Origin of the sequence: Rhodoferax sp. (assembly GCF_013297935.1) — a bacterium.
Lineage (GTDB): Bacteria > Pseudomonadota > Gammaproteobacteria > Burkholderiales > Burkholderiaceae_C > Allorhodoferax.
This window is the reverse complement of record NZ_JAAFIX010000001.1, coordinates 564347-620968: the sequence shown is the minus strand read 5'-3', so window position 1 is coordinate 620968 and position 56622 is coordinate 564347. Positions and strand designations below refer to the sequence as shown.

Sequence of the window (56622 nt, the reverse complement as noted above, 5' to 3'; positions counted from 1 at the left end):
CTTGTAGCCCTTGGGGGGTACTTCTTCAAAGTCTTCGCGCTCTATCCACACTTCTTTGCCGATGGTGAAATGGCGCGTGGGGCTTTCGACGCCTTCGGGCGGGTGGGGCAGGGCGGGCAGGCTGCACGCGTCCAGATAAGCGTCGCCGCCTTGGGCGGCAAACACCTCGCCCCAGTTGGTCAGCACCAGCTTCACGGGGTTCAGCACAGCCATGCCGCGGTGGGCGGTGTTTTCTAGGTCTTCGCGCAGGCAGCCTTCCAGGGTGCTGTAGTCGATCCAGCTGTCAGACTTGGTCACGCCAATGCGGTCGGCAAACAGCTGAATAGCGGCAGGCGTGTAGCCTCGGCGGCGCAGACCGACTATGGTTGGCATGCGCGGGTCGTCCCAGCCGTTGACCTTGCCTTGGGTGACCAGTTGCGCCAGCTTGCGCTTGCTGGTGATCACATAGGTGAGGTTCAGGCGGGCAAACTCATATTGCTTGGGCGCGGGCTGGGCCAGTAGGCCGCCTTCGGCCAAGCGCTCCAGCAGCCAGTCGTAAAACGGGCGCTGGTCTTCAAACTCCAGCGTGCACAGGCTGTGGGTGATTTGCTCCAGCGCGTCCTCAATCGGGTGCGCAAAGGTGTACATGGGGTAAATGCACCAGGTGTCGCCCGTGTTGTGGTGCGTGGCGCGGCGGATGCGGTAGATGGCCGGGTCGCGCATGTTGATGTTGGGGCTGGCCATATCGATCTTGGCGCGCAGCACCATGCTGCCGTCGGCGTGCTGGCCGTCGCGCATTTCTCTGAATCGGGCCAGGTTCTCAGCAGGCGTGCGGCCCCTGAACGGGCTGTCCACACCGGGCTTGCCGAAGTCGCCGCGGTTGGCGCGCATTTCCTCAGGCGTTTGCTCGTCCACATAGGCGTGGCCGGCGGTAATGAGTGCCTCGGCCGCGCGGTACATGAAGTCGAAGTAGTCGCTGGCCTGGTAGGGCGCGGCGCTGCCGGTGGCCTGGCCGAGCTGGGCCCAGTCGAAGCCGAGCCATTTCACCGCGTCGATGATGCTGTTCACATACTCGGTGTCTTCTTTTTCGGGGTTGGTGTCGTCAAAGCGCAGGTGGCACACGCCGCCGTAGTCGCGCGCCAGCCCGAAGTTGATGCAGATGCTCTTGGCGTGGCCTACGTGCAGGTAGCCGTTGGGCTCGGGGGGGAAGCGGGTGCGGATTTTGGCGGGGTCGGGCTCGCCGGCAGCGTGGTGCGCGGCGTCGCCAGGGGTGCCGGCCCAGCGGCGGGCGGCGTAGGTGCCTTTTTCGAGGTCAGATTCAATAATCTGGCGCAAAAAGTTGCTGGGCTTGACGGTTTCGGGGGTGTTAACGGGGGATGCAGGGGTGTTGGCGCTCATGGCAACGATTCTAGACGCCGCGTGCGCTGCGCCCGCCGATGCGGGTATCTACGGGTGCGAAGTTCTCAGGGCCCGGGCGTACACTGAATTTGAACAATCTGATACCCGCAGGAGTGCCCCATGACGACCCCGCCCCCGGGAGTTGATGTCGTTACCCAGCAGATGGCACTTTTGTACCAGCAGTCCCCCCTGATGCTGGCAGTGTTTGACGCGGACGACTCGCTCCAGTTTGCCAACCCGGCCTTTCGCGCCTTGTTTGAGCTAGGCCCCGACGAGCGCACCACCTGGGCCGGCCTGATGCGCAGGGCCTACCAGCGGGGCATTGCCACTTCCATCAACACCACCGACTTTGAGGCCTGGCTGGCCTCAGCCCGCTCGCGGCGGGGCAAGTTGCCTTACCGCGCATTTGAGTCCGACTTGAAAGACGGGCGCTGGTTTTGCATGACCGAAACCGTGAGCACCGAGGGTTGGATGCTGTGCGCAGCCTTTGAGACCACCGAGTTCAGGGTGAGCGGCCGCCGACTGCGGGCCGACCGCGATGTGGCGCGCCGTGCCGCGCAAACCGACCCGCTCACCGGCATCAGCAACCGCAGCCACGTGCTGCAACTCCTGGAGGCGCAATTGGCCCAGCTGTCGGCGCGGCAGCGCCCCTGTGGGCTGGTGATGCTGGACCTGGACCATTTCAAGCGCGTGAACGACACCTATGGCCATGTGGCGGGTGACGCCGTGCTGCGACATTTTGCGCAGCTGGTGGCTGGCACCTTGCGCCTGGAAGACGGTTTCGGGCGGCTGGGGGGCGAGGAGTTCATGCTGCTGGTGCCGGGTATTGAGCCTGACGACCTGGCCCGCAAGATAGGGCTGTTGTTGGCGCAGGTGCGGGAGTCGGTGCCGCTGCCGGAGGTGCCGGCGTTTCGCTACACCTGTTCGGCAGGGTTGTTGATGCTATCGCCGGAGCTGGATGCGATTCAAAACATCCGCGATGCCGACCGTGCGCTGTATGTGGCCAAGCGCAGCGGGCGCGACCGTTGGGCCTGGGCTGGGGGATAAAATCAAATTGCTCAGAATTTCACATTTTTGAAGGGGGCCCGATGGCCGACTCACGCAGTATTGCGAGTAGCACAGAGTTGACCGAACACTTTGCCCGCTTGTACGAACAATCTCCCTTGCATGTGGTCCTGTACGACCCGCAAGACATGGTGCGCTACGCCAACCCCTCGCACTGCACCGACTTCGGTATGCCCCGGGACGCGGTCATGTCGTGGTCCGACATGATGCGCCACAGCTATGCCAACAACGTGGGCGCCGCTATCAAGACCGACGACATAGAGGCTTGGCTGGTTTCGGCCAAGGCTCGCCGGGGCAAGCTGCCGTTTCGCACCTTTGAAGCCGACCTGCACAGCGGCCGGTGGATGTACATCACCGAAACCATGGACGACCAGGGCTGGATTCTCAGCATAGGCTGCGATGTGACCGCCATGCGAGCCGATGGCCGCTCGCTGCGCCAGGCGCGCGATGGTGCGCTGCGCGCCACCCAGGTGGACACGCTCACCGGCGTGAGCAGCCGCGCCCATGTGCTGGAGCAGCTCGATTTGCGGCTGAGCCAGTTGCGCGGTAACCAGCAGCCTTGCGGTTTGGTGCTGCTGGACCTGGATTACTTTAAAAAAATCAACGACACCTTTGGCCACCACGCGGGCGACGAGGTGTTGCAGCGCTTTTCCCGGCTCGTGGTGAGCCTGCTGGGGCGCAACGACGGGTTTGGCCGCATTGGGGGTGAGGAGTTTTTGCTACTGCTGCCCCAAGCCACTCCGGCCGAGGTCGAGGCCAAGGTGCAGGGCATTCTGGAGCTGGTGCGCGAGTCGTCCCCGTTGCCGGAGGTGCCGCGCTTTCACCACACCTGCTCTGCGGGTCTGACCATGCTGGACCCGGCGCTGAGCGCGGTAGAAAACATTCGCTCCGCAGACCGCGCGCTGTACGCCGCCAAGGGTGCCGGGCGGGACCGGCTGATGTGGGCTTGAGCGCGGGCCGGCCCTCTGCCCTTCAGGGGGCGGGCGGCACGATCTCGCGCACGGACGGAAGCGCAAAGTCGATGCTCCGATAGCCATCCATGCGCAGGGTGGTTTGCCAGCCGCCCCAGTCGGCCAAAGTGTCGTAGTGGCGGCCGGTGCGTGTGCCCTGCACATCGGTGTATTCGCTCAGCAGTTTCCAGCCGTTGGTGGGGCGGCCTGTGGCGTCAAAGGGCGCGGTGTCCAGGTACAGTTGGTTGAGCACCTCTGTCGGCACGCCGGGGCGGCTGTAGCTGATGAACTTGAGTCCGTACCACTGCGCGGGTTGCAGGGCTACGTCCAGCTGGGGGCGCAACACCACGTAGTCGTATAGCGGGTGGGTGAGCTCTTTGCCAAAGCGGGCAATGCCGCTCGGGCCACCCGGGCCGAAGGTCATCATGGTGCAGGAGGCCGCGTCACCATCTCGCTCACTGTGTCGTCCGCCGCGGATTTTGAGGGTGACTTGCGCGTTCAGCGGGGTCAGGGGCTCATGTACCCGCACATACACCGTGAACTCCTGGTTGCGCACGTCTTGCGGGCTGCTGAGGTAGCCGCGCTGGGTTTTCCAGTTGAACTGTTGTTTGCCACCGCTGGCAAACAGATGCAGGCGCGCGGTGTAGCCGTTGCCGCCGCCGCCGCTATAGGTGAGCGGGGTGGCCGGTAAGTTCCAATAGCGCAGCCCGCCTTCTTATACGGCGGTGGCGGCAGCTCTGTAGTCAAAGCCGAAGCGCTTGTCGGTGTTGGGGTCGCTGCTGCCCAGTGCCAGTGTGCTGCCACCGGCTTGGGCGGGCAGCAGGGCCTGCACGCCATCACTATCGACTCCAGCGCTGTGGGCAGGGTTGGCCTGCCCCAGCAGGGCGGCCAGCACCAACGACGCCAGTGCAGTGCTGAGTGGAGCAGGGCGGCGCTGGCGCATGGTGGTGCGGGCGCTCAGGTGCGGTTCCAGCCGGTGAGCTGCACCAGGCGCTCCAGCGCAAAGGCACCGAGCACCGAGTTGCCTTTGGCGTCGAGCTCGGGGGCCCACACCGCAATGGTGCCCACGCCGGGCGCAATGGCCACTATGCCGCCGCCCACCCCGGTTTTGACCGGTAGGCCGATGCGGTAGGCAAAGTCCCCGGCGGCGTCATAGGCGCCGCAGGTGAGCAGCAAGGCGTTCACACGGCGGGCCTCATCAGCGCTTAAAAACTGCTCGTCGGGCTGGCCGTCGCGGCCCAGGTCGCGCCCGCTGTTGGCCAGAAACATGGTGGCCTGCGCCAGCTGGGCGCAGTTCATCTCGGTGGCGCACTGGCGGCAGTAGTTGTCGAGCACCAGCTCAGGCGGGTTAGCAAAGTTGCCATGGCTTTTCATGAAGTAGGCCATGGCCATGTTGCGGTGGGCGGTGTCGCGCTCGCTTTTGGCGACTGCGGCGTTCCAGCTCAGCTCGGGGTCGTCGGTCAGGCGGCGCAGGGCGCCTAACAGGGCGTAGTCGAGGTGGGCGTAGCGGGTGGTGAGGATGTCGGTAATCACCAGCGCACCGGCGTTGATGAAAGGGTTGCGCGGAATGCCGTGCTCGGTTTCCAGTTGCACCATGGAGTTGAACGCGGCGCCCGAGGGCTCGCGGCCCACCCGCTTCCACACGTCGTCGCCAATGGCTTTGAGTGCCAGCACAAAGGTAAACAGCTTGGTAATGCTTTGCAGCGAGAAAGGCGTGTGCGCATCGCCCACGTTATAGGTGCTGCCATTTACCAGGGCCACGGCCATGCCGAACTGGCTGGGGTTCACCCGGGCCAGTGCGGGAATGTAGTCCGCCACCTGCCCCTGCCCGAAAAGGGCGCGGGCCTCGGTGTTGATTTGGGCCAGGGCGGTGGTGAGGTTTTGCATGGTTTCATTCTAGGAGCCGCCCTGTGGTACATATGCAAATCAACCATAGGGGGGATGCGCAATGCACATCAAGGACTACACCGACACGTCAGATTTGTCGTTTGAGCTGCGCCTGCAGGATTTGAAGCAGGCCGCCCGCGATGGCCTGATTACCGAGACCCAGGCGCAGGCGCTCTGGCAGCGCTGGAGCCGCGGTGTGCAGTGGCAGGCCGGCGCACCCGGAGCAGAGCCGCTAGTAGGCCGCGCGCTGGCAGCGGGGCCGCGATTCAGCTTTGTGAATGTGCTGTATTACTTTGGCGGGCTGCTGGCCATCGGGGCGATGTCGCTGTTCATGACGCTGGGTTTTCAGCAAATGGGCCCCATGGCGCTGCTGGTGCTGGGCGCCCTGTATCTGGTGGCCGCCCTGAAGGTGGCGGACCATTTCAAGGGCCGCGGGCTCATGGTGCCAGCCGGTCTGATGGCCACACTGGCCGTGTTTCTGGTGCCCCTCATCGTGTGGAGCGGCCAGCACTTGATGGGCTGGTGGCCACCCGGCGGCCCGGACTCGCTGGCCAGTTACCACACCCGCATTGATTGGCGCTGGCTGACCCTGGAGTTGGTCACATTAGCGGCCGGTGTGGTGATGCTGTGGCGCTACCGATTGCCCTTTATGGTGATGCCGCTGGCGCTCACCCTGTGGTACTTGAGCATGGACGTGGCCAATATGCTGCTCTTGGATCACCGCTGGGAGTGGGAGTTCATGCGGGACATGTCGCTGGTGTTCGGTATCGGCACGGTGGCGGTGGCCATGTGGGTGGATGCCCGCAGCCGGCTTTCGCAGTCGGCCGAGTGGCGGCAGGACTTTGCCTTTTGGCTCTATATCTTTGGCACCACCATGTTCTGGTGTGGTTTGAGCCTGAACGACTCAGGCTCCGAATTGGCCAAGCTGGGTTACTGCGCGCTGAATGTGGCGCTGGTGCTGGTGGGGGCTGCCATAGGGCGGCGCGTGTTCACGGTGTACGGGGCGTTCGGCGTGATGCTCTACCTGGGGCATTTGTCGCACGAGGTTTTTCGTGAAAGCTTTATGTTCCCTTTTGCCCTGACGGTGCTGGGCTTGGGGCTGGTGGCCGTGGGGGTGTGGTGGCAGCGACATGAGCATGCGATTGCACAGCGTTTGAGTGCGTGGGTACCAGCGGGCTTGCAGCCCCGGCCCTGATGGGTTGCTCCCCGGCACCAGGCGGCCGGGCATAAAAAAAGCGCACTGCATGCAGTGCGCTTTTTTGCTGTGCATGGCAACTTGCGTTGCCATGGGACAGGTCCGTGATTAGCGGATCACAGCGATGTCAGACAGCTTGCCGCCCTTGACGGTCTTCAGTGTCAAAGCGCCGTTCAGGATGTCGCCCTTGTTGTCAAAGGAGATGTTGCCTGTCACGCCTTTGTAGTCTTTGGTAGCTGCCAACACGGGCAGGTACTTGGCTGGGTCGGAAGAACCGGCCTTGACCATGGCAGCAACCATCAGGTTCACGCCGTCGTACACGTAGGGTGCGTACACTTGAACTTCGGTACCGAACTTGGCCTTGAACTTGGCCTTGAATGCGTCCATGCCGACCTTTTGCTGGCCTTCCACGCCACCGGCTTCCGCGCAGTAGACTTGGTTGTCAGCAATCGCGTCGCCACCCAACTTCACCAGTTCGGTGGAGCAGATGCCGTCGCCGCCCATGAACTTGGCGTTGATGCCCAAGGACTTCATTTGACGCAACATGGGGCCTGCAACAGCGTCCATACCGCCGAAGAATACGACGTCGGCTTTCTTGCCCTTGATGGTGGTCAGGATAGCGGAGAAGTCAGTGGCTTTGTCTGTGGTGAATTCCTTAGCAACCACGGTGCCGCCAGCAGCTTCAACAGCCTTGCTGAACTCTTGTGCAACGCCTTGGCCGTAAGCTGTACGGTCGTCGATCACGGCGATTGCTTTGCCCTTGAGTTCTTTCACAGCGTAACGGCCCAATGTGCCGCCCAACTGCGCATCGTCAGCCACCAAACGGAAGGCTGTCTTGAAGCCTTGGCGTGTGTACTTGGGGTTGGTAGCGGAAGGAGACACTTGGGGAATGCCAGCGTCGGAGTAGATGCTGGAAGCTGGGATGGTGGTGCCGGAGTTCAAGTGACCGACCACGCCGGAAACCTTGGCATCAGCCAACTTTTGAGCAACTGCAGTACCTTGCTTAGGATCGGCTGCGTCGTCTTCAGTCATCAGCTTCAGGGTAACTTTTTTACCGCCGATGGTCACGCCAGCAGCGTTGAGTTCTTCCACGGCCAGTTTGGCGCCGTTTTCGTTGTCTTTACCCAAGTGAGCGATAGCGCCGCTGGTAGGGCCAACGTGAGCGATGGTGACAACCGCGTTTTGAGCGAAGGCCATACCGGTCGACAAGGCGATGGCTGCGGCTGCAACAATTTTCAACTTCATAAAAACTCCAAATTAAAAAAGTGTGAATAAATTTCTCACCGGGGCGAACATTAGCGCAAGTCTTGAAAGGTGAGCATCAGGCTTGTACTGATATGGTACTAGTATTTAAATCTCTAATGGACCATGAATTGATTTGCTCCCAAAACAGGGAGTTCCCCTCTGAAGCAGGGTTGGGTTTGGTGCTATTTGGAAACGAATGCACAGCTTTGGTGCGTTTTTTCCGCCGTGTCAAGCCCTGAGGCAAAAGGGTTTTTGAGCGCCGGGACGGCTTCAGTCGAGCAGGGTACGGGCAAAGATGTTGATGGCTTCTACATCGGGGGGCAATGCAGTGAAGTGAATGCCTTCCCGGACGAGGGTGGATCGCAGTCCGTAGTCCACCGCGCGGGCCTGTTCTTCGTCCTGAAAGCGGCCGGTGTGCACGTATTTTTTGTCGCCGCGCTCCACCAGGATGTTGATGTTGTTGTGCTGGCGGTACCACTCCAGAATCTGGGCGCGGGTTTTGCCGACATCGCAAATGTTCTCGGGGTAGTGCTCGTTGTAGTAGAGCACCTGGGGGAGCGAACACTCGGTAATCAGGAACTGCACCTGCCCGTCGAGCAGGTTGAGCATTTCGAATTGCCGTTGCGCAATGAAATACTGGTTTTTGAGAACTTCAAAATTCTGTTGCCAGACCAGCGACTTGGCGTAGTCGGGAATCGTCTCCACCGTTTTGTGGTGGAGGTTGAGAAACAGGATGATGGCCGCAGAGAACAAGGACTTGTCGCTACCCGGCCCGCCGATCACATTGATGACCTTGGTGGGGTACATGCGCATCTTGCTCTCGGGCAAGGTGTTGGGAACGGTGGTGTAGCGCAAAGTCATGGTGGTCTCCTCAGTGTTCTCTGCGTGGCGGGTTTACCAGCTGTCGGAGCGCATCTGGGATTCCCAGAGCCCGCCGTTGCCGTTGTAGACCCCGATAACGCCGTAGCGCTGCTCGCCTTTGTCGTCCCATTTCATGGAGCCGGTGACCGGGGCGTAGCCGTCGATCTTTTTGAGCATAGCCACAATGTCTTTGGGCTTGGCGGACTCTGCGCGGCGTATTGCGGCGGCAATCACGTGCATGGCGTCGTAGGTGTAGTGGCCTGCGTAGGCGGGTTCTTTTTTGAACTTGGCGCGGTATTTGTCGAGGAATGCTGCGCCTGCGGTGAACTCGCGTGCCTCCAGGATGGGGGAGGTTACATACAGGCCTTTCACCACGCCGCTGCCTTTGAGCATGTCGGGTGTTTTGGCGGTGTCGGCCCCCAGGATGGTGATACTGGTGTAGCTGATTTTCTTGAGCGCTTCAATCAGGGCCACGATCTGGAAATCGCTCACGGTGGTCACGAGCACTTGCACGTTTTCGGCCTTGAGCTTGGCGGCGAAGTCGTCAAACGCCACCGTTTTCTCGTCAAAACTCTGCTTGAGCACGATCTCTTTTTTCGCGGCTTTGAGCTGGACTTCGGCACCGAGCGCCAGGTCTTTGCCGTAGGTGGTGCTGTCGTCCTGCAGAGCGTAGCGCGTGCCGGTGAATTGCGATGCCGAGTAGCTGCCGATGGCTTTGGCCTGCAGGGTGTCGTTGGCGACAAGGCGGAAGGTCGTGTCCAGCCCGAGTTGTGTGAACTTGGGGTTGGTGGAGATGGCGAGCTGCGCAATGCCCTGTCCGGCATAAATCGGAGCGGCCGCAATGCTCACACCGGAGTTCAGGTGCCCCACTACGGCCACCACACCGGCGGCCACCAGTTGCTGGGCGACTTCTTTGCCGGTGTCGGCGTTGGCTTTGTCGTCTACCGCCACGATCTCAAACGTGACAGTTTTCCCTTTGACCTTGTAGCCTTCCTGGTTGATTTCTTCTGCGGCGAGGTTCACGCCATTGAGCAAGTCCTGCCCCAGTGCGGCCAGGTTGCCCGATAGGGGTTGTGCCACCCCGATTTTGATCACCGAAGGTGTGGAGTCGCAGCCTGCCAATAGCCCGGATGAGGCTACAGCAGAAGCAGTGAGCATGCGCAGGGTACTGCGACGCGAGAGTTTCAATTGCATGGAAGGGGTCCTGGTGAATCGATGGGGCATTGTAGGGAGCAAAGCCCTGCAACACCCATGCCACAGGGCGCTCGTTTACCCCAAGTTACTCACCGCACGTGCGCTGAAATTCTTTGAATGCGGCGGTCTGGATCCGCTTGAGCGTGCCGTCAGCCTCCATGCGCGCCAACACCGTCTGCAGGCGAGGCACAAGCTGGGCGTGTTTGATGTGGAGGAAGTGATGGGCTTTCACGATGCTCAGCGGGGGCTCCAGGATGCGTATGTCCGGCAAATCCAGGGTCCTGAGCTTGCACTGGCTGGAGCGGGTATCGAGGGCAATGTCCGTGCGCCCTAGAGAGAGCTTACGCAGCACGGTGTTGAGGTCGGTGCCGGGGTCGGCCTTCATGTCGCGCAGGTTTTCCTCAAAATAGCGCAGCCCTGCCACATGGCCCACGGTGTAGGGACGCAGGGACTCAAACCCGTCCACCTTGAACTGCTGATTGCGGGTGTAGACCACGGTTTCTTCAAAAGCCACCGGCACGTTGATTTTGATGAGCTTGGGGTCAATGTCATCTGCTGCTGACAGCGTCAGGCCGTCTAACTCTCCCAGCGCCGCAACAGCGTAGCCCCGGCGCACGGGGAGTGGCACAAACTCGACGGTCAGACCCAGCTGGGCGTACGCTTGGGTGAGCATTTGCTGGGCGGTGCTTTTGCTGAACCGGTTGTCCGGGGCGCTGGTGAAGCGCATCTGGGCGCTGGACGCGCAGCACCAGACCATCAGCAGCGCCCCCAGCCCCCAAAGGGAGAGCCGTGGTGGCACGCTAAAAAATGAAACTGGCATGGGGCTCCTGAGGAGGCGCCTCTTACATGGCCTTGAACCGGTGCGCGTAGAGGCGGCTGACGAGGAGTTTGTCACTGCGGTCGCGCAAGGTCAACGCGAGCTTTCCCGCCTCGTCGCGGTGCACTACGGCAATGGCGCTGGCCCGCACCACGGTGCCGCGGTGCACTTGCCAGAACTCTTGCGGGTCGAGTTGGGGCAGCAGGTCTTTGAGCGCAGTGCGCAGCAGGTATTCGCGCTGGGCGGTCAGGACGCGCAGGTACTTGTCGGCCGCCTCGAGCACCAGTACCTCACGCACAGGCACCAGGTGAATCTGGTTGCCCACGCTGGCTTGCAGCACCTGCAGGGTGGGTGCCTGGGGGGCGCCCGCCACGCCGCTGGCCCGGGCCGAATGCTCCAGCAGGCCGCGCAGTTGCTGCAGTGCGGCTTCCAGTGCCGGGTCTGTGGGCGGGCTTTGGGGCGTGTTTGCTATGGTTTCAGGAGCTGGTTGCGCAGTCTTGACGTGGGCTAGCTGCAGTTTTGACACTGTTTTTTGCAGCCGGGCGGTTTGCACCGGTTTGAGCAGGTAGTCCATGGCCTGGGCCTCAAACGCCTGCACGGCGTATTGGTCGTAAGCGGTCACAAACACCACCGCCGGAAAGGGCTGGCGGGGCGCGTGGGCCGGGGGCCACAGCTCGGCCAACTCCAGCGCAGCCTCCAGCCCGCTGAGACCGGGCATGCGAATGTCAAAAAACAAAACGTCCGGGGCCAACTCCAGGGCCGACTGCACGGCCGAGGCGCCGTCACCCACCGTGCGCAACACCTGCAAAGCGGGCCACACGCCGGCCAGCTCGGCTTGCAGGGCTTGGGCCAGCAGCGGTTCGTCTTCAGCAATCAGGGCGGTGGGCATGGGGAATTCAGGTTTTTAGAGGAAAAGTGATGCTAGCCCTTGTACCACTTGCGGGAGTAGCTACTAAAACCATAGCGCCAAGGGTGCCGTAGGTGGTGAGTAGGCGCTCGCGCACCTGTTGCAAACCAAAGCCGTGCCCGGTGGCTTGCGCAGCAGCGTGGGGTGCGGGGGGCTGCAGCCGGGTCGGGTCGGCGCCAAGGCCGGTGTCGTGCACATCGAGCCGGAGCATGCCCGCGCTGGCAGAAGCGGCAATGTGGATGCTCCCGCCTTCTATTTTGGGTTCCAGCCCGTGCTGAATGCTGTTTTCCACCAAGGGTTGCAGCAGGAGCGGCGGCACCGGTTGGTCGCGCAGGGCATCGGGCAGGTCGAGGGTGAACTGCAGCCGCGGGCCCATGCGAATGGCCATGAGTTCGAGGTAGTCGTGCAGGCGGGCAAACTCGTCGGCCAGCGTGTGGTGCATGCTGCCCGAGGGTGCGCGCGATGCCGACAGGGTGGCCCGCAGGTAGGCAATCATGTGGTCCAGCATGGTTTGGGCGCGGGCCGGGTCCAGGCTGATCAGCACCCGCAGGTTGGCCAGGGTGTTGAAGAGCATATGGGGTTCGAGCTGGGATTCGAGCAGCTTGAGCTGCGCCTCGCTGGCCTGCCGGCGTGCCACCTCCAGGTTTTGCCGCTCTGCGGCGAGTTGCTCCCGGCTCACAAACACCCAGCAAATGGTGCTGCCGGCCACCAGACTCACAAACAACATACCCCAGGCCACGCGCGGGGTCTGCTTCCAATATTGAAACGATGTGGTGCCCAGCAACAGGTCGGTCAGCAGATGCCCGGTGATGTAGCCGAGCACCACGGCCACCGGCACAATAAAAATCAGCCGGCGCACATGCTGATGCCAGTCGTCCACTAGAAAGTAGTTGGCCCCTTCGATATAGCACCAGATGCTGATGCCGATGCAGTGCGAATACACCAGATTGAGGCCGAAAGAGTGGTTGTCAAACAGCGTGATGCCCAGCGCAATCACGGTGTTGAGGACCAGCACCTTCAGGCCGCGCGAGGCAAAAGGCCGAGTAAAAAAGGGTCGCATAGGTGCCCGAGTATGCCGCCACGCGCTACGCGCTCACCACGGGTCGCGCTGGGCCTGCAGCTGTTGCCGCTCGCGCTCCAGAAGCGCATGAAACAGCCCCACGCCTTGCAGCCGTATGAACACCACCGCCCCATGAATCGCCAGACCCAAGCCCCAGCCCAAGGCGGGGAACGCGGCCCAGTGCAAGCCCTGCAGAGCTGCCAGCAGCGCCAGCCCGGCGTTGACTGCAACAAACACCAGCGCGTGGATGTACCAGCCCATTTTGGCGCCAGCGCGTTTGCGGGCCAGTCGCTCAAGCTCGGCGGGGGAAAGGTGGGTGAGTGCGTTCATAAAAATCTCCGGTGAGGCGGGTGGCTTACAAAATACCGAACCACTGGCCCCAGACCAGCTGGCCCAGGTAGCGGCCGGGCAGTAGTGTGAAGGCGCCTGCCCCGATACACGCAGTGAGGTACAGGCTTTGCATGGTTTTGCGGTGGGTGGCAATGTCGTTGCGCGCCAGAGCCCGGAAAGCGGCAAACAGCCCGCCCAGCGTGACCGGCACAAACACGTGGATCCAGGTGTAGCCGGCCCAGTTGGGGAGCTGGTCGTCGCGGATAAAAAGGGCGCTGATGGCGGTGGCCAGCATGACGGTGACCCAGGCATAGCCGGCCGCCCGGTGCAGCCGGGTGCGCTGCTCGCGGCCCCGGCGGGCCCAGATGGCAACCGGCCCCAGCGCCACGGCAGCCAGCGCTGCAGTGAGGTGGATGGCAATAACAGGGCTGAGTTGCATGGTGGCGGGCTCCGGCTGAGGCAATGGCGTGACTGTGCCCCGACGCCCGGCCCCTGCCCACCGGTTTACGACGGAATGCGCCGCCGGTGGTGCGAAATGCGCTTGGCCGGCGCGAGCCGCACCGCGGCCCGAGGGCAGCAAGGGGCTTTGATGCGCTGACATGGGTTTGCCACGGCGGCTTTCTAGAATCGGGGCATGAATACAAAACGCATAAGCGCCGCTGTGGCGCTGGTGGCTGCCCTGGGAGCGGGTGGCTGGTGGTGGGTGCAGCAGCAAAGTGGTGGCAAGGTGGAGTACCGCACGGCGGCCGTGAGCCGTGGCAACCTGCAAGCTACGGTGGCCGCCAGCGGCGCGGTGAGCCCGGTGGCGCAGGTGAGCGTGGGCACGCAGGTGAGCGGCCAGATCCGCGATGTGCTGGTGGACTTCAACAGCGAAGTCAAAGCCGGCCAGCTGATTGCCCAGATTGACCCCGAGACATTTGAATACCGCGTGCGCAGCGCCCAGGCCGATGTAGACGCCGCCCGCGCTGCGGTGCTGACCGCGCAGGCCAACACCTTGGCTGCGCAAACCCAGGTGTCGCGCGCGCAGGTGGACCTCGACGAGGCCCGCCGCGACTCCGACCGCAAGCAAAACCTGGCTGAAAAGCAGTTCATTGCCACCAGCGAGGCCGACAAGGCCCGTGCTTTGGTGAACACCAGCTTGGAGGCCATGAAGAGCGTGCAGGCCCAGGTGGGGGTGGCCCAAGCACAGGTCAAAACCGCGCAGGCCAATGTGGCGCAGCGTGAGGCCGCTCTGGCGCAGGCGCGCATTGACCTGGCGCGCACCCGCATTACCTCGCCGGTGAACGGCATTGTGATCAAGCGCACCATCGAGCGCGGTCAGACGGTGGCCAGCAGCCTGCAGGCGCCCGAACTGTTTGTGATTGCCCAGAACCTCTCCGACATGCAGGTCGAGGCCGCGATTGACGAGAGCGATGTAGGCCGCCTCAAAACCGGCCAGAAAGCCAGCTTTACGGTAGACGCCTTTCCCGGGCAGACCTTTGAGGGCAGCATCCGCCAGGTGCGCAAGGCGGCGACCAATGTGGCCAATGTGGTGACCTATGTGGCCATCGTCGGCTTTAAAAACGAGGGCGGCAAGCTGCTGCCCGGCATGACGGCCAATGTGCGTGTGATAACCGACCAGCGCGACCAGGCACTCAAGGTGCCCAATGCCGCTTTGCGCATGCGCATTGAGGGCGTGGATGCGCCCGCTGGCGCACGCGGGCAGGGGCGGGGCCGGGTGTACACACTGGGTGCCGACGGCAAACCGAAGGCGGTGGCAGTGCGCATCGGGGTGAGCGATGGCAGCACGACGGAAGTGCTGGAGGGCGGCGAAGGCGCTGCGGGGCTGGCCGAGGGCGCTGAGGTGATTACCGGGCTCAAGAACACCGCGACCGCCAAGCCGGGCGGCGGCCCGCGGTCGCCGTTTTAAGGGGCGCGGCATGCTGATCTCGGCCCGCGAGCTGACCAAGACCTACGCCATGGGCGACCAGACGGTGCACGCCTTGCGCGGCGTGTCGCTCGACATTGCCGAGGGCGAGATGGTGGCCATCATGGGCACTTCGGGCTCAGGCAAGTCCACCTTGATGAATATTTTGGGTTGCCTCGACCAGCCCGGCAGCGGCAGCTATCTGCTGGCAGGCGAAGCCGTGCAGGGCATGGCGCCGGACGCGCTGGCCTCCATCCGAAACCGGCGCATTGGCTTTGTGTTCCAGCAGTTCAACCTGCTGGCCCGCACCAGCGCGCTGGAGAATGTGGAGCTGCCCATGGTTTACGCCGGCATCAAAGCGCCGGAGCGCCATACCCGCGCTCTGGAGGCTTTGCAACGCGTGGGGCTGGGGGAGCGGGCGCACCACACACCCGCCGAGCTTTCGGGCGGACAGCAGCAGCGCGTGGCGATTGCGCGTGCGCTGGTGAACCGGCCGCAGCTGATATTGGCCGATGAGCCGACCGGTGCGCTGGACTCCGAGACCAGCGAAGACGTCATGCAACTGCTGACCGACCTGAACCGCCAGGGCATGACCGTGGTGCTGGTGACCCATGAACCCGACATTGCCGCCTGGGCCCGCCGCAAGATGGTCTTCAAAGACGGCCGCATGGTGGAAGACACGGTGCAGGCGGGGGCACGGCTATGAACTTTTTTGCAGCACTGCGCAGCGCATGGCGCTCGCTGGCGGCTAACACCTTGCGCAGCATTTTGACCATGCTGGGCATCATCATCGGCGTGGCCGCGGTGATCACCATGATTGCGGTGGGCCGCGGTGCCACCGACCGGGTGCAAGAGCAAATGAAGGGGCTGGGCTCCAACATCATGCTGGTGCTGCCCGGTGGGGTGTCACAGGCCGGCGTGCGCTTGGGGGCACAGACCCGACAGCGCTTGACCGAAGAAGACGCCACCGCCATCGGACTGGAGATTCCCGAGGTGCAGGTGGCCGCACCCACCTCGCGCACCAGCGCGCAGCTGGTGTTTGGCAATACCAACTGGAGCTCCACCGTGTTCGGGGTGAATAACGACTACCTCGAAGCCCGGGACTGGCCGATGGCGAGCGGGCGCATGTTTGATGCCGGTGAGCTGGCAGGCTCGGCCAAGGTGGCCTGGATCGGCAGAACGGTGGCCCGGGAGTTGTTTGGCGATCAAGATCCGATTGAGCAGGTGGTGCGGGTGCGCAATATTCCCATGACCGTGATTGGTGTGCTCGCGCCCAAAGGCCAGAACTCGATGGGTCAAGACCAGGACGATGTGGTCATGGTGCCCCTGGGCACGCTGCGCAACCGCATTTGGGGCGGCGACGCCACCAGCCGCTTGAAGCGGGTGGGCAGCATCAGCGTGAAGGTGCGCGAGGGGCAGGACATGCGGGCGGTGGAGGACAGCATCAAAGACCTGTTGCGCCAGCGTTTCAAGGTGCAAGACGGCAACGACGACCCGTTTGTAGTGCGCAACCTGACTGAGATTTTGCAAGCGCAAGAGGAAAGTAGCCGCGTCATGACCCTGCTGCTGGCCGCGGTGGCGGGTATCAGCCTGCTGATCGGGGGCATCGGCATCATGAACATCATGCTGGTCAGCGTGACCGAGCGCACCCGCGAGATCGGGCTGCGCATGGCGGTGGGCGCGCGGGGGCGCGACATCCTGGCCCAGTTCTTGATAGAGGCTGTGACCTTGAGCCTGCTGGGGGGCGCGATCGGCGTAGCGTTCGGGGCGCTGGCCACCTGGGGTGTGGGACACTTCGCGGGTTGGCAAGTGAGCTTGAGCGCGGGCTCAGTCTTGCTGGCTGTGGGCTTCTCGGCGGTGGTGGGCGTGTTTTTCGGCTACTACCCGGCGCGCAGGGCGGCCAAGCTGCTGCCGATCCAGGCGCTGCGCTACGAATGATTGCTATCAAAAGGTGAGCTGCTAGCGCAATATTTATGAGGGCTAGCGGCCGATTTGACTTGAATTTCAGGGAGAAATGTTTTGGATATTGTGTTGTTGATCAAGGCCGCCATCATGGGTGTGGTCGAGGGGCTGACCGAGTTTTTGCCGATTTCGAGCACGGGTCACCTGATTCTGGCGGGCTCGCTGCTGGGTTTTGTCGATGCCAAAGCCAAGGTGTTTGACATCGCCATTCAAACCGGCGCCATTTTTGCCGTGATCCTGGTGTACTGGCAGAAGATCCGCGACACGCTGGTGGCTCTGCCTACCGAGCGCTCGGCCCAGCGGTTTGCACTCAATGTGTTCATCGGATTTGTGCCGGCGGTCCTGCTGGGCTTGCTGTTCGGCAAAGCTATCAAAGCGAACTTGTTCACCCCGGCCGTGGTGGCCACCACCTTCATTGTGGGGGGCTTCATCATTTTGTGGGCCGAAAAGCGCCAGAGCGCCGGTGGCAATGCGGTGCGGGTGCACAACGTGGACGATATGAGCCCAGTCGATGCCCTCAAGGTCGGCTTGGTGCAGTGTCTGGCCATGATTCCGGGGACCAGTCGCAGCGGGGCCACCATCATCGGTGGCATGTTGCTGGGCCTGTCGCGCAAAGCGGCCACCGACTTTTCGTTCTTTTTGGCGATCCCCACCCTTACCGGTGCCGGCGCCTACAGTCTCTACAAAGAGCGGGCGCTGCTGTCCGTGGCGGACGTGCCGATGTTCAGTGTGGGGCTGGTGTTCTCATTCATCAGCGCGTGGTTGTGTGTGCGCTGGTTGCTCAAGTTCATTTCCACCCACAGCTTTGTCGGGTTCGCCTACTACCGTATCGTGTTCGGCATTGTGGTGCTGCTCACCTCGTGGAGCGGGCTGGTGGTCTGGGCAGAGTAAGCCTCAGATCACGGGGTCGCTGACAGCGAGGTAAGTCGCAAAGCCTGAAAACGCAGCTGAGGCCTGGTCGGCAGGCACCGGTTTGCTGAACAGGTAGCCCTGCACGTCTTCGCAGCCCAGCTCGCGCAAAAACGCCAGTTGCTCGGGCAGTTCTACCCCTTCGGCGACCACGTTCATTCCAAAGCTGTGGGCCATGGCCACAATGGCGCGGGTAATAGCAACATCCCCCGCATCCTGCGGAATATTGCGAATAAAGGCTTGGTCAATTTTGAGCGCGTCCAGCGGGTAGCGCTTGAGGTAGGCCAGGCTGGAATAGCCGGTGCCGAAGTCATCCATGGCCAGCTTCACACCCAGCGCCTTGCAGTCGTGCAAGATCGCCAGCGTGGTCGCCACGTTGTGCAGGGCCAGGCTCTCGGTGACTTCGAGCTCCAGCATTTCCGGCGGCAGGCCGGTGTCTGCCAGCACGGTCTTGACCAGCACGGGCAGGTTTTGGCCGGTGAATTGGCGTACCGAAATGTTGACCGCCATGCGGAAGTCGCGGTGGCCTCGGGCTAGCCACTGAGCCGCCTGCCGCGCGGCCGTGTGCATGACCCACTCGCCGATCTGGACGATGATGCCGCTTTGTTCCGCAACCGGGATGAACTCCGCCGGTGAGATCCAGCCCATGGTGGCATGTTGCCAGCGCAGCAAGGCCTCGAAGCCGACGACCTGCCCGGTCGCAATGCGGACTTGGGGCTGGTAATAGACCTGCAAGTCTCCGTTTTTGAGTGCGCTGTGCAATTCGTTATGAATCAGAAGTGAGCGCGCCACCCGGCGGTTCATGGCGGCGTCAAAGTACGCATAGGTTCCCGGCCCGTCCGGCTTGGCATGGTGCAGCGCCGATTCGGCGTTGAGCAGCAAGGCGTGAACACTGTCGGCCTGCTGGGGGTACATGCTGGCCCCGGCACTGGTAGACAGGAACAAGGTGTGGCCCGAGACCAAGTAGGGCTGGGACAGGGCGCGCATCAGGGTGTCTGCAAAACCCGCCAGCGCCTGCGTGTGGCCGAGTCCCGTAACGCACACGCCAAACTGGTCGCCACCAATGCGGCCCACCGCGTCATAGGGATGGGTGCTGCTGCTCCGCAGGGCCGTCTGTTGCAGTCGTTTGCCGACTTCGCGCAGGACCAGGTCGCCCACCCCGGTGCCCAGTGATTCGTTGATTTTGGAAAAGCCGTCGAGCCCCAGACACAGCAGCGAGACGTGGTTGCAGGCACCCAGCGCGTTGTCGACTTCTTGCTCGAACAAGTCGCGCCCCGGGAGGCCGGTCAGCGTGTCGATCTGCATGGCCTGCCGGGTTTCTAACTGCAGGCGCTGTGCCGCCAGCTGCTGGATACGGCTGCGCTCCAGCCGGGCTTGAACCGCTTCGAGCAACTCGTCCCGGCGGCAGGGCTTGGTGAGATAGTCGTCCGCCCCCAGATTCATGCCGGTGCGGGTGTCACTGCGGTCGGCACGGGCGGTGAGCATGATGACGGGCAGTGTGGCAGTCGACGGGTTGTCGCGCAGTGCTTTGACGAGCCCGAAGCCGTCGAGCAAGGGCATCATCACATCGGTGAGCACCAGGTCGTGCCGGTCGGCTAGGGCAAAGCGCAAGGCTTCTTCGCCGTTGCAGGCGGCGCTGACCTCGTAGCCTTCGAGCTCCAGCATCCACTGCAGGTTCTCACGCAGTGAAGGCTCGTCCTCAGCAATCAATATCTTCATGTGGTGAGACCTCCAGTAACTGCGGGCGCTGCCAGCACCACAGAAAAGCAACTGCCCTCGCCGGGGGTGCTTTGAACGCTGATGCTGCCGGCATGGCAGAGCACCGCCTCCCGGACGATGGACAGCCCCAAGCCGGTGCCGGCAATCATTCCGACGTTGCTGGCGCGGTGAAAACTCTCAAAAAGCTGCGGCTGGTCGGCAAGCGGGATGCCGATGCCCTGGTCTGAAACCTCGATCAAGAGCTCGCTGCCCCGCGGACTCACCTGGAGCCGGACCTGGCCCCCGTCGGGCGAGTATTTGATGGCGTTGGACAGCAGGTTACCCACGATATTGCGGATCAGGCTCTCATCGAGCAAATAGCAGTCCGCATCGGGCGGTAAATCTAGCTGCAGGCGTATGCGTTCGAAAGCCTCGGGCATGGCGCTGCGGATCTCGTCAGCGAGGCTCTTGCAGAAAATACTGATACGAGAGGGCTGCGGTTTGAACTGCAGGCGCCCGGCGTCGGACCGGCCGATCACCAACACGTTTTCCAGCATGTGGGTCATGCGCTCGACCGCATCGTCAATTTTTTGCAGGGTGAGACGTTTTTTGTCGAGTGGCATGCGGTCGTCGTAATGCATGAGCAAATCGACGGACCCGTGAATCGTGGCCAGCGGTGTGCGGAACTCATGCGAGGCGACCGAGATGAAACGGCTCTTGAGGTCGTTGAGCTCGATTTGTTGCTGCAGTGCGCGCTTCTGATCGGCTTCGGCCCGGACCCGGGCGGTTGCATCCACCACGAAGAGGAGGGTGGCATCGTCCGCGCCCCATTGGATTAACACCGCAGACAAATCGAGGGTGCGCACCTCTCCGGAGGCGGTGATGACGCGAAAGGCGTAGGCCTCTTCGACCGTCTCGCCCCGCAAGCGCCGCTGGTGCCGGTCGACGACGGCAGGCACATCATCCGGGTGAATGGTGCCGGTGAACGGCATGGCCATGAGCGCTTCTTTGGTGTGGCCCACGATGCGCTCCATGCTCGGATTCACAAACACCATGTGGCCTTTTTGCACGACCACCACACCCACGCCGACGTTTTCAATGACCGAGCGGTAGCGCGCTTCGGAGCGGCGCAAGTCTTCAATCGCCTGGTAGCGCTCAATGGCCGCGCTCACGTGGTTGGCGAAAAAGCTCAAGATGTTAGAGTCCGCCTCGGAGTAGGTCACATCCCCGCTGTAGGCCTGCACCACCAGCACCCCGCCAATGCGGCCATGGATCTGCATCGGTACACCCAGCCAGGTGGAAAACGTGAGGTCGCCACTGGCTTCCAGCATGAAGCCCTGCGCGCGCAGCTGGCGAAAGCGCTCCGCATCCATGAGCTGCGGGCGTGCACTCTCCAGCACAAACTCGGTCATGCCACGTTTGTAGGGCGAGCCTTCGGTCTGCATGACGTCACCATCTTTTTCGTCGACGTAGTAAGGGTAGTCCATGACGCCCTTGGCGTGGTTGTGCAGTGCCACGTAAAAATTGTCGGCAAACATCAGTTCCCGCAGCAGCTGGTGCACCACCTTTAAGAAGTCGTAAAACAACAAGCCGGCGGTAGCGCGCTCGGCAATGCGGTAGAAAACCCGCTGCATGGCCTCGGACTTGCGCTGCTCGTCGGAGTCCCGCTGCAGCTCGGTGGTGCGCTGCAGGAGCCACTGCCGCGCCTGCACCTGTTGCTGGTTGAGCAGGGTTCGCAGGTTCTCATTGTCTTCCTGCAGTGTCCTGACTCGCGCTTCCAGAGAGTCCGGTCGTTCGTTGTCAGGCATAGGCATGTGGTCTCAGTGTTCCATGTTGCGCAGCGCTGCTTCCAGCGCCGCGGCCGTGGCAAGCGGCTTTTCCATCGGGAAGAGATGCGTTCCATCCAGCATCATGATGCGACCGCGGGACACTTTGTGCGTCAGGTCCATGCCCACTTGTTTCATTTCGGCGGACTGGTCGCCGCCAATGAAAGTTACTGGGCACTTCACCGGATGCCGCGCCAACAACCGGTCCATGTTGTCCGGGAGGGTGTTGTAGAAAGCGGTTTCCACGTCGCGGTCGAAGGCTAGCACGCGCCGCCCTTCGCTGTCCTCAGGGAATTCATCTACGTAGTCCTGCAGAACCTGGGGGTCCCAGCGTGCAAAAGCCTTTTTGTGCTGAAAATGGGTGAGCGCGGCATCTGTGTCGGGCCAGCTGTTGCGGCGCTTGCGGCTTACCGCTCCTGGTGAAATAGAGCCGACCAACTGCGTTGTCTTGGCCAGGCCCACCATGCGGGAGCGCCAGCCGCCCACCAGCGGAGAGTCAATCAACACCACGCCCTTGGCCAGCGCGGGCTGCTGGGCGGCCGCCATCAGGCTCAAAAAACCGCCCAAGGAGTGACCCACGAGCCAGACCGGTTCACCGGCTTTGTCGACGACCTTGGTCGCATGGTCCACCAGCTGTTGCACCACATGCGGCCAGTTGTTGCTGACCGGGTAGCGCGGGTCGTGGCCGTATTTTTCAACGGCTTTGACACTGTAGCCCCGTGCCCGCAAGCTCTTGAAAAGCACTTTGTAGGTGGAGGCCGGAAAGCTATTGGCGTGCGAGAAAACGATCGTCGACATGGGGGCTTAAATCAGCTTCTCGTCCGGGGTGGTGATTTTTTTCAGCGGCAAGCTGCGGGTGCTGGGTATCAACAGCGGCACCTCGGTCTGGCCACCGTTCCAAGCCGGGTCTTCAATGCTGTCAAACACCTCGCGCAGCTTCTGGCCCCAGCTGTTGTGCAGCATCTTGAAGTAGGGGTTGTTCTCGTCGATGCACACCACCTTGTCGGTGGCGAAGCTGTTGGCCTCGTACACCACCATGTCCAGCGGCAAGCCGACCGACAGGTTGGACTTGAGCGTGGAGTCCATGGACACAAGCGCACACTTGGCGGCCTCGTCCAAAGGTGTGTTCGGAGTGATCACGCGGTCCAGCACGGGTTTGCCGTATTTGGATTCGCCGACCTGGAAGTAGGGCGTCTCGGGTGTGGCTTCGATGAAGTTGCCGGCCGAATAGACCTGGAACAGGCGCATGCCTTCGCCCTGGATCTGGCCGCCGAAGATCAGCGATACGTTGAAATCGACACCCGCATTCTTGAGAGCTGCGCCGTCGCGCTCCTGCACCTTGCGGATGGCTGAGCCCAGCACGCGGGCGGCGTCGAACATGCTCTTGGCGTTCCAGATGGTGATGCCTTCGTCGTCTTCGTGGTCCTTGAGCCGCTCAATCTGCAAGATCTCGCGCACCGACTGGGAAATGCTCAAGTTACCGGCCGAGAGCAGGACCATAAAGCGTTCTTGGGGCTTCTCGTACACGATCATTTTGCGGAAGGTGCTGATTTGGTCGAGTCCGGCATTGGTGCGGGAGTCGGAGAGGAACACCAGTCCGGCATTCAGTTTGATGGCAACGCAGTAGGTCATTTTTCTTGTGGCTTGGGGCAAAGGCTAGAGTGTATCGGGGTAGGTGGGGTAGTCCTTGCCGGGCGGGGCGGCGGTGTGCGGGCCGGGGGGGCTCATGAACCTTCGGTTCACAAATCGCCCCCAACCCGCACACCGCCGCCCCGCCCGGCAAGGACATGGGGTTTGCGGGACGCGCCGTCGGCGCTGCGCAAACATCACTACGACATTCGTAATTCGATTCAGTAGACCTCTGGAGCTGCCTACTTATTTCATTCACTTAGCTATATTCGAAAGATGCTTCTTGATTTCTTGGGCAACGTCAGGCTCAGCTAAGTCGAAAAATGTTTTTCCATCTTTCCGCTTTGCCGCCGCATTTGCTCCGGCCCTGATTAGCTCCAGCAGGGTTGCATTCCTGTTTCGGGGCGAGGCGCTTCCTGATAATGCCCAGAAAAGGGGTGTCGCGCCATCACTGTCTGTCGCATTCGGATTCGCTCCGTGTTGGGTGAGCAATCTAACCATGTAGTGGTTGCCTGCACCAGCACTGCGCATCAACGGACTTATTCCGTCGATTGTGCGGCCATTTGTATCTGCGCCTTTTTCGATTAGTTGCAGGACAAGTCGATGCCGCGCCTCTCTTGCGTCCTCGCCTATTGCAATTTCCTTGACTGCATGCATAAGAGGCGTCTCGCCCTTTTTGTCAGCGATAGTTACGTTGGCGCCAGCAGCAACCAGCAATTCAGAAATGTCCAACTCGGAGGTTGAGTCTCCTCCCTCGCTTCTCAAAGCCCTTAGCAGTGCTGTTTCACCTTGTTTGTTTCGGATGTCAAGGTTCGCGCCGGATTCAATCAAGAACCTAATCATTGGTAACTTCCCGCTATTAACAGCCATCAACAGCGGTGTATTGCCAGACGCATTTTTCACATCAATATTTGCCCCTTTGCTTAGCAAGAGACGAGCGATATCCGTATTTGTGGTCCAAAACAGCGCAGTGCTTCCATCGTCAGTTTTTGCATCTATCTTTGCACCCGCTTCAATCAATAATTTTGTGATGTCTAAAGAGTTGTTGTTAGCGCTCACGGCGTCAAAGAACGCTTTCCAGCCGTCTTTGTCACTCGCATTGACGTCCACACCCATCGCCAGCATTGTTTTGATTGCTTGAATATCTCCGAATCGTCTAATGACTAGCATCAAGGGGGTTTGCCCGTTGATGGGGTTACGCGACTGGACATTTGCGCCATTCTCAAGCAGTAACTTGATCGTCGGAAGAGGTGCAAAAGAACACGCTTAAACGAAAAGACTGACGCCGAAAGCATTTTGTCCATTGACGTCTTCTCCGCTTTTCAGTGCTTCGAGGACCTTTGCGTTGTCCCCACGCAGGACCGCTGTTCCAAGTGTCTGCGCAAGGGACGTAATGCTGGCACTAGCAAGCAATCCAACGAAAAAGAGTCGATAGAGGAATCTATGGGTCTGTGTATTCATCGTTACTGACTTTCCTAGTGAGTGGATTTCGCCAAAAGCGCTTTGAGCTGGTAAAGCGCGTCCATCGCCTCGCGCGGACTTAGTGCATCCGGGTTGATGGCTGAGAGCGCCGTCTCTAATGCGCTGGCAGCTACTATTTCTGTAGCAGGGGGCGCAGCGAACAGGTCCACTTGGGCTTGGGATTCGCTGGCCTGTGCCTCCAGCGCGTCCAGCGTGTGGCGGGCGTGGTTCAGCACGGCGGCGGGCATGCCGGCCAGGCGGGCCACTTGCACGCCGTAGCTTTTGCTGGCCGGGCCGGGTTCGATGGCGTGCAGGAACACGATGTCGCGGCCCGCCTCGGCGGCGCTCACGTGCACGTTCAGCGCCGCGTGGTGGGTGGCGGGGAACTCGGTGAGCTCGAAATAGTGGGTGGCAAACAGGGTGAAGGCCTGGGTTTTGTCGTGCAACTGGGTGGCAATCGCACTCGCAAGAGCCAAGCCGTCAAAGGTGCTGGTGCCCCGGCCTATTTCGTCCATCAGCACCAGGCTGTGGGGCGTGGCGCTGTGCAAAATCTGCGCAGCCTCGGTCATTTCCAACATGAAGGTGGACTGGGCATTGGCCAAATCGTCCGCCGCGCCGATGCGGGTGTGGATCGCGTCGATTGGCCCCAAGCGGCAAGCCTGCGCGGGCACGTAGCTGCCGATGCTGGCCAGCAGCACGATCAGCGCGACCTGGCGCATATACGTCGATTTACCGCCCATGTTGGGCCCGGTGATGACCTGCATGCGCTGCTTGATGCCTAGCCGCGTGTCGTTGGCAATGAAATTTCCGCTGCTGAGTTCGGCCAGCCTGGCCTGCACCACGGGGTGGCGGCCCTGGGTGATGTCGATGCAGGGTTCGGCCACAAACTGCGGGGCGTTCCACTCCAGCGTGAGGGAGCGCTCGGTCAGGGCGCACAAAGTGTCCAGCGCGGCGAGCGATTGGGCCACGGCGGTGAGCGCCGGAATGTGCGCCTGCAACTGGTCCAGCACCTGCTCGAACAACCACTTTTCGCGGGCCAGGGCGCGCTCTTGAGCGCTCAAGGCTTTGTCTTCAAAAGCCTTGAGCTCGGGGGTGATGAAGCGCTCGGCATTCTTCAGGGTCTGGCGGCGGCGGTAGTCATCGGGCACCTTGTCGGCCTGGCCGGTGGTGACTTCGATGTAGAAGCCGTGCACCTTGTTGAACTGCACCCGCAAATTGGCAATGCCGGTGCGGGCTTTTTCGCGGACTTCGAGGTCCAGCAAAAACGCATCGCAGTTGGTCTGGATGGCGCGCAGCTCGTCCAGCTCGGCATCAAAACCGTCGGCAATCACGCCGCCATCGCGCACCAGCGCGGCAGGCTCGGGGGCAATGGCGCGTGCCAACAGCGCAATGGCATCTGCTGGCGGCTGCAGTTGGCTGCAAATATGTGCCAAATAGCCCTCTAGCCCTCGTAGATGCTGCGCGAGTAGCTCTGTTTTTTGTAGCGTTTGCACCAGCGCCACCAGCTCGCGCGGGCGCACCTGGCGCAGCGCCGTGCGGGCGGTGATGCGCTCCACATCGGCACAGCCCTTGAGCGGGCCGCGCAAGGTTTGCCACAGGGCAGGGCGCAGTGTGGCGATGGCGGCCAGCCGGTGCTGGGCTTCGGTTCGCTCGCGCAGTGGCTCCAGCAGCCAGCGTTTGAGCAGGCGGCTGCCCATGCCCGTCATGCAGGTGTCAAGCAGGCTGAACAGCGTGGGGCTGTCTTCACCGCGCAGGGTCTGCACCAGCTCTAGGTTGCGACGGGTGGTGGCGGGCAGGTCGATGAGTGCGTCGTCGCGCTGCACCTGCACGCTGTGGATGTGGGTGAGCGTGCGGCCCTGAGTGTGCTCTGCGTAGCCCAGCAGTGCGCCGGCTGCGGCGTGGGCCAAAGCCAGCTCTTGCGCGTTCCAGCTACTCAGGCTGGCGGCTTGCAGGGCGTCCAACAATTTGCGCTGGCCCAAAGCGCTGTCAAACTGCCACTCGGGGCGGGCGGTCAAGTAGACGGCTGTGCCGTGGCGCAGGCGCTTGAGGCGGTCTTCAAAGGTGGTGGTGCAGCCCGCACTGTAGGCTAGCTCGCTGGGCGCGATGCGGCTCACCCAGTCGGGCACCTCGTCGGGCGTGCATTCGGCCAGAAACACCACGCCTTGGGTCACAGACAACCACGCCAGACCGCAGCGGTTGCGCGGACCTTGGTGCACGGCCATCAGCATGGACTCGGTTTTCTCGGACAGCAGTTCTGCGTCCGTCAGCGTGCCGGGGGTGACCACGCGCACCACTTTGCGCTCCACCGGGCCTTTGGTGGCGCCCACCTCGCCGGTCTGCTCGCAGATGGCCACCGATTCGCCATGGCGGATCAGCTTGGCCAGGTAGCCTTCTATGGCATGAAAAGGTACGCCGGCCATGACCACCGGCTGCCCGGCAGACTGGCCCCGCGTGGTGACGGTGATGTCCAGAATGCGGGCCGCCTTCTCGGCATCGGCGTAAAACATCTCGTAAAAATCACCCATGCGATAAAACAGCAGGGTGTCGGGGTGGTCGGCTTTGAGCCCCAGATACTGCTGCATCATGGGGGTGTGTTGGTCGAGCGGAGCGGGGGCTGGGGGGCGGGTCACAGTAGGAAAAAAGAGTAGTCAGGCGAAGGCGTGCATCACTTGGCACAGGCCCGCTGCAGGCCCTATCATAAGGAGATCAATCCCAACGGACCTTGTTCTCTGTGCAACCTTTTCCGGAATCTCCCCGTCCCGAGTCAGTTGTCGCAGCAGGCGCTGAGCCTGCGCTGCCCGTGGGCGTGGGGCCGGGGATTTTTCACACCATCTTCACCCACAGTCCCGAAGCCATTGCGCTGACCCGCGTCCGGGATGGTGCGGTTGTGCAAGTGAATGAAGAGTGGTTGCGCATGACGGGCTATGAGCGCCCTGACGTGCTCGGACGCACGGCCATTGAGTTGGGGCACTGGCTGTATCCGGAGCAACGTGCCCAGATATTCAGTCGTTTGGAGCCCGGTGGCCGGGTGGTCGACGCGGAAGTGACCCTCGTGATGAAGAATGGGGCTCCCCGCATGGTGCGCTTGAATGCCTCCATGATCTCCGAGGGGGGCGAAGCGTTTATTCTGATTTATCTGCGCGATGTCACGGCCGACCAACTGGCCGAGCAAGCTTTGCGTGCCGGTGAAGAGGCGCTGGCCCAAGCCAACGCCACCATGAACCGCCAGGTGAAACTGCATGAATTGACCGAGTCCGTCGCGCGGGTGGGCTACTGGGTGAGCTACCCCGGGGACGATACGGTGCACCTCTCCGCCGGCTTGGCCCAGATGGCGGGTTGGGAGGGCGAGTCTCTGGTGACCACCGACATGTTGTGGAGCCGGGTATTTCCAGAGGACCTACCTGCCCTTCAGCAGGCGCAGGCCCGCATGGACGGTGCGGTGGTGGAGTTTCGCTCTCGTGCCCAAGACGGCCGGGTACTGTGGGCGCGATCGAGGATGCACCGGCAAGTGGCGGATGGGCATGTGCTTGCGGACTTCGGGGTCATACAGGAATTCACAGAAGAGCGCGAAGTTCGCGAGTCGTTGCGAAAGCAACTCGAGTTTGTACAGAAGATTACGAGTCGCGCGCCTGGCATGCTGTACGAGTTCCAGTGTTGGCCCGACGGCAGGTTGACTTTCCCGTTTGTCAGTTCCGCGGTGCATCAGTTTTTCGGGGCGTCGGTCGAAGAAGTCAAAAAAGACGCTCGGGCAGTGCTCGAGCGCATTCACCCAGACGATATTCCGCAAGTCAGGGACACCACCCAGGAGGCCCTTCGCTCCATGCGGCCTTGGAGTTGCGAGTTCCGCACCCGCGAGAACGGCGAGGCGGAGCGCTGGTTTCTGGGAACCTCCGTGCCGGAGTTGCTGGCTGACGGGTCGGTATTGTTCACCGGCTCGATTACCGACATCACCACCCAGAAACAAGCCTTGGGTCGTTTGAAAGAAAGCGAAGAGCGCTTTCGAAGCCTCTCCAGCCTGTCGTCCGACTGGTACTGGGAGCAGGATGAGCAGTTTTGCTTCACCCGCATTGACGGCGATGGCACGAATGCAGATCGCCTGGCGCCACAGGCCGCACTGGGCCGGGTGCGGTGGGACTCCGGCGGTCTTGGTGTCACCCTCGACCAGTGGGCTGCGCACCGGGCGGTGCTGGAGGCACACCAAACCTTCCAGGACTTTGAGATGCAGCGGGTCATGTCGGATGGCACCTACATGTGGGTGTCGGTAAGCGGAACCCCGATTTTCGACAGCCAAGGCGTGTTTCGCGGCTACCGCGGCACGGGCCGGGATATCACGCCGCGCAAAACAGCAGAGGCCGAAATAGAGCGCCTGGCCTTTTTTGATGCGCTGACCGCTTTGCCCAACCGCCGCATGTTGATTGACCGCTTGGGGCATGCGCTGTCGGCCAGCGATCGCCGCGGCAAACACGGTGCCTTGTTGTTTATTGACCTCGATAACTTCAAGGTACTGAACGACACCTTGGGTCACCACACGGGCGATTTGCTCTTGCAGCAAGTCGCACAACGCGTGCAGAGTTGTGTGCGGAGCATGGATACGGTGGCCCGCCTGGGGGGCGACGAGTTTGTGGTGATGTTGGAGGAGCTCGACGCTGACGCCACCGTAGCCGCTAGCGAAGCGGAAGTGGTTGCCAAAAAAATCTTGAGCGCTCTGAACAAGCAGTTTGCGCTGGGCAGCCACAACATGCACAGCTCGCCGAGTATCGGGGTCACCCTGTTTTTCCGGCGCACGGACAGTATTGAAGAGTTGCTCAAGCGGGCGGATCTGGCGATGTACCAAGCCAAGAGCGCCGGTCGCAACACCCTGCGGTTTTTTGATCCGGCCATGCAATCTGCTGCGTCGGCCAGGGCTGATATGGAGGCCGATTTGCGCACGGCCCTACAGGATGAGCAGTTTGTTTTGTACTACCAACCTGTGGTGTCCGCGGATGGTGCTGTGACCGGGGTCGAGGCGCTGGTGCGTTGGCAGCACCCTCATAAAGGCATGGTGTCGCCCGGTGACTTTATTCCTGTAGCCGAGCAAACCGGCCTGATATTGCCTCTGGGCCAATGGGTGCTGGAGGCGGCTTGTGCACAGCTGGTGGCTTGGAGTGATACCCCTCGGACTCAGCGATTGAGCGTAGCGGTGAACGTCAGTACCCGCCAGTTCAGGCATCCCGATTTTTCCACCCATATTCTTGACCTTTTGCGCACCAGTGGGGCTAACCCATACCGCCTGAAGCTGGAGTTGACGGAAAGCCTCTTGCTCTCGGATTTCGACGAGGCTATTTTAAAAATGGGTGAACTTCGGTCGATTGGCGTGAGCTTCTCGCTGGATGACTTCGGCACAGGTTACTCGTCGCTCGCGTACTTGAAGCGTTTGCCTTTGGATCAACTCAAGATTGACAAATCCTTCGTGCGCGATGTGTTGACGGATCCCAATGATGCGGCCATCGCAAGGACTATTTTGAGTTTAGCCAAGAGCCTGGACCTGGGGGTGGTGGCGGAGGGTGTAGAGAGCGCCGGGCAGAGGGACTTCTTGTTGGCTGCGGGGTGCCGGTCGTTTCAGGGATATTTTTTTGGCAGACCGGTGCCGGTGAGCCAGCTTCAGCTAGGGTAGATCGGATGACGGATTCCTCCAAACCCCAAGACGCGCAGCACCTACGTGCACTTGCGGATTTGCAGCAAGCCAATGTGTCGTTGGAGCAAGTCAATCGCCGTCAGTTTGACATGCTGCAAGCCTTGTTCTTGCACAGCCCGGCGGCTATTTCTCTCCAGCGGATGGCGGACGGTTGTTTCGTCGATGTCAACGCGCGCTGGCAGCAACTCACAGGCTTCACCTGGGATGAAGCTACCGCGGGCAATGCCGTTTCTTTGGGCTTCTGGCCGGATTTGCAGGCTCGTGATGCGGCATTAGCCGAAATGCAGTCGGACCCTTCCTTGTCGGGGGTTGAGATTAGCTTCACCAACGGCCGGGGTGAGGACATGCTGCTGGAGTGGCGGGGTTCGGTTATGCAGGTGGCCGGCGAGCCGCATATTCTGGTGTACTTGATGGACATTACGGCTCAGCGCATTGCGCAGGATGCCGTGATGGAGAGTGAAAATGCGCTTCAAGAGGCCAATGAGGAGTTGCGTGGTCAGTTAGAGCTCTACGAGGAAACGGAGCACCTTGCGCAAGCCGGTCATTGGCTGGTGCCACAGGGGCAGACGGATCCACGCTGGTCCCGGGGATTGTTCCGTATGGCTCAAATTCCCTGGACGGAGACCATCACCCGGGAATTGTCGGGCTCCGGCATACACCCCGAAGACCGGCCGCGCTACCTAGAGGCTCGCGAAGCGCTGGATGGCCGACTTGTTGAATTCCGCTGGAGTCGACGGGATGGTGAGGTGCGCTGGATCCGCAGCCGCATGCACCGCTACCACCGCCTCGACGGCACCTATGTCGATTTCGGTGTGGTGCAGGACTTCACGGAAGAAGCCGTGGCCAAGCAGGTGCTGCAGCAGCGACTGGACGTGATTCAGCGCCTCACCAGCCGACTGCCCGAGATGGTGTTTCAGTTCGAAATGCACAGCCGGGACAGCGGATCGTTTGTGTTCGTGAGCGACGCTTGCAGCGACATTTTCGGAGTGAGTCCGGAGCAGGTGCAGGCCAGGCCGGATGTGATCTTCAAGATGATCCACACCGATGACATCATCCAGACGCTCAAGTCCATGAGTGCATCGGCCCAAGACTCCAAGACCTGGGCCCAAGAGTTCCGTATCGTGCGTCCGGACGGCGAAGTCCGCACGCTGTTCGGCAAGGCCATCACCTTTCTGGAGCCTAGCGGGCGTTACAACGCCTACGGGTCGGTGACCGACATCACGGCGCACAAAGCGTCACTGGCAGTGCTGCAGGAGAGCGAGGCGCGATTCAGGGCCCTGACCGAGTTGTCGTCGGATTGGTACTGGGAGCAGGACACCGATTACCGGTTTACCCGGTTTGATGGTTCGATTCAGAGTGGGAAGCTGAAAATTCATGCGAGCATCGGCAAGACCCGGTGGGAGAGCGGCGCACTGAACATGGGTGAATCGGACTGGTCAGCCCATCGCCAGTTGCTGGAGGCCCGTCTCCCGTTTCACGAATTGGAGTTGAGTGACCGCGATGACGAAGGTAGCGTGTACTGGATATCCACCAGCGGTGCGCCGATTTTTGACTCGCACGGGGTGTTCAAGGGCTACCGGGGTATCGGTCGCAATATCACTGAGCGCAAAGCGGCGGAAGAAAAAATCGAGCGACTGGCTTTTTACGATGTGCTCACGGACCTGCCCAATCGCCGTTTGCTGCTCGACCACCTGCACTATGCCGTTGCCGCCAGCGGGCGTGGCAAATTGCAGGGCGCCTTGCTGTTTATTGACCTCGACAATTTCAAGGATCTCAACGACACCCGAGGGCACGATGTCGGCGACCGCCTGCTGACCCAGGTGGCGCTGCGTCTGAAGGCCTGCGTAAGGGAGTCCGACACGGTGGCCCGTTTAGGGGGCGACGAGTTCGTGGTGCTGCTGCAGGATCTGGATGGCAGCTTGCAGGATGCCGGCGTGCTGGCGGAGTCCGTCGGTAAGAAAATATTGTTGAGTCTGAATGCCGCCTACGATCTACCGGGCGGCGCGCATCACAGCACCCCGAGCATTGGCGTGGTCCTGATTCACGGGCAAAAACAATCGGTCGACGAGTTGCTCAAACAGGCCGACCTCGCCATGTACGAAGCCAAAGCGGCCGGGCGCAATACCCTGCGGTTTTTTGATCCGGCCATGCAGGCCATGGTGGCCCAGCGCACTGAAATGGAAGCGGACCTGCGCCGCGGACTCCAGCGCGGGGAGCTGTTGCTGTACTACCAACCCTTGGTCGATATGGACCGCAAAGTGGTGGGTGCCGAGGCCTTGCTGCGGTGGCAGCATCCGGTGCGGGGGCTGGTGCCGCCGGTGCAGTTCATTTCCTTGGCGGAGCAGACCGGGCTCATCATCCCACTCGGAGAATGGGTGCTGCACACCGCCTGCGCGCAGTTGGCCCGCTGGGCTGCCGATACAGCCAGTGCCAAGCTCACAGTGGCCGTGAACGTGAGCGCGAGACAATTCCGACAGCCCGAGTTCGTGTCCCAAGTCCAGGGCGCGCTCAAAGAAACGGGGGCCGACCCCAAATTGCTCAAGCTGGAGTTGACAGAGAGTCTGTTGCTCACCGACACCCAGGACGCGATCATGAAAATGACGGCCCTGCGCAGCTTGGGTGTGCGCTTTGCGCTCGATGATTTTGGGACGGGCTATTCTTCTTTGTCTTACCTCAAGTTGCTGCCGCTGCAGCAACTCAAGATCGACCAGTCGTTCGTGCGGGATGTGCTCACCGACCACAACGACGCTGCCATCGCCCGCACGGTGCTGGCGCTGGGCAGCAGCCTCGGGTTTGATGTGGTGGCGGAAGGGGTGGAAACCGAAGGGCAGCGCCAGTTCCTCATGGCTCAGGGCTGCACCTTGTTTCAGGGCTATCTATTCGGCCGGCCGGTGCCGGTGGCCGATTTCCGTTTCAGTTAAAACGGGGCGTCTTCACTGCCCGCCGCGGGGGCTGCGGACTCTGCCGGAGTGGATGTGGCAGCATTGTCGGCCTCGATGGCGGCTTGACGCAGAGCTGCCTTTTCACCGGCAGGTGCGAACTTGCTGTATTTGCCCAGAATGCTGACCAACTGGCCGTAAACGCGGGGGTTGCCGGCCAGGCATTCGTGTTGTTCGAGGAAGTCGGCTTCACCGGTGAAGTTGCCCACCAGACCACCGGCCTCGGTCACCAGCAAGGAGCCGGCAGCAATGTCCCAGGGCTGCAGGCCCAGTTCAAAGAAACCTTCGGTGTAACCGGCAGCCACATAGGCCAAGTCGAGCGCGGCAGCGCCGGGGCGACGCAGGCCGGCGGTGCGCTGCATGACATCGCCCATCATGGTCAGGTACTGGTTGAAGTTGTCGCCCGGGCGGAACGGAAAGCCGGTGGAGATCAGCGACTCTTTGAGTTGCGTGCGCTTGGAGACGCGGATACGACGGTCATTCAGGTAAGCGCCGCGGCCCTTGGTGGCAGTAAACAAGTCGTTGCGGGTGGGGTCGTACACCACGGCCTGCTCGATCTTGCCGCGCACGGACAAGGCGATGCTCACGCAGTACACGGGCAAGCCGTGGATGAAGTTGGTGGTGCCGTCCAGTGGGTCGATGATCCAGACGTATTCGGAGTCGCGGGCGCCGAACTCGGAGCCGGACTCTTCCGCCAAGATGCCGTGGCCGGGGTAGGCCGTCAGCAGGGTTTCTATGATCGCTTGCTCTGCAGCCTTGTCGACTTCGGTCACAAAGTCGTTGGCTTTTTTCTGGGAAACGCGAACGGATTCGATGTCAAGCGCAGCGCGGTTGATGATGGAACCGGCGGTGCGGGCGGCCTTGATGGCCACGTTGGCCATGGGGTGCAGATTGAGCGTCATAAATTGTGGGGGAAGAACTGGAAGGACCGGCTGGCGATGCAGGCGGCGACAATGTCGGTATTTTAACGGCTCGGGCTTGGTTGCGCACCCTATCTTTGTGCGGTTGCAGCAATTTGGCCTCTATCACGCTCCATGCACACCCGATTTATCCTGATTAACACCAGCCATGCCGGCAATGTGGGCGCGGCGGCCCGCGCCATCAAAACCATGGGGTTTGACGACCTGGTACTGGTAGCTCCCCGCTGGCCGAACGTGCTGCGCCGCGAAGAAACCATCCAGCGTGCCAGCGGCGCCTTGGATGTGCTCGACAAATGCCGCATCGTGGACACCCTGGACGAGGCGCTGGACGGAATCACCCACTTGTGTGCCACCGCGATGACTCCGCGGGACTTCGGCCCCCCCACCACGACCCCGCGTGAGCATTTTGAAATGCTATTAAAAAAGGAGCTGCCTGCGCAGTATCTGCAAGGGCTGGAGGCCAATTTGGCTGAAAGTCCGGCTCCTGAGGCCGGTGCGCAGCAAGGCGTCGGGTTTTTGTTCGGTTCGGAGCGCTTCGGCATGCGTAACGAGGACGTGTACCGCTGCCATGTGTGCCTCTCTATTCCCAGCAACCCGAACTTCGGTTCGCTCAATATCGGCGCGGCTCTGCAGGTGATTGCTTACGAATGGCGGCTCGCTTTGGGCGGCTTCGGGGTGCAGCCGGCTACAGCGCCCTCCACGCTGGCCGATGCAGGCCAGGTGGCCGGTATGTTGACGCACCTGGAGCAATCGCTGGTCGCCCTCGGGTTTCTGGACCCTGCCGCACCCAAGAAGCTCATGCCACGCTTGAATGCCCTGTTCAATCGTGCCCAGGTCAGCCAGGAGGAGATCCACATTCTTCGCGGGATCGCCAAGGCCATACTGCAACAGCGCAGCTAATCGCCTGCCATGGGTGCGGATTTGCCGGCAGCCACCGCAGAGCAACCGGCGAGGGGATAGACTGACGCTATGTTTTTCCGAATCCGCTCCGATATTCAGTGCATCCTTGACCGTGACCCCGCTGCCCGCAGCACCTGGGAGGTCATCACCTGTTACCCCGGCCTGCATGCGGTGGTGCTGCACCGGCCGGCGCACTGGTTCTGGAACCACGGCTTCAAATGGCTGGGGCGCTTTACCTCGCATGTGGCCCGTTTCCTGACGGGTATTGAAATACACCCCGGCGCCAAGTTGGGCGAGCGGGTGTTCTTTGACCATGCCATGGGCACCGTGGTCGGCGAAACGGCAGAAATCGGTGATGGTTGCACCATTTACCAAGGGGTGACCTTGGGTGGCACCAGTCTGTACAAAGGCAGCAAGCGCCACCCCACCTTGGGTAAAGATGTGGTGGTCAGCGCCGGCGCCAAGGTACTGGGCGGCTTTGAGGTGGGCGACGGGGCCAAGATCGGCAGCAACGCTGTTGTGGTCAAGCCGGTGCCTGCCGGGGCCACTGCAGTGGGGATTCCCGCGCGCATTTTGCCGAGCAAAGAAGGGGTGAGTGCCGATGTCACGACCCCGGACCGCAAATTCACCGCCTACGGCATCACCCAGGAAGACGATCCGGTGAGCCAGGCCCTGCGCGGTCTGGTGGACAGTGCATCAGGCCAGGACCATCAGATCGCCATGCTGTGGAAGGCCGTAGAACAGCTCTCTGCCAAACTGGCCGACAGCGATTGCGTCCCCAAAGATGCGGCCCGCAAAGAGTGCTTTGAGGCCGCTAAACTCAACGAGTTGATCGGGAAGTAGCGCTTTTCGGCCGGAAGGCCTTGCAGACGGTCTCGACTGTTTCAATGAAGGGTCCGCCAATCAGGTCGATGCAGTAGGGCACCGCAGCAAAGATGCCGGGGACCTGCTGCTTGCCGTCGGAGTCCTTCAGGCCTTCCAAGGTTTCTGCAATCGCTTTGGGTTGACCGGGCAGGTTGATGATCAGGGTCTGGTCGCGGATCACCGCCACCTGTCGGGACAGGATAGCCGTGGGCACAAAGTTCAGGCTAATCGCGCGCATTTGCTCGCCAAAGCCGGGCATGGTCTTGTGGGCCACAGCCAGCGTCGCCTCAGGGGTGACATCGCGCAGGGCCGGGCCGGTACCGCCCGTGGTCAGCACCAGGGCGCAGCTAGCATCGACCAGGGCGATCAAGGTGTCTTCAATCGTGGCTTGGTCATCCGCTATCAAGCGGGTTTCAAAGACCACCGGGTTGTGTACCGCGCGGCTGATCCAGTCCTGCAATGCAGGCAGGCCCTTGTCTTCGTAGACGCCGGCCGATGCTCTGTCGCTGATAGATACCAAGCCGATGCGAACTTCGTCCATCGGATGTCCGCTCAATCTTCCTCTCCTTCGTCATCGTCGGCGGAGGCTTCTTGCTTGGCGGCTTCCTGGTGGGCGAGCAGGGCTTCGCGCACCAATTGGAAAATTTCGCGGTACGAACGGCCGTGGCGCACGGCTTCGCCCGGTTTCTCGGGCTTAGCGTCTTTGCGAGCCTGGCGAACCAAGGCGCGCAGCTGCTGGCTATCGGTGTCAGGGCTCAGGTTGAGCCATTGACCGAGTGCGTCGTCTTCTGCAATGAGTCGGTCCCGCCATTGTTCTGCCTGGTGCAGGACCATGGTTTCCTGAACCGACGGCATGTGCTGTTCTTCGAGCGCTGCGCGGATCTGTTCCCACTTGGCGGGGTCGAGCTTGCGCATCAGCTTGCCGATGAACTGCATCTGACGGCGTTTGCCTTCAAAGTTGGTAATGCGTTTGGCTTCCGCCACGCCTTCTACCAACCGGTCGGGCAGTTCTAGTTTGATCATCAAGTCGGCGCGCATATCCAGCAGGTCTTCACCCAGCTTTTGCAATGCGTCGCTTTCTTTTTTGAGGTCGGTGCGGGTCGGTTCATCCGTGCCCTTGAGTTCGCGCTTGTACTCCAGGTCGAGTGCGCTGCCTTCGGCAACGAACAAGCCCCGGACGTAATAGCCCTTTTTTAGTTTGCGTGACATAGCCAAGTATCATAGCCGTCGCCATGAAGAAACCCACCTCCGCCCGTCCTCTGCCTTCTCCTGAGTCCACCAAACCTGCCGATAGCGGTTTTGCTTACACACGGGCTTTCTTTGAAACCCGGGTCGATGCGGCCCTTGCCCATGCCAAAAAGTTGGGTGCAACCGACTCCGGCGCAGAAGTGTCCGAAGGCTGCGGCCTGAGCGTGTCGGTGCGCAACGGGGAGTTGGAAAACGTGGAGCGCAACCGCGATAAATCGCTGGGCGTGACGGTGTACATCGGCAACCGCCGGGGCAATGCGAGCACCTCTGATTTTTCAGACGCCGCGATTGAACAAACCGTGCGTGCCGCCTACGACATTGCCCGTTTCACGGCCGAAGACCCCTTTGCCAGCTTGCCGGATGCGGACGACATTGTGCCGGTCGCCGAGCGCGAGCGCGAGTTGGACTTGTTTTTCCCGTGGGCGGTCACCAGTGAAGAAGCTGCCGTTTTGGCTCTCGAATGCGAAGCTGCCGCACTGGGCGTGAGCAAGAAAATCACCAACAGCGAAGGTGCGGCCGTGTCGGCGCAACAATCGCATTTCTTCAGCGCCCACACACGGGGTTTCCGGGGGGGGTACGCCTCTTCGCGCCACTCGTTTTCTGTGTCTCCGATTGCCGGCAAGGGCAAAGACATGCAGCGCGACGCCTGGTTCAGCTCTATGCGTTCCGCCGACGAGTTGGCCTCTCCCCAGGCCGTGGGGCGCTATGCCGCAGAGCGGGCCCTGAGTCGCCTGAAAGCCCGCAAAATCGCCACCGTCGAGTGCCCGGTGTTGTTTGAGTCGCCCCTGGCGGCAGGGCTGCTGGGTGCGTTCGTGCAAGCTGTCAGTGGTGGTGCCCTGTACCGCAAGAGCACCTTTCTCCTGGATTCCTTGGGCAAGCAAGTGCTGCCCAAGCACATCGACATACAGGAAGATCCGTTTGTCCTGCGCGGCAAAGGCAGCTCTCCGTTTGATGACGAAGGTGTGCGCGTGCAAGCCCGCACCGTGGTGGACGCCGGCCGGGTGCAGGGTTACTTTTTGAGCAGCTATTCCGCCCGCAAATTGGGCATGCGCACCACCGGTAACTCGGGTGGTTCACACAACCTGACCTTTACCTCGCGGCTCACCAAAGCCGGCGACAACCTTGATGCCATGTTGAAAAAACTGGGCACCGGCCTGTTGGTAACCGAGCTGATGGGGCAGGGCGTGAATTACGTGACCGGCGACTACAGCCGGGGCGCCAGTGGCTTCTGGGTAGAAAACGGCCGAATCGCTTACCCGGTCCATGAGATCACCATCGCCGGCAACATGAAAGACATGCTCAAAGGCATTGAAGCAGTGGGTGCAGACACCTACAACTACGGTGCCAAGACCGTGGGCTCCATTTTGATCAACCGGATGAAGGTGGCGGGGAGCTGATGAGGTCGCTTACCGACATAAAGGAAAAAGGGGCCCGTGGGCCCCTTTTCTGATGACGTGTGTTGGATTAACCAGCCAGTGCTGTTTTGACGGCAGCAGACACTGTACCCATTTCCGCTTTGCCAGCCAGGCGCGTTTTGACTGCGCCCATGACCTTGCCCATGTCGCCGGGGCCGGAAGCGCCCAGCTCGGCCACGATGGCCTTGACTTCTGCCAGCACTTCGTCAGCACTCATGCGCTGTGGCAAGTAAGCCTGTAGCACTTTCATTTCAGCCGCTTCTTTGTCGGCCAGTTCCTGGCGTTCAGCCTTCACAAAGGCTTCGATCGAATCTTTGCGTTGCTTGATCAGCTTGTCGACGATGGCCACCACCATGGCGTCATCCAGTTCAACGCGCTCGTCCACTTCCTTTTGTTTCAAGGCGGCCAGCAGCAGGCGGATGGTGCCCAGGCGCTCACTGTCTTTGGCGCGCATGGCGGTTTTCATGTCTTCGGTGATCTGGTCTTTGAGGGACATAGCGGTGCTTCCTGAGGAGTGAAACAAAAAGGGACAGTTCAAAATGACAAAAGCCCGCCGGAGCGTCCCCAGGCGAGCTTTTGTGGGCTATGTTGCTCGTGAGAGCGACAAGGCCGCGAAGATTAGTACATCTTCTTAGGGAGTTGCATGCTGCGGATGCGCTTGTAGTTGCGCTTCACAGCGGCTGCCTTCTTGCGCTTGCGCTCGGCAGTGGGCTTCTCGTAGAACTCGCGGGCGCGCAGGTCGGTCAGCAAGCCCAATTTTTCAATGGTGCGCTTGAAGCGACGCAGTGCTACGTCAAAGGGTTCGTTTTCTTTTACACGGATCGTTGTCATTACGTAATGAATTCCAAAATATGCCGGCGGATTGCTTGGGGGAAGATCGTGCCCCACATGCCTCGCACAGCGGTTTCCCCGTCTTTAACTAGTATTGGCCGACGGGGGTTCTGCCAGAATAGCCAGCGATTATAGCGTCTTCGAGCGGGCTGCCAAGCCATGCGCACATGCAAAAGCGCTGGCCCAGGCCCATTGGAAGTTGTAGCCGCCTAGCCAGCCGGTCACATCGGTCACTTCACCAATGAAAAACAGGCCGGGTTGGCGGCTCTCCAGCGTCTGGCTGGACAGCACTTTGGTGTCCACACCGCCCGCAGTGACCTCGGCCTTGCGGTAGCCCTCGGTGCCGGTGGGCGTGAGCTCCCAGCGCGAGAGTCGCTCGGCCAGAGCGTTCAGGGCCTTGTCGCTGGCCTCGTTAACAGGGCGCTGCCAGTCTTGGCCCCAGGCGGGCCCTTGGCTCACCCAGGTGTCGGCCAGACGGCTGGGCACCAGGCCCGCCAGTTCGTTGGCGACCCGTTTGCGGGAGCTGCTTTTGGCTTGCGACAGGTGTTGTGCCAAGTCCACAGTGGGGGCCAGATTCAGCCGGATCGGCGTGCCCTCGGCCCAATAGCTGGAGATTTGCAGCACCCCGGGGCCTGAGAGGCCACGGTGGGTGAACAACAAATCTTCCCGGAATGACATGCTGCTCTTCTTGGCTCCCGTGGCGATGTCTACCGGCAGCGACAGGCCCGACAGCTCGGCGAACGGCGCCCAAGTGGCTTCGTCAAAAGTGAGCGGCACAAGCGCCGGGCGGGGCGTGATGACTGGTAGGTCGAACTGCTTGGCAACCCGGTAGCCGAAATCGGTAGCGCCGATTTTGGGGATCGACAGGCCCCCGCTGGCAATCACCAATGCCCCGCAATGCAGGGTGCCACGGTCACTATCAATTTCATAGCTGCTTGCGCAATTGCCATGAGGGCTAGAGGCCAAGAAGCGTATGTTTTTGACGCTGCAAGGCTGCCAGTGCTCCACGCCCCCTGCTGCGCACTCGGCCAGCAGCATGGCAATCAGGTCCTCGGCGGAGCGGTCGCAAAACAGCTGGCCTTTGTGCTTTTCGTGAAAGGCGATGCCGTGCTTTTTCACCAGCGCCACAAAGTCTGCCGGGGTGTAACGCGACAGGGCGCTTTTGGCAAAACGAGGGTTCTCGCTGATGAAGTTGGCAGCGCTCACATCCATGTTGGTGAAGTTGCTGCGCCCCCCGCCGGAGATGCGGATTTTTTCGGCTACCTTTTCGCTGTGGTCGAGCACCAGCACTTTGAGGCCCAGCTGGCCCGCCACGCCGGCACAAAACAAGCCGGCAGCCCCGGCACCCACGATCACGACGTCAAAACTATGCATAGGCGCGCAGTGTAGGCGACGGCAGCGCCGGCCAGCTAGCCGTGGGTCTGCCCCCGCAGACTGGCGCGATTTGGCGAGCGCAGCGAGTATGAACGCCGGGCTGTGGGGGCGGACCCACGGCGTTCTCTCCGGAGGATGTGACCCGGAGTGGGTGGTCCCACAGCCCAAGGCTCATACTCGCTTCGCTCATCAAATCGCCGTGTGCTGCGGGCCCACCCACTCCGGGTCACATCGAGTGCTCGGCGGTGTTCTCCCGGGCCACCGGAGTTGCCTAAGCGTGCGGCGACTTGCGGTCAGCCAGATGGATGGCTTTTTGCGTCAAACCGTCGATTTCGGTGCTGATGCCTGAAAGCACATTGGCCACGACTGCAAACTCGCGCCCCTTGTCGCCGGCGCGGGCTGCGATGACTTGGGCGTTGAAGCTCACAATTTTGGCCTCGCGGGCGATGGTGTGGATATCGGACACGATGCCGCTCAGCTCCTTGAATAGGTTGTCCGACTGCGCTTTGGAGATCGCATCAAACGTGCTGGTGGCTTTGTTCAGGGCGTTGAGCACCGTATCGTTGTCGGCCACAACGCTGGCGATCAGGGCTTGCGCATTGCCCCGGCGCTCAATCGTCTCCAGGGTGCTGCGCATGCGGTCCATAAAGGTCTCGATGGTCACGCCGATGCCTTGCGGCCCCTCGTAGACGGCGCGCAACTGGCGCGCAATGAGTGGCTCGTAGTGGGTGAGGGTGGCGAGTAATTTTGCTTCGCTGTCGCAAAACAACTGGAAGGTTTTTTGGGCCGCCTGCAGTTGGGCAGCATCGCCACCGGCCGCCAACAAGGCCTGCATGATCACCCGCTGGGACAGCATGCGCTGGCGGGCGGCCAGATTCAGGTCTGACAGGGGTGCAGCTGCACCGCTGGGCGGTGAGCTGACCACGGGCGGAGGGAGCGTTGCTGCAGGGTGGGGCATGGTGCAAGCAGTGCGTTGTGTCGGAGACCGACACGCCGCAAGTTGCGTGCCGGGGTCAGCCGCTGCAGAGGGCGCCGCGCGTGTCGTCGGCTTGGGCGGCAGCCAGCAAACCACTCATGACATCGCCCACCACAATCACGCTGGGGCTGGCCAGCCCTTCCCGGGAAATCGTTGTTTGCAGATCGCCCAAGTTGCACACTGCGTGGCGCTGGTGGGGCAGGCTGGCGTTTTGGATGACGGCTACCGGGGTGTCGGCGCCCAGGCCGCAGAGCAGGCCGGCTTCGATGTCGGCGGCGCCACTCACGCCCATGTAAATCACCAGGGTCAGCTTGGCTTGGCGGGCGGCGGTGGCCAGCGCAGGCCAGTCGGTGCCGCTGTCGCCGGGTTTGGCGTGGCCGGTCACAAACACCACGCCATGCGCGTGTTCGCGGTGGGTCAGTGGCACGTTCAGCGACGTCACAGCCGCCAGGCCCGCGGTGATGCCGTTGATGACCGACACGCGGATGCCGGCTTCTTCGAGGTGCTCCACCTCTTCGCCGCCGCGGCCGAAGATGAACGGGTCGCCGCCCTTGAGGCGCACGACGTTCTCACCCTCTTGGGCGGCGGTGATCATGAGGCGCTCGATGAAAGACTGGGGGGTGGACTTGCAGCCACCGCGCTTGCCCACGTGCACGATGCGGGCCGCCGGATTGGCGTGGGCCACGATGGCGTCGTTCACCAGGTCGTCCACCAGTAGCACGGTAGCGTGTTGGATGGCTTTCAGAGCCTTGAGGGTGAGCAACTCCGGGTCGCCGGGACCGGCGCCTACCAGGGTGACATGGCCGGTGGCCGGGGTGTTGCTGAGGTCGTGTTTCATAGTGATGTATGGAGCAGCAAGATGTGCGCCACCTGTTCGGCAATAGGCGCCGGAACGGGGCTGTGACCCTGCAATACGGATTGAATATACGCGGCGGTGCTGGCGGCGTCGATGGCGGTGGGCAGTTCGGGCAAGGTGGTCAGCGAACCGGCTTGGTAGGCCTGCAGATCGGTGGCTTGGCCTGCCACAAAGGCCTGCATTTTGGGGGTGCGGCGGGCGTCCGCCACGGACTCGCCTTCGGTGCCGCGAATCAGCAGGGCGTGGGCTCCCATCAAAGCAAATGTCTCCGCCATGGACACCGCGTATTCGGGGTGGGTGTAGCTGCTCACCAGCAGGGCGGGGCCGTCCACCGGGTTCATGAGCTTGACCAGGCTGTGCGCCGGGTTGCGCAGGTTCACCACCCGGCGCACATCCAGTAGGCGCTGCAGGCCGGGCAGCAGGGTGCCGGTGGGCACAAATGCCACGCTGCCGTTTGCTATGCTTTTAGGAGCTGCTTGCGCAGGTATTCCGAGGGCTAGAAGCACTTCTGATACAAAAACCCGCTTGTCTTCAGTGGGGGCGCCGTGGATCAGCACCGGCAGCCCTTCGCGTGCCAGCAGCAGGGCCAAGAGCGGGGTGAGCAGTGGCAGCTTGCGCGCCCCGTTGTAGCTGGGGATGACCACCACGGGCACATCGCTGGCGGGCACCAGGGTCATGCGGCTGCGCACGGCATCGAGAAAACCGGCCATCTCCAGGGCGGTTTCGCCTTTGATACGCATGGCCAGACAAAACGCACCGACCTCTAGGTCGGTGACCGTGCCGTCCAGCACCTGGCCGAGCAGGTCGGTCGCCTGCTCGCGGGTGAGCGCACGGGCGCCGTCTTTGCCGCGCCCGATTTCCTTGATGTAGTTGCCAATAGCCATCTGCTGATTGTCGGTGAAGCCAGATAACCTTCGGCTATGTCCTTATGCCGTTGCGTGGGGGGCGTCGACCGGCGTGGCGCGCACCATGCGCTGCAGCTGCGGAATGCAGGAGCCGCAGTTGGTGCCGCACTGCAAGCTCTTTTGCAGCTGGCCCAGGCGCTCGGCATCGGTGCCGGTGCAGCGGCCCAGTGTCTTGGTGATGGCGATATCGCTCACGTTGAAGCAGGTGCAGACGGTCTTGCCTTTGCTGAGCACGGGCAGTGGGGGTGTCGCCCCACCGGCGAGCAGGGCGCGGCCGTAGTTCTGGGCAGGCTGCTCCTCGCGCAGCAGGGCCGTCATCCAATCGCGGGCCTGGGTGTCGCCGCTGAGCAAGAACCCCTCCAGCGTGGCGTTGACCGTGCTGCGCTGCAGCCGCACCACGCGGCGCTGGCTGCGCTTGGGGTCGGCGTAGCGCACGGCGTCCGGGCCGTTGAGTTGCAGCAAGGCTTCAATGTCGGCCAGCACCGCGTCTGCGGGCGCAGCGCTGCCCGCGGCACGGAACATGACGCCGGTGCGGCCTGCCTGGCCCAGCGCGGCATCGTTGCCGAAGAGCACACAGCTGGCGAATTCGAACTGTTCCATCAGAGCCTGCAGGGCGATGCGCTGGGACAACACTTCGGCTTGCGGCAGCCAGGCCAGGGCGGTCAGGTTCCAGGGCATATCGGCCTTGAGCACCTTGACGGCAGCGTGCTTGAGTTCGGGCTGCTTGGAGTCGGGGCAGAAGGCGGGGCTGGTCAGGGCGTTGACGCCACCCAAGCGCTCTCCGGTGTTGCTCCGGCCACTCAAAAACTCGTCGCCCCAGTGCATGGGCAAAAACACCTGGCTCAGGCCCAGCTCGGTGCTGGCCTGCACCGGCGCGAGGATGGAACCGCGCTTGCTAGTGATGTGCACCAGGTCGCCTTCGGCCAGCAGGCGGCGGGCCATGTCTTGCGGGTGCATCTGCAGGGCCGGCTCGCGCACATGGCCGAACAGGCGGCCCAGTGTGCCGGTGCGGCTCATGCCGTGCCACTGGTCGCGCAGGCGGCCGGTGGTCAGGGCAAAAGGGTAGCGCGCCTCGCGCTGCTCGGCGACCGGGATGTAGGGTGCCGCCACAAAGCGGGCACGGCCGGTTGGTGTGGGGAACACACCGTCTTCATACAGGCGCACTTTGCCCGCGCTGGACCCTTCGGCCATAGGCCACTGCAAGGGGCTAATCTCCAGCTGCGCGTAGCTCATGCCGGTGATGTCGAGGTCGCGGCCGCGGGTGCTTTCGCGGTGCTCGTTCCACACCGATTCGGGCGTGGGGTAGGGGAACAAGCTGGCGTGTTCGGTGGTGCGGCCCAGCGCGGATTCCAGGCGCTGCGCAAAGTCCACCGCAATCGCCCAATCGTGGCGCGGGGCGTCTGGCGTGCCGGCTGCGGCGGGGGGCGGCACGGCGGCGCGCACCCGGCTGATGCGGCGCTCGCTGTTGGTGACCGTGCCTTCTTTTTCGCCCCAGGTGGTGGCGGGCAGCAGCAGGTCGGCGTAGCGGGCGGTGGCGGTGCTGGCAAAGGCTTCTTGCAGCACCACAAACTCGGCGCGCTCCAAGGCGCGGCGCACGGTGGCCTGGTCGGGCAGGCTCTGGGCGGGGTTGGTGCAAGCAATCCACAGGGCTTTGATCTCGCCATCGGCGGCAGCCTGGAACATCTCTATGGCGGTCTTACCGGGCTTCTCGGGCACGGTGCGGCCTTGCAGATTCAGGCCCCACAGGGCTTCTACCTCGGCGCGGTGCACCGGGTTGGCCAAGTCGCGGTGGGCGCTGAGCAGGTTGGCCAGGCCGCCCACTTCGCGCCCGCCCATGGCGTTGGGTTGGCCGGTCAGGCTGAAAGGGCCGGCACCGGGCTTGCCGATCTGGCCGGTGGCGAGGTGCAGGTTGATGAGGGCGGTGTTTTTGGCGGTACCGGCGCTGGACTGATTGAGGCCCATGCAATACAGGCTGAGGGTGGCAGGGGACTGCGCAAACAGGCGGGTCGCCTCCATCAGCTCGGCCTTGCGGATGCCGCAGACCGCGACCACCGCGTCAGGGGTGCAGTCGCGCACTAGTGCCTTGAGCGCGTCAAGGCCTTCGGTGTGGGCGGAGATAAAGGCGGCGTCCGTCCAGCCCTCCCAGAGCATCAGGTGCAGCATGCCGTTGAACAGCATGACATCGGTGCCGGGTTGGATTTGCAGGAACAGGTCTGCGGCCTCGGCAGTGTCGGTGCGGCGCACATCGACCACCACGATTTTCAGGTCAGGGTTGGCGACTTTGGCATCTTCGATGCGGCGGAACAGGATGGGGTGGGCGTACGCTGCGTTAGATCCCGCAATGAACAGGGTGCTGGCCAGGCCAAGGTCCTCGTAGCTGGCTGGCGGGGAATCCGCGCCCAGGCTTTTTTTGTAGCCAGCGACCGCGCTGCTCATGCACAGGCGGGAGTTGGTGTCGATGTTGTTGGTACCGATCAGGCCCTTGGCCAGCTTGTTGAAGACGTAATAGTCCTCGGTGAGCAACTGGCCGCTCACGTAAAAGCCCACGGCGTCCGGCCCGTGGTCTTGGATGATCCGGGCGAAATGGGTGGTGGCGGTGTGCAGGGCGCTGTCCCAGCTGACAGGTTGCGGCGCACTGCCTCGCTCCAAGCGCTGCAGCGGTTGCAGCAGGCGGGTTTGCAGGGTGACTTCGGCGGTGGCGGTCAGGTGCAGGGTGCTGCCCTTGGAGCACAGCCGCCCGAAGTTGGCCGGGTGCTGCGGGTCGCCCTTGACGCCGGTGATCTGCTTACCGGTGCTCTGGATGATGACGCCACAGCCCACACCACAGTAGGGGCAGGTTGATCGGGTTTCCTGAACCATGGCCATCCCTGATCAGGCTGCGGTGGCCAGGCGGGATTTGGGCCCCGCAATGGGGCGCACCAGATCGGTGCCGTGGCTTTGCAGCTCGGCGGCATTCAGGTAGACCACACCGGCTTCGAGCTTGAGGCTGAATTTCGGGGTGCAGCCTTCGTCCGGCGCGCTGGCCTGGCCGTCGCACAGTCCGATGGTCCAGTTGTGCAGCGGGCAGGCCACGCTGGTGCCGAACACAATGCCTTGGCTCAGCGGGCCGCCCTTGTGGGGGCAGCGGTCGAGCAGGGCGAAGACTTCGTCTTTGTCATTGCGGAAAATCGCAACATCGATCCCGGTGCTGCGCTCTACGCGGCGTGAGCCCAGTACAGGGATGTCTTCCAGGGTACAGATGCGGGTCCATTCGGTCATGATGATTTCCTGAGTGCTATGGTTTTGATAGCTGCTTGCGCAAGTAATACGGGGGCAAGAGGCTTGTTTTGTATAAATTAGGTCTTGATGGCCGCATACAGGCCGGTCACCCGGTCCATCACGGTGAGCAGGTTTTCACTGGCCAGGTACACATCGGCCATGGGGCGGGGGCGCTGGGCACCTTCTTGCAAGTTGCTCAGGGCACTGTCAAAAAACACCCACTGCGCCTCACCCAAGGTCAGCTCGTCTTTGATGCGCTGCGTGGCCTCAGGGGCTGTTTTGAGCATTTGCATGGCAGCGATGAATTCGCTGCGGGCCTTGGCGAGCTCCATGCCGGCGGTGGCGGCATCCACAGGAATAGTGGTGGCTAGGTAGAACTTGGCCATGCGCTGGCTCAGCATGCGTTGGCGGCCGGCCACGTTGACCAGTTTGCCCAAGGGCTTGGCCATGACGGCCTCGTACTGGGTGGTGCCCTGGTGGGCCAGTGCCAGCACTTTGGCGTCTTGCAGCAGCAGCGCTGCGGCGCGCTCACGGCTGGGGGCTTTGCCCACCAGCAGGACTTTGTAGTCGGTCCACGCGGCGTCGAGCTGGGTGTAAGTGGCCAGTATCTCGGGGGTGGGCGCAAAGGCTTTGAGTTCTGCCAGTTGCCGGTCAAACAGCGCCATGGACTTGTCGAGCACCAGCTGCGCGCTGGGTTTCTCCACGCTCAGCAACAAGGCCAGCCAGGCCTTGCCCATGCGCTGACTCAGCATGCGCTGGCGGCCGGCTTTGTTGATGGCGTCGCTCAGGTCCGCCACCTGGGCGCGGGCCGGGGACAGCACGCCGCCCAGCACGGCAGTGCTGGCGGCACAGAGCAGGGTTCGGCGTTGCATGTTCTGTCTCCTTGTGCTTAAGCCGTGGCTACCGGCGCGAACTGGCGGGTATCGACCTGCGCGTCCTGGAAGTCAAACCACGGGTCGGGCTCGCCATCCAAAGCAAACAGCAGCTCTTCGTTCAGGGCTTTGCGGCCTTCGGCGTCTTCCAGAATCTTCTTTTTCACATAGTCCATGCCCACCCGTGCCACGTAGTGCACGGTGCGCTCCAGGTACCAACCCTCTTTGCGGTAGAGCTGCATGAAGGCGCCGGTGTACTCCAGCACTTCTTCCGAGGTTTTGAGCTTCACAAAGAAGTGCGCCACTTCGGTCTTGATGCCGCCGTTGCCGGCGATGTACATCTCCCAGCCGCTGTCCACGCCGATGATGCCCACGTCCTTGATGCCGGCCTCAGCGCAGTTGCGCGGGCAGCCGGATACGGCGTACTTGACCTTGTGCGGGGCATACATGCGCCAATGAGCGCGCTCCAGGTCTTTGCCCATTTGGGTGCTGTCCTGGGTGCCCATGCGGCACCACTCACTGCCCACGCAGGTTTTGACCGTGCGCAGAGCCTTGGCGTAGGCGTGGCCGGAGGGCATGCCGATGTCTTTCCATACGGCTTGCAGGTCTTCTTTTTTCACGCCCAGCAAGTCGATGCGCTGGCCGCCCGTGACCTTGACGGTAGGAATGTTGTACTTGTCCACCGCATTGGCAATGCGGCGCAGCTCGTCGGCCGTGGTCTCGCCACCCCACATGCGCGGGATGACGCTGTAGGTGCCGTCTTTCTGGATGTTGGCGTGGCTGCGCTCATTGATGAAGCGGCTTTGCGGGTCATCTTTGGCCAACTTGGGCCAGCTGCTGATCAGGTAGTAGTTCAGCGCGGGGCGGCAGCTGGAGCAACCGTTGGGTGTCTTCCAGCCCATGCCTTTTTGCACGTCCGCAATGGTGAGGTACTTTTCTTTGTAAATGGCGTCGCGCACGGCCTGGTGACCGTGGTCGGTGCAGCCGCACATGGCCTTGGTCTTGGGCGTGGCGCTGTAGTCGCCACCGGCGGTGAACATGATGATTTGTTCCACCAGCCCTGTGCACGAGCCGCAGCTCGCGCTGGCTTTGGTGTGCTTTTTCACCTCGTCCAGGGTGAACAGGCCCTTGTCTTTGATGGCCTTGCAGATGGTGCCCTTGGTCACGCCGTTGCAGCCGCACACCTCGTCGGTGTCGGCCATGGCGGCGGCTTTGTTCTGGCCCTGGTGGCCCACGTCGCCGATGTTGGCGCCGCTCTCACCGAACATGAGCTTGTCGCGGATGTCGGCCACGCTGCGGCCGTCGCGCAGGAGCTTGAAGTACCAGCTGCCGTCCACGGTGTCGCCATACATGCAGGCGCCCACCAGTTTGTCGTTTTGGATGACCAGCTTTTTGTACACGCCACCGAAGGGGTCGCTCATCACGATCTCTTCAAACCCTTCACCACCGGTGAAGTTGCCGGCAGAGAACAGGTCGATACCGGTGACCTTGAGCTTGGTGGAGGTGAGCGAGCCCTGGTAGCGGCCAATGCCGTATTCGGCCAGGTGGTTGGCCGCCACTTTGGCCTGCTCAAACAGCGGGGCGACCAGGCCATAAGCAATGCCACGGTGGGCAGCGCATTCACCCACGCTGTAAATGCGAGCGTCGGTCACGGTTTGCATGGTGTCGGTGACCACAATGCCGCGGTCCACATGCAGGCGCATGCTCTGGGCCAGCTCGGTGTTAGGGCGGATGCCCACGGCCATGACCACGAGGTCGGCCGGTACTTCGGTGCCGTCTTTGAACTTGATGGCCTTGACGCGACCATCTTCACCACCCACCAGCTCCTGGGTTTGCGCACCCATCAAGAACTTCAGGCCACGCTCTTCCAGCGACTTTTGCAGCAAGCCACCGGCCACGGTGTCGAGCTGGCGCTCCATCAGGGTGGGGCCCACGTGCACCACGCTCACCGACATGCCGCGCAGCATCAGACCGTTGGCAGCTTCCAGACCCAGCAGACCACCGCCGATGACGACTGCGTGCTTGTAGCGGGTGGCCGCCTCGATCATGGCGTTGGTGTCTGCAATATCGCGGTAGGCGATCACGCCTTGCAGGTCTTTGCCAGGGATGGGCAAGATGAACGGGTTGGAGCCGGTGCAGACCAACAGGCGGTCGTACTCGGCCTCGGTGCCGTCCGAGGCCTTGACAACGCGTTTGACGCGGTCCACCTCGGTCACTTTTTTGCCGGCATGCAGGGTGATGTTGTTTTCTGCGTACCACTCAAACGAGTTGAGCACGATCTCATCGAGCGTTTGCTCACCAGCCAACACCGGGCTGAGCAAGATGCGGTTGTAGTTGGGGTGCGGTTCGGCACCGAAGACCGTGATGTCGTACAGGTCCGGAGCCACCTTGAGCAGCTCCTCGATGGTCCGCACACCGGCCATGCCGTTGCCGATCATGACCAGCTTTTGTTTGGTTTTGACGCGCATGTCCATGGTCAGGCTGCCTTTTCAACGTGGGCTTGGCGGGTGTACAGGAAGTCGATGACCGCTTTGCGGTAGCCCAGGTACTCCGCACTGTCGGCCAGGGCCACGCGGTTGCGGGGGCGGGGCAGGTCCACGCTCAGCACCTCGCCGATGGTGGCGGCAGGGCCGTTGGTCATCATCACGATCTTGTCGGAGAGCAGCACGGCCTCGTCCACATCGTGGGTCACCATGACCACGGTGGCGTGGGTCTTGGCCACGATTTCGAGCAATTCGTCTTGCAGCTTGGCGCGGGTCAGCGCGTCGAGCGCACCAAAGGGCTCGTCCATCAACAAGACTTTGGGCTCCATGGCCAGCGCACGGGCAATGCCCACGCGCTGCTTCATGCCGCCGCTGATTTCACCGGGGCGCTTTTGCGCTGCTGCGGTCAGGCCGACCAGGGCCAGCGCCGCATCGGTGCGGGCCTTGAGCTGGGCTTTGGTTTCGGCGGCTGCACCTGGGTTGCGCTGGCCGAATACGCGCTCTACGCCAAGGTAAATGTTCTCGAAACAGGTGAGCCACGGCAGCAGCGAGTGGTTTTGAAACACCACCGCACGCTCGGGGCCGGGGCCGGCAATCTCGCGGCCGGCGCAGATCAGCGAGCCTTGGGTCGGCAGGGTCAAACCGGCAATCAGGTTGAGCAAGGTGGACTTGCCGCAGCCGCTGTGGCCGATGAGCGCCACAAACTCACCTTTGGCGACATTGAGGTTGATGTCGCGCAGCGCCGGGAAGTGGCCTTTCTTGGTCTTGAAGGTCTGGTCCACGCCCTGGATTTCGATGTACTTGGTGTTCATGGATTCGATGCTCATGACTTCACCTCTTCAAATGTGAATGCAGTTGCCAACTTGATGAGCGCGTACTCCAAGAGCAGGCCCACGATGCCGATCACGAAGATGGCGATGATGATGTTTTTGACGTTGAGGTTGTTCCACTCGTCCCACACCCAGAAGCCAATCCCCACGCCGCCGGTCAGCATTTCTGCCGCCACGATCACCAGCCAGGCCGTACCCACTGCCAGGCGCACGCCGGTCAGCATGTAAGGCAACACGGAGGGGAAGAGAATCTTGGTGACGATCTTCCACTCGGAGAGGTTGAGCACGCGGGCCACGTTCATGTAGTCCTGGGGCACGCGCTGCACGCCCACGGCGGTGTTGATGATCATGGGCCAGATGGAGCAAATAAAGATGGTCCAGATAGCCGCCGGGTTGGCACCCTTGAACACCAGTAAACCAATCGGCAGCCAGGCCAGGGGCGACACGGGGCGCAGCAGGCTGATGAGCGGGTTGAACATGCGGCTCAAAAACTCAAACCGCCCGATCATGAAACCCACCGGAATGCCCACCACCGCGGCCAAGCCAAAACCGACTGCCACACGCTGCAGCGAGAACAAGATGTTCCAGCCCACGCCCTGGTCGTTGGGGCCCTTGCTGTAGAAGGGGTCACTGAAAATCACCACGGCCTGCTTCCAGGTCTCCAGCGGACTGGGGATGGAGCTGGCGGTGCCGATGCTCACCATGGCCCAGATGCCGATCAAAAGTGCCAGACCGAAGAACGGCGGCAGCACTTTGAGCAGCAGGCCGCTCCAGTCGAAGCCCGGTGCAGCGGTCTGCACCGGTGCGCTTGCCTTTGTAGACTTTTGGGGCTTAGCGCCCGTAAAGTCTGCGCTGGTAGCTTCTGTTTTGATAGCGGTGCCGTCGGCGGCAGTGGCTATCGGCGAATGAAAGACGGCGCTGACCATGGTGATGATTCCTTATGCTTTGATCTTGAAACCGTCGGCGTATTTCTTGGGATCTTTGCCATCCCAGACCACACCGTCGACCAGCTTGCTGCTGCGCATATCGCTCTTGGGCAGCGGCGTCTTGGTGGCCGTGGCCGCTTGCTTGTAGATCTCGATCTGGTTGATCTGCTTGGCGACAGTCAGGTAATCAGGGTGGTCTTTGAGCAAGCCCCAACGCTTGTGCTGGGTCAGGAACCACATGCCGTCGGACAGGTAGGGGAAGTTCACCGCGCCGTCGTTGTAGAACTTCATGTAGTTCGGGTCGTCCCAGGTCTTGCCCATGCCGTTCTGGTAGCGGCCCAAAATGCGCTGGTTGATCGCGTCCACGCTGGTGTTCACGTAGCTCTTGTCGGCAATGGTTTCGGCCATCTTGTTTTTGTTGGACAGGCTGGCGTCAATCCACTTGCTGGCTTCCAGAATGGCGGCTGTGACGGCGCGCGCAGTGTTGGGATACTTTTTGACGAAGTCGCCGGTGGTGCCCAGCACCTTTTCGGGGTGGTCTTTCCAGATGTCCTGGGTGGTGGTGGCGGTGACGCCAATGCCGTCGATGATGGCGCGGTGGTTCCAGGGTTCGCCCACGCAGAAGCCGTCCATGTTGCCCACTCGCATGTTGGCCACCATTTGGGGTGGCGGCACGGTGATGACCTTCGCGCCTTGCATCGGGTCGATGCCGTTGGCCGCCATCCAGTAGTACAGCCACATAGCGTGGGTGCCGGTGGGGAAGGTTTGCGCGAAGGTGTATTCGCGCTTTTCGCTGGCCATGAGCTTGGCGAGGCTGGCACCATCGACCGCGCCTTTGTCGGCCAGTTTCTTGGACAGGGTGATCGCCTGGCCGTTGTTGTTCAGGGTGGCCAAGACTGCCATGTCTTTCTTGGGGCCGCCTACGCCAAGGTGCACGCCGTACACCAGACCGTAAAGCACGTGGGCAAAGTCCAACTCGCCGTTGACCAGCTTGTCGCGCACACCGGCCCAGGAGGCTTCTTTACTCGGAATGATCTTGACGCCGTATTTCTGGTCGATACCCAGCACCGAGGCCATGACCACGCTGGCGCAGTCGGTCAAGGGAATGAAGCCGATTTTGACTTCGGTTTTCTCAGGGGCGTCCGATCCTGCGGCGTACACCACCGAACGCAGGGCGGGGCTGATGCCCGCAGCGCCCACAGCAGCGGTTTGCAGTACGGCGCGGCGACTCAATTTGGCTTTCAGAAGATCTGTCATAAAACTCGCTCCAGAAGGGTTAAACACACAAAACAAAACCAGAAAACAAAAAAGGCGTCCGCACAGGGCCCGATGCGCAGAGCGCTATCGAAACTGTGGGGACGCCTTTGTCCTTTTGCATTCACCCCGCCCGCCGTTGGACGGGGCGTTTGCATAACCGTTGCCGGTCTTGGTAGGACTAACGCAATGTCTGTGCCAGGTGTTAGTGGTGTGTTTTTTAGGCCAATGGGATGGCCCCTGAAGCCAGATTTGCTATTGAATTAGGAGCGAATTGCGCAATATCTACAAGGGCCAAGCAGGACTTTTATGCAAATATGGACTCCAACGCCGTTTCCGGGGACGCTGGTGCACTGCATTTGTGCGGCGCACCATTTCGGGTGCCTCGGTGCGATGTCAGCCCAGCAAATCCGCCACATCCAGCATGCGCTGGGCGACTTCTACGATCTTGAGGTTCTTGTCCATCGCGGTTTTGCGCAACTTGGCGTAGGCCGCGTCTTCGCTCAGGGATTGGCGCTGCATGAGCAAGGCCTTGGCCCGGTCGATGACCTTGCGGTCTTGCAGGGCGGTGGAGAGTTCGTGGAGTTCGTGGCGGGTGTCGGCCAACTCGCGGCGGAGGGCCTGCTCCTGCTCAAAGCGGGCCATGGCCACGTCCAGAATCGGGCGGATGCGTTCGGTCTGCAAACCCGCCACGATGTAGGCCGACACGCCGGCTGCCACGGCCTCGCGGGCGGTGCGGCTGTCGTGGTCGTTGGTGAACATGACGATGGGGCGGCGCTCGTCGCGGGTGGCCATGACCACGTGCTCCAGGGCGTCGCGGGCGTCACTCTCTGCGTCCACGATGATCATGTCGGGCTGGAGCTGCGCGAGACGTTCGGTTAAAAACGTGTCGGCAGGCAGGGAGGCAATCAGGTTGAAGCCGTTTTCCAGCAGCCCGATGCGCAAGCTACGCGAGCGATCGGCCTGGTCCAGCGCGTGGGTGTCCTCGGGGTCGGTTACGACCAGGTCAGAGGTGATCACAACAATACGCAGGGGCTCAGACATGATGGACATTCGCAGCAAGATTCGGGCCAAAAATGAGTTTTTGAAGTGGGTGGGGGCCGGCGCACGATGAGGTGCGCATGCGGGGATTGTGCCCTCTGGAAAACACCATCCTCTACACTCGGCGCCTCAAAAGGAAACAAGCATGCTGGTGTTGGGTATCGAGTCGTCGTGTGATGAAACAGGTGTGGCCATGGTGCAGTCGCAGGGCGACGCGGTGCCTACCTTGCTGGCCCATGCCCTGCACAGCCAGATTGAGATGCACCAGGCCTTCGGCGGCGTGGTGCCGGAGTTGGCGAGCCGGGACCACATCCGCCGCGTGTTGCCCCTGACCCGTCAGGTGCTGGCCGACAGTGGCCGCAGCCTGCAAGAAGTGGATGTGGTGGCCTACACCCGTGGGCCCGGCCTGGCCGGTGCGCTGCTGGTGGGGGCTGGTGTCGCTTGCGCGTTGGGTGCGGCACTCGGCAAGCCGGTGCTGGGCGTACACCACCTGGAAGGGCATTTGCTCTCGCCGTTTTTGAGTGAAGACCCGCCTGAATTTCCGTTTGTGGCGCTCCTGGTGTCGGGCGGTCACACCCAGTTGATGTGGGTGGATGGTGTCGGCCGCTACGAGCTGCTGGGCGAAACCATTGACGACGCCGCCGGGGAGGCATTTGACAAGTCTGCCAAGCTCATGGGCCTGGCCTATCCCGGTGGGCCACTGCTGTCCAAGTTGGCGGAGGCGGGTGACCCGAAGGCTTATTCCTTGCCGCGCCCCTTGCTGCACAGCGGCAATCTGGACTTTTCATTTGCAGGGCTCAAAACGGCAGTGTTGGTGCAGAGCCAGCGCATGCTGGCGGCAGTGGGGGAGACCCGGTTTCAGTCACTTCCGGAGCAACAGCAGGCAGATCTGGCCGCGTCGACCCAGGCTGCAATCGTGGAGGTGTTGCTCAAAAAATCAGTCTCGGCGCTGAAGCAGACCGGGTTGAAGCGGCTGGTGGTTGCCGGTGGCGTGGGAGCAAACCGCCGGCTGCGCGAACAACTCAACGCCGAGTGCGCAAAGCGCGGTGTGCGGGTGCACTACCCCGAGCTGCACTTGTGTACCGACAACGGCGCCATGATCGCCATGGCAGCCGCTATGCGCCTGCAAAGCGGTCTGCAAAGCGCGGTGCACAACTACGCTTTTGATGTGAAGCCCCGCTGGCCTTTGCATTCTCTATAAAAAGCGCACTCCGCCCACGCGGAATATGCGCAGAGTGCTACTTTTTTGATAGCGAATTGCTCTTCCGGCGAGGAAGTATGCGGCGCAGTGCTTACTGAATCGTGAGCTCAGCCGAGGTGTCCACGGGCACTTTTTTAGCCAGTTTCAGGGTCAGCACACCGTTTTCGAGTTTGGCTTCGCTCAAGGTGTTGTCCACTTCTTGCGGTAGCTCATAGGCCGTGCGGTAGCTGCGGGGTGCATCGTCTTTGGTTTGCACCCGGACGATTGCGCCATCCAGGGTGATGCGCAATTGCTCTTTGCTGATGCCGGGCATGTCCAGGCTCAGGGTGAAGCTGTTGTCATCCTGGGTAAATGCCGCACCGGACTGGCGGGCGCCGTAGAGCGCGTCGTTGAGCAGGCGCTCGACGCTGCGGCTGTGCGCGGTGAGGCCCGGACGGCGCAGGGTATGGGAAAAAGCGGCAGGTGCGGTAGCGAAGAACATGGTGTTTCCTTGGGTCTTGCACGGCGCTCACAATGATTGCCGTATGGACCCTAATTGAGCGTGGGCGCGGTCATTTCAAGCGAAAAACCTAGTCTTTCTTTTCCAATTGCGGGGCTTGAAAGTACGGGCCCCGGAGGCATCTACGAGCGCCTCAAACGGTTCCCCGGCCGGTGTTTTGCACCCGTCGGCTGCGGGGGCGTGGCGGGAGTTCATGCCGGAGACCTGCTTCGGGCTATAATCGAACGGCTTTGCATTGGGCAGGGCGCACGCCAAGAGCCATTCCAGCACTCGGCGCAAGTCAAAACATCACAAGGAAAAACACATGATCGCTTCCAGCATCAAAGCCGCTGTTGTCAAAGACAACGCACGTTCCGCTACCGACACAGGCAGCCCAGAAGTCCAAGTGGCTCTGTTGACCGCCCGTATCAACGAGCTGACTCCTCACTTCAAGACCCACGCTAAAGACCACCACGGTCGCCGCGGTCTGCTGCGTATGGTGAGCCGTCGCCGTAAGCTGTTGGACTACCTGAACTCCAAGGACCACGATCGCTATGTGGCCCTGATCGCGAAGTTGGGTCTGCGTAAGTAAGCGACTGACTGAATGACGAACGCCTGAGTTAGGTCACTAGCTCAGGCGTTTTTTACTTCGGAGACCGCAAAAACAGAACGAAGCTGTGTCATTCCAAAGCCATTGACCCCTGCGGGGCAGTGTTTCTGGAATGGCATCGTGGACTGTGTTGTGGAATCCGGGCTGTGGCGGGGTGGCCTGCACCCCCCGATAAAACTCGAAACTCACAGGAGATTCACATGAGCATTTTCAACAAAGTTACCAAGACCTTCCAATGGGGTCAGCACACCGTTACCATGGAAACCGGCGAAATTGCACGCCAATCCACTGGCGCCGTGTTGCTGGACATGGACGGCACCGTGGTGCTGGCCACTGTGGTCGGCAAAACTGAAGGCAAGCCCGGTCAAGACTTTTTCCCCTTGACCGTGGACTACCTTGAAAAGTCATACGCTGCCGGCAAGATCCCCGGTTCTTTCTTCAAGCGCGAAGGCCGCCCTAGCGAGTTCGAGACACTGACCAGCCGTCTG

The 56622-nt window shown here is 61.8% G+C and carries 50 protein-coding genes and 1 pseudogene (2 of these 51 only partly in view); 15 read left to right on the top strand and 36 right to left on the bottom strand.

Features of this window, described 5'->3' with window-relative positions; all coding sequences use genetic code 11:
* Window positions 1-1377: the 5' portion of a glutamine--tRNA ligase/YqeY domain fusion protein gene (locus QZW03_RS02950; RefSeq protein WP_296508163.1), read on the bottom strand. It extends 456 nt beyond the left edge of the window; the window shows 1377 of its 1833 coding nt (coding positions 1-1377); its start codon is at window positions 1375-1377; the stop codon falls past the left edge of the window.
* Window positions 1378-1497: 120 nt separating this feature from the next.
* Between QZW03_RS02950 and QZW03_RS02945 the strand changes: the two genes are divergently transcribed.
* Both QZW03_RS02945 and QZW03_RS02940 read left to right on the top strand, forming a co-directional pair.
* Window positions 1498-2424 (top strand): sensor domain-containing diguanylate cyclase, encoded by a 927-nt coding sequence (locus tag QZW03_RS02945; RefSeq protein ID WP_296508162.1) that lies wholly within the window; start codon window positions 1498-1500, stop codon window positions 2422-2424.
* 41 nt (window positions 2425-2465) lie between these two features.
* Window positions 2466-3392, top strand: coding sequence for a GGDEF domain-containing protein (locus tag QZW03_RS02940; RefSeq protein ID WP_296508160.1), 927 nt, complete (start codon window positions 2466-2468; stop codon window positions 3390-3392).
* Between the two features lie 22 nt (window positions 3393-3414).
* Here QZW03_RS02940 and QZW03_RS02935 read toward each other — a convergent pair whose 3' ends face one another.
* The 3 genes from QZW03_RS02935 to QZW03_RS02925 all read right to left on the bottom strand — a co-directional run bounded on the left by QZW03_RS02935 (window position 3415) and on the right by QZW03_RS02925 (window position 5279).
* On the bottom strand, window positions 3415-3948 hold the full coding sequence (locus QZW03_RS02935) for a hypothetical protein (protein WP_296508158.1): 534 nt from the start codon (window positions 3946-3948) through the stop codon (window positions 3415-3417).
* Between the two features lie 159 nt (window positions 3949-4107).
* On the bottom strand, window positions 4108-4335 hold the full coding sequence (locus QZW03_RS02930) for a hypothetical protein (RefSeq protein WP_296508156.1): 228 nt from the start codon (window positions 4333-4335) through the stop codon (window positions 4108-4110).
* 14 nt (window positions 4336-4349) lie between these two features.
* Window positions 4350-5279 carry a glutaminase gene (locus QZW03_RS02925; protein ID WP_296508154.1) on the bottom strand — a complete coding sequence of 310 codons (930 nt, stop codon included), beginning with the start codon at window positions 5277-5279 and terminating at the stop codon, window positions 4350-4352.
* Window positions 5280-5340: 61 nt separating this feature from the next.
* Here QZW03_RS02925 and QZW03_RS02920 point away from each other — a divergent pair, with 61 nt between their 5' ends.
* Complete coding sequence (locus QZW03_RS02920) at window positions 5341-6474, top strand: DUF2157 domain-containing protein (RefSeq protein ID WP_296508150.1); 1134 nt, start codon at window positions 5341-5343, stop codon at window positions 6472-6474.
* Between the two features lie 108 nt (window positions 6475-6582).
* On the opposite strand, the gene QZW03_RS02915 is transcribed toward QZW03_RS02920, so the two are convergent.
* The 8 genes from QZW03_RS02915 to QZW03_RS02880 all read right to left on the bottom strand — a co-directional run bounded on the left by QZW03_RS02915 (window position 6583) and on the right by QZW03_RS02880 (window position 13327).
* The gene (locus QZW03_RS02915; protein WP_296508319.1) at window positions 6583-7671 is read right to left on the bottom strand and encodes a branched-chain amino acid ABC transporter substrate-binding protein; all 1089 of its coding nucleotides are present in this window, start codon (window positions 7669-7671) and stop codon (window positions 6583-6585) included.
* Window positions 7672-7989: 318 nt separating this feature from the next.
* Window positions 7990-8580, bottom strand: coding sequence for a hypothetical protein (locus QZW03_RS02910; RefSeq protein WP_296508149.1), 591 nt, complete (start codon window positions 8578-8580; stop codon window positions 7990-7992).
* Between the two features lie 33 nt (window positions 8581-8613).
* Window positions 8614-9774, bottom strand: a complete 1161-nt coding sequence (locus tag QZW03_RS02905; RefSeq protein WP_296508147.1) for a branched-chain amino acid ABC transporter substrate-binding protein — start codon at window positions 9772-9774, stop codon at window positions 8614-8616.
* A gap of 85 nt (window positions 9775-9859) precedes the next feature.
* Window positions 9860-10594, bottom strand: coding sequence for a hypothetical protein (locus tag QZW03_RS02900; RefSeq protein ID WP_296508146.1), 735 nt, complete (start codon window positions 10592-10594; stop codon window positions 9860-9862).
* 22 nt (window positions 10595-10616) lie between these two features.
* The gene (locus QZW03_RS02895; protein WP_296508145.1) at window positions 10617-11480 is read right to left on the bottom strand and encodes a LytTR family DNA-binding domain-containing protein; all 864 of its coding nucleotides are present in this window, start codon (window positions 11478-11480) and stop codon (window positions 10617-10619) included.
* A gap of 7 nt (window positions 11481-11487) precedes the next feature.
* Entirely contained in the window at window positions 11488-12558 is a 1071-nt protein-coding gene (locus QZW03_RS02890; RefSeq protein ID WP_296508143.1) for a histidine kinase, read from the bottom strand.
* Between the two features lie 33 nt (window positions 12559-12591).
* Window positions 12592-12888 carry a 2TM domain-containing protein gene (locus QZW03_RS02885; protein ID WP_296508141.1) on the bottom strand — a complete coding sequence of 99 codons (297 nt, stop codon included), beginning with the start codon at window positions 12886-12888 and terminating at the stop codon, window positions 12592-12594.
* 25 nt (window positions 12889-12913) lie between these two features.
* Window positions 12914-13327: a DUF2306 domain-containing protein gene (locus tag QZW03_RS02880; protein WP_296508139.1), complete on the bottom strand. Its 414-nt coding sequence runs from the start codon at window positions 13325-13327 to the stop codon at window positions 12914-12916.
* A gap of 195 nt (window positions 13328-13522) precedes the next feature.
* Here QZW03_RS02880 and QZW03_RS02875 point away from each other — a divergent pair, with 195 nt between their 5' ends.
* From QZW03_RS02875 to QZW03_RS02860, 4 genes are all read left to right on the top strand, one after another.
* The gene (locus QZW03_RS02875; protein WP_296508138.1) at window positions 13523-14797 is read left to right on the top strand and encodes an efflux RND transporter periplasmic adaptor subunit; all 1275 of its coding nucleotides are present in this window, start codon (window positions 13523-13525) and stop codon (window positions 14795-14797) included.
* Between the two features lie 10 nt (window positions 14798-14807).
* Complete coding sequence (locus tag QZW03_RS02870) at window positions 14808-15500, top strand: ABC transporter ATP-binding protein (protein WP_296508136.1); 693 nt, start codon at window positions 14808-14810, stop codon at window positions 15498-15500.
* On the top strand, window positions 15497-16732 hold the full coding sequence (locus QZW03_RS02865; RefSeq protein ID WP_296508134.1) for an ABC transporter permease: 1236 nt from the start codon (window positions 15497-15499) through the stop codon (window positions 16730-16732). The genes QZW03_RS02870 and QZW03_RS02865 overlap by 4 nt, the downstream gene beginning before the upstream one ends.
* 81 nt (window positions 16733-16813) lie before the next feature.
* On the top strand, window positions 16814-17647 hold the full coding sequence (locus QZW03_RS02860; protein WP_296508131.1) for an undecaprenyl-diphosphate phosphatase: 834 nt from the start codon (window positions 16814-16816) through the stop codon (window positions 17645-17647).
* 3 nt (window positions 17648-17650) lie between these two features.
* Here the strand turns inward: QZW03_RS02860 and QZW03_RS02855 are convergent, their stop codons facing one another.
* The 6 genes and pseudogenes from QZW03_RS02855 to mutS form a co-directional block, all read right to left on the bottom strand.
* A complete protein-coding gene (locus QZW03_RS02855; RefSeq protein WP_296508129.1) occupies window positions 17651-19384 on the bottom strand; it encodes an EAL domain-containing response regulator in 1734 nt (577 codons plus the stop codon).
* Entirely contained in the window at window positions 19381-21177 is a 1797-nt protein-coding gene (locus QZW03_RS02850; RefSeq protein ID WP_296508127.1) for an ATP-binding protein, read from the bottom strand. Before QZW03_RS02850 ends, QZW03_RS02855 begins: the two co-directional genes overlap by 4 nt.
* Window positions 21178-21183: 6 nt before the next feature.
* A complete protein-coding gene (locus QZW03_RS02845; RefSeq protein WP_296508125.1) occupies window positions 21184-21987 on the bottom strand; it encodes an alpha/beta hydrolase in 804 nt (267 codons plus the stop codon).
* 6 nt (window positions 21988-21993) lie between these two features.
* A complete protein-coding gene (locus QZW03_RS02840; RefSeq protein WP_296508123.1) occupies window positions 21994-22821 on the bottom strand; it encodes a proteasome-type protease in 828 nt (275 codons plus the stop codon).
* A gap of 252 nt (window positions 22822-23073) precedes the next feature.
* Window positions 23074-24072 (bottom strand): annotated as a pseudogene (locus tag QZW03_RS17410) (ankyrin repeat domain-containing protein); the annotation flags it as partial.
* 221 nt (window positions 24073-24293) lie between these two features.
* Entirely contained in the window at window positions 24294-26864 is a 2571-nt protein-coding gene (gene mutS, locus QZW03_RS02825) for a DNA mismatch repair protein MutS (RefSeq protein WP_296508120.1), read from the bottom strand.
* A 146-nt stretch (window positions 26865-27010) separates the two neighbouring features.
* Here mutS and QZW03_RS02820 point away from each other — a divergent pair, with 146 nt between their 5' ends.
* Complete coding sequence (locus tag QZW03_RS02820) at window positions 27011-29932, top strand: EAL domain-containing protein (protein ID WP_296508118.1); 2922 nt, start codon at window positions 27011-27013, stop codon at window positions 29930-29932.
* Window positions 29933-29937: 5 nt separating this feature from the next.
* On the top strand, window positions 29938-32874 hold the full coding sequence (locus QZW03_RS02815) for an EAL domain-containing protein (RefSeq protein WP_296508116.1): 2937 nt from the start codon (window positions 29938-29940) through the stop codon (window positions 32872-32874).
* On the opposite strand, the gene QZW03_RS02810 is transcribed toward QZW03_RS02815, so the two are convergent.
* Complete coding sequence (locus tag QZW03_RS02810) at window positions 32871-33794, bottom strand: inositol monophosphatase family protein (protein WP_296508114.1); 924 nt, start codon at window positions 33792-33794, stop codon at window positions 32871-32873. The two genes, QZW03_RS02815 and QZW03_RS02810, sit on opposite strands and share 4 nt — an antisense overlap.
* A 132-nt stretch (window positions 33795-33926) precedes the next feature.
* Between QZW03_RS02810 and QZW03_RS02805 the strand changes: the two genes are divergently transcribed.
* Both QZW03_RS02805 and cysE read left to right on the top strand, forming a co-directional pair.
* On the top strand, window positions 33927-34712 hold the full coding sequence (locus QZW03_RS02805; protein ID WP_296508112.1) for an RNA methyltransferase: 786 nt from the start codon (window positions 33927-33929) through the stop codon (window positions 34710-34712).
* A gap of 69 nt (window positions 34713-34781) precedes the next feature.
* Window positions 34782-35555 carry a serine O-acetyltransferase gene (cysE, locus tag QZW03_RS02800; RefSeq protein WP_296508110.1) on the top strand — a complete coding sequence of 258 codons (774 nt, stop codon included), beginning with the start codon at window positions 34782-34784 and terminating at the stop codon, window positions 35553-35555.
* Here cysE and mog read toward each other — a convergent pair.
* Window positions 35533-36117, bottom strand: a complete 585-nt coding sequence (gene mog, locus QZW03_RS02795; RefSeq protein ID WP_296508317.1) for a molybdopterin adenylyltransferase — start codon at window positions 36115-36117, stop codon at window positions 35533-35535. The two genes, cysE and mog, sit on opposite strands and share 23 nt — an antisense overlap.
* An 11-nt stretch (window positions 36118-36128) precedes the next feature.
* On the bottom strand, window positions 36129-36785 hold the full coding sequence (gene yjgA, locus QZW03_RS02790; RefSeq protein ID WP_296508108.1) for a ribosome biogenesis factor YjgA: 657 nt from the start codon (window positions 36783-36785) through the stop codon (window positions 36129-36131).
* A 23-nt stretch (window positions 36786-36808) separates the two neighbouring features.
* On the opposite strand from yjgA, the gene pmbA reads away from it, so the two are divergent.
* Window positions 36809-38221, top strand: coding sequence for a metalloprotease PmbA (gene pmbA / locus QZW03_RS02785; protein ID WP_296508106.1), 1413 nt, complete (start codon window positions 36809-36811; stop codon window positions 38219-38221).
* Window positions 38222-38288: 67 nt separating this feature from the next.
* Here pmbA and QZW03_RS02780 read toward each other — a convergent pair whose 3' ends face one another.
* The 14 genes from QZW03_RS02780 to QZW03_RS02715 all read right to left on the bottom strand — a co-directional run bounded on the left by QZW03_RS02780 (window position 38289) and on the right by QZW03_RS02715 (window position 53848).
* Window positions 38289-38735, bottom strand: a complete 447-nt coding sequence (locus QZW03_RS02780; protein WP_296508104.1) for a GatB/YqeY domain-containing protein — start codon at window positions 38733-38735, stop codon at window positions 38289-38291.
* A gap of 122 nt (window positions 38736-38857) precedes the next feature.
* Window positions 38858-39070, bottom strand: a complete 213-nt coding sequence (gene rpsU, locus QZW03_RS02775; RefSeq protein ID WP_094477962.1) for a 30S ribosomal protein S21 — start codon at window positions 39068-39070, stop codon at window positions 38858-38860.
* Between the two features lie 129 nt (window positions 39071-39199).
* Window positions 39200-40444 carry an NAD(P)/FAD-dependent oxidoreductase gene (locus tag QZW03_RS02770; protein ID WP_296508100.1) on the bottom strand — a complete coding sequence of 415 codons (1245 nt, stop codon included), beginning with the start codon at window positions 40442-40444 and terminating at the stop codon, window positions 39200-39202.
* A 271-nt stretch (window positions 40445-40715) separates the two neighbouring features.
* Entirely contained in the window at window positions 40716-41402 is a 687-nt protein-coding gene (locus QZW03_RS02765; RefSeq protein WP_296508098.1) for a methyl-accepting chemotaxis protein, read from the bottom strand.
* 55 nt (window positions 41403-41457) lie between these two features.
* Entirely contained in the window at window positions 41458-42258 is an 801-nt protein-coding gene (gene cobA, locus QZW03_RS02760) for a uroporphyrinogen-III C-methyltransferase (protein ID WP_296508096.1), read from the bottom strand.
* Complete coding sequence (gene ybiB / locus QZW03_RS02755) at window positions 42255-43160, bottom strand: DNA-binding protein YbiB (RefSeq protein WP_296508094.1); 906 nt, start codon at window positions 43158-43160, stop codon at window positions 42255-42257. The genes cobA and ybiB overlap by 4 nt, the downstream gene beginning before the upstream one ends.
* 42 nt (window positions 43161-43202) lie before the next feature.
* Entirely contained in the window at window positions 43203-46040 is a 2838-nt protein-coding gene (locus QZW03_RS02750; RefSeq protein ID WP_296508092.1) for a nitrate reductase, read from the bottom strand.
* Between the two features lie 12 nt (window positions 46041-46052).
* The gene (nirD, locus tag QZW03_RS02745; RefSeq protein WP_296508090.1) at window positions 46053-46439 is read right to left on the bottom strand and encodes a nitrite reductase small subunit NirD; all 387 of its coding nucleotides are present in this window, start codon (window positions 46437-46439) and stop codon (window positions 46053-46055) included.
* 77 nt (window positions 46440-46516) lie between these two features.
* The gene (locus QZW03_RS02740) at window positions 46517-47311 is read right to left on the bottom strand and encodes a type IV pili methyl-accepting chemotaxis transducer N-terminal domain-containing protein (RefSeq protein WP_296508088.1); all 795 of its coding nucleotides are present in this window, start codon (window positions 47309-47311) and stop codon (window positions 46517-46519) included.
* 17 nt (window positions 47312-47328) lie between these two features.
* Complete coding sequence (gene nirB / locus QZW03_RS02735) at window positions 47329-49785, bottom strand: nitrite reductase large subunit NirB (RefSeq protein ID WP_296508087.1); 2457 nt, start codon at window positions 49783-49785, stop codon at window positions 47329-47331.
* A 2-nt stretch (window positions 49786-49787) separates the two neighbouring features.
* On the bottom strand, window positions 49788-50606 hold the full coding sequence (locus QZW03_RS02730; protein ID WP_296508315.1) for an ABC transporter ATP-binding protein: 819 nt from the start codon (window positions 50604-50606) through the stop codon (window positions 49788-49790).
* A gap of 11 nt (window positions 50607-50617) precedes the next feature.
* Window positions 50618-51550 carry a nitrate ABC transporter permease gene (gene ntrB / locus QZW03_RS02725; RefSeq protein WP_296508085.1) on the bottom strand — a complete coding sequence of 311 codons (933 nt, stop codon included), beginning with the start codon at window positions 51548-51550 and terminating at the stop codon, window positions 50618-50620.
* Window positions 51551-51562: 12 nt separating this feature from the next.
* Entirely contained in the window at window positions 51563-52807 is a 1245-nt protein-coding gene (locus QZW03_RS02720; RefSeq protein WP_296508084.1) for a CmpA/NrtA family ABC transporter substrate-binding protein, read from the bottom strand.
* Window positions 52808-53200: 393 nt separating this feature from the next.
* Window positions 53201-53848 carry an ANTAR domain-containing protein gene (locus QZW03_RS02715; RefSeq protein ID WP_296508082.1) on the bottom strand — a complete coding sequence of 216 codons (648 nt, stop codon included), beginning with the start codon at window positions 53846-53848 and terminating at the stop codon, window positions 53201-53203.
* Between the two features lie 142 nt (window positions 53849-53990).
* Here QZW03_RS02715 and tsaD point away from each other — a divergent pair, with 142 nt between their 5' ends.
* Window positions 53991-55046, top strand: a complete 1056-nt coding sequence (gene tsaD, locus QZW03_RS02710; RefSeq protein ID WP_296508080.1) for a tRNA (adenosine(37)-N6)-threonylcarbamoyltransferase complex transferase subunit TsaD — start codon at window positions 53991-53993, stop codon at window positions 55044-55046.
* A gap of 91 nt (window positions 55047-55137) precedes the next feature.
* Here the strand turns inward: tsaD and QZW03_RS02705 are convergent, their stop codons facing one another.
* Complete coding sequence (locus QZW03_RS02705; protein WP_296508078.1) at window positions 55138-55527, bottom strand: Hsp20/alpha crystallin family protein; 390 nt, start codon at window positions 55525-55527, stop codon at window positions 55138-55140.
* A 322-nt stretch (window positions 55528-55849) separates the two neighbouring features.
* Here QZW03_RS02705 and rpsO point away from each other — a divergent pair, with 322 nt between their 5' ends.
* Both rpsO and pnp read left to right on the top strand, forming a co-directional pair.
* Complete coding sequence (gene rpsO, locus QZW03_RS02700; protein WP_293659965.1) at window positions 55850-56116, top strand: 30S ribosomal protein S15; 267 nt, start codon at window positions 55850-55852, stop codon at window positions 56114-56116.
* Window positions 56117-56334: 218 nt separating this feature from the next.
* Window positions 56335-56622, top strand: the 5' end (the start) of a protein-coding gene (pnp, locus tag QZW03_RS02695; RefSeq protein WP_296508076.1) for a polyribonucleotide nucleotidyltransferase. 1818 nt of this gene lie beyond the right edge of the window; the window shows 288 of its 2106 coding nt (coding positions 1-288); the start codon lies at window positions 56335-56337; its stop codon lies off the right edge, out of view.

Bases quoted from the DNA above. Each gene is read 5' to 3' on its own strand.
- QZW03_RS02750 (WP_296508092.1), bottom strand. From the start codon at position 46,040: ATGGTTCAGGAAACCCGATCAACCTGCCCCTACTGTGGTGTGGGCTGT.
- QZW03_RS02885 (WP_296508141.1), bottom strand. From the start codon at position 12,888: ATGAACGCACTCACCCACCTTTCCCCCGCCGAGCTTGAGCGACTGGCC.
- QZW03_RS02810 (WP_296508114.1), bottom strand. From the start codon at position 33,794: ATGACGCTCAATCTGCACCCCATGGCCAACGTGGCCATCAAGGCCGCC.
- QZW03_RS02880 (WP_296508139.1), bottom strand. From the start codon at position 13,327: ATGCAACTCAGCCCTGTTATTGCCATCCACCTCACTGCAGCGCTGGCT.
- rpsU (WP_094477962.1), bottom strand. From the start codon at position 39,070: ATGACAACGATCCGTGTAAAAGAAAACGAACCCTTTGACGTAGCACTG.
- mutS (WP_296508120.1), bottom strand. From the start codon at position 26,864: ATGATGCAGCAGTATCTGGGGCTCAAAGCCGACCACCCCGACACCCTG.
- cobA (WP_296508096.1), bottom strand. From the start codon at position 42,258: ATGAAACACGACCTCAGCAACACCCCGGCCACCGGCCATGTCACCCTG.
- nirB (WP_296508087.1), bottom strand. From the start codon at position 49,785: ATGGACATGCGCGTCAAAACCAAACAAAAGCTGGTCATGATCGGCAAC.
- ybiB (WP_296508094.1), bottom strand. From the start codon at position 43,160: ATGGCTATTGGCAACTACATCAAGGAAATCGGGCGCGGCAAAGACGGC.
- QZW03_RS02840 (WP_296508123.1), bottom strand. From the start codon at position 22,821: ATGACCTACTGCGTTGCCATCAAACTGAATGCCGGACTGGTGTTCCTC.
- QZW03_RS02895 (WP_296508145.1), bottom strand. From the start codon at position 11,480: ATGCCCACCGCCCTGATTGCTGAAGACGAACCGCTGCTGGCCCAAGCC.
- QZW03_RS02855 (WP_296508129.1), bottom strand. From the start codon at position 19,384: ATGAAGATATTGATTGCTGAGGACGAGCCTTCACTGCGTGAGAACCTG.
- QZW03_RS02925 (WP_296508154.1), bottom strand. From the start codon at position 5,279: ATGCAAAACCTCACCACCGCCCTGGCCCAAATCAACACCGAGGCCCGC.
- QZW03_RS02740 (WP_296508088.1), bottom strand. From the start codon at position 47,311: ATGCAACGCCGAACCCTGCTCTGTGCCGCCAGCACTGCCGTGCTGGGC.
- QZW03_RS02780 (WP_296508104.1), bottom strand. From the start codon at position 38,735: ATGTCCCTCAAAGACCAGATCACCGAAGACATGAAAACCGCCATGCGC.
- QZW03_RS02900 (WP_296508146.1), bottom strand. From the start codon at position 10,594: ATGCCAGTTTCATTTTTTAGCGTGCCACCACGGCTCTCCCTTTGGGGG.
- QZW03_RS02845 (WP_296508125.1), bottom strand. From the start codon at position 21,987: ATGTCGACGATCGTTTTCTCGCACGCCAATAGCTTTCCGGCCTCCACC.
- QZW03_RS02850 (WP_296508127.1), bottom strand. From the start codon at position 21,177: ATGCCTATGCCTGACAACGAACGACCGGACTCTCTGGAAGCGCGAGTC.
- QZW03_RS02905 (WP_296508147.1), bottom strand. From the start codon at position 9,774: ATGCAATTGAAACTCTCGCGTCGCAGTACCCTGCGCATGCTCACTGCT.
- QZW03_RS02770 (WP_296508100.1), bottom strand. From the start codon at position 40,444: ATGCATAGTTTTGACGTCGTGATCGTGGGTGCCGGGGCTGCCGGCTTG.
- yjgA (WP_296508108.1), bottom strand. From the start codon at position 36,785: ATGTCACGCAAACTAAAAAAGGGCTATTACGTCCGGGGCTTGTTCGTT.
- QZW03_RS02865 (WP_296508134.1), top strand. From the start codon at position 15,497: ATGAACTTTTTTGCAGCACTGCGCAGCGCATGGCGCTCGCTGGCGGCT.
- QZW03_RS02920 (WP_296508150.1), top strand. From the start codon at position 5,341: ATGCACATCAAGGACTACACCGACACGTCAGATTTGTCGTTTGAGCTG.
- QZW03_RS02705 (WP_296508078.1), bottom strand. From the start codon at position 55,527: ATGTTCTTCGCTACCGCACCTGCCGCTTTTTCCCATACCCTGCGCCGT.
- rpsO (WP_293659965.1), top strand. From the start codon at position 55,850: ATGATCGCTTCCAGCATCAAAGCCGCTGTTGTCAAAGACAACGCACGT.
- QZW03_RS02910 (WP_296508149.1), bottom strand. From the start codon at position 8,580: ATGACTTTGCGCTACACCACCGTTCCCAACACCTTGCCCGAGAGCAAG.
- mog (WP_296508317.1), bottom strand. From the start codon at position 36,117: ATGGACGAAGTTCGCATCGGCTTGGTATCTATCAGCGACAGAGCATCG.
- QZW03_RS02915 (WP_296508319.1), bottom strand. From the start codon at position 7,671: ATGGCCTTCGCTCAAAACGCGGTTGTCACCATCGCTCACGTTGGCCCT.
- nirD (WP_296508090.1), bottom strand. From the start codon at position 46,439: ATGACCGAATGGACCCGCATCTGTACCCTGGAAGACATCCCTGTACTG.
- QZW03_RS02815 (WP_296508116.1), top strand. From the start codon at position 29,938: ATGACGGATTCCTCCAAACCCCAAGACGCGCAGCACCTACGTGCACTT.
- QZW03_RS02940 (WP_296508160.1), top strand. From the start codon at position 2,466: ATGGCCGACTCACGCAGTATTGCGAGTAGCACAGAGTTGACCGAACAC.
- tsaD (WP_296508080.1), top strand. From the start codon at position 53,991: ATGCTGGTGTTGGGTATCGAGTCGTCGTGTGATGAAACAGGTGTGGCC.
- QZW03_RS02715 (WP_296508082.1), bottom strand. From the start codon at position 53,848: ATGTCTGAGCCCCTGCGTATTGTTGTGATCACCTCTGACCTGGTCGTA.
- QZW03_RS02805 (WP_296508112.1), top strand. From the start codon at position 33,927: ATGCACACCCGATTTATCCTGATTAACACCAGCCATGCCGGCAATGTG.
- QZW03_RS02930 (WP_296508156.1), bottom strand. From the start codon at position 4,335: ATGCGCCAGCGCCGCCCTGCTCCACTCAGCACTGCACTGGCGTCGTTG.
- QZW03_RS02890 (WP_296508143.1), bottom strand. From the start codon at position 12,558: ATGCGACCCTTTTTTACTCGGCCTTTTGCCTCGCGCGGCCTGAAGGTG.
- ntrB (WP_296508085.1), bottom strand. From the start codon at position 51,550: ATGGTCAGCGCCGTCTTTCATTCGCCGATAGCCACTGCCGCCGACGGC.
- QZW03_RS02765 (WP_296508098.1), bottom strand. From the start codon at position 41,402: ATGCCCCACCCTGCAGCAACGCTCCCTCCGCCCGTGGTCAGCTCACCG.
- QZW03_RS02720 (WP_296508084.1), bottom strand. From the start codon at position 52,807: ATGACAGATCTTCTGAAAGCCAAATTGAGTCGCCGCGCCGTACTGCAA.
- QZW03_RS02875 (WP_296508138.1), top strand. From the start codon at position 13,523: ATGAATACAAAACGCATAAGCGCCGCTGTGGCGCTGGTGGCTGCCCTG.
- QZW03_RS02945 (WP_296508162.1), top strand. From the start codon at position 1,498: ATGACGACCCCGCCCCCGGGAGTTGATGTCGTTACCCAGCAGATGGCA.
- QZW03_RS02870 (WP_296508136.1), top strand. From the start codon at position 14,808: ATGCTGATCTCGGCCCGCGAGCTGACCAAGACCTACGCCATGGGCGAC.
- QZW03_RS02730 (WP_296508315.1), bottom strand. From the start codon at position 50,606: ATGAACACCAAGTACATCGAAATCCAGGGCGTGGACCAGACCTTCAAG.
- cysE (WP_296508110.1), top strand. From the start codon at position 34,782: ATGTTTTTCCGAATCCGCTCCGATATTCAGTGCATCCTTGACCGTGAC.
- pmbA (WP_296508106.1), top strand. From the start codon at position 36,809: ATGAAGAAACCCACCTCCGCCCGTCCTCTGCCTTCTCCTGAGTCCACC.